50 protein-coding genes are annotated in these 47403 nt (G+C 70.3%); 25 read left to right on the top strand and 25 right to left on the bottom strand.

Annotated elements, in window-relative coordinates; translation table 11 throughout:
- Positions 1-261 precede the first annotated feature (261 nt).
- The 3 genes from AC4NMM_RS12110 to AC4NMM_RS12100 all read right to left on the bottom strand — a co-directional run bounded on the left by AC4NMM_RS12110 (position 262) and on the right by AC4NMM_RS12100 (position 2739).
- The gene (locus tag AC4NMM_RS12110) at positions 262-1638 is read right to left on the bottom strand and encodes an MFS transporter (RefSeq protein ID WP_491924364.1); all 1377 of its coding nucleotides are present in this window, start codon (positions 1636-1638) and stop codon (positions 262-264) included.
- Positions 1635-2375 (bottom strand): TetR/AcrR family transcriptional regulator, encoded by a 741-nt coding sequence (locus AC4NMM_RS12105; protein WP_096395122.1) that lies wholly within the window; start codon positions 2373-2375, stop codon positions 1635-1637. Before AC4NMM_RS12105 ends, AC4NMM_RS12110 begins: the two co-directional genes overlap by 4 nt.
- A gap of 169 nt (positions 2376-2544) precedes the next feature.
- Positions 2545-2739, bottom strand: a complete 195-nt coding sequence (locus AC4NMM_RS12100; protein WP_004596869.1) for a cold-shock protein — start codon at positions 2737-2739, stop codon at positions 2545-2547.
- Between the two features lie 226 nt (positions 2740-2965).
- On the opposite strand from AC4NMM_RS12100, the gene sdhC reads away from it, so the two are divergent.
- The 6 genes from sdhC to AC4NMM_RS12070 all read left to right on the top strand — a co-directional run bounded on the left by sdhC (position 2966) and on the right by AC4NMM_RS12070 (position 7777).
- Positions 2966-3391 carry a succinate dehydrogenase, cytochrome b556 subunit gene (gene sdhC, locus AC4NMM_RS12095; RefSeq protein WP_491924363.1) on the top strand — a complete coding sequence of 142 codons (426 nt, stop codon included), beginning with the start codon at positions 2966-2968 and terminating at the stop codon, positions 3389-3391.
- A 1-nt stretch (position 3392) separates the two neighbouring features.
- Positions 3393-3764, top strand: coding sequence for a succinate dehydrogenase hydrophobic membrane anchor subunit (locus tag AC4NMM_RS12090; RefSeq protein WP_096395118.1), 372 nt, complete (start codon positions 3393-3395; stop codon positions 3762-3764).
- 7 nt (positions 3765-3771) lie between these two features.
- A complete protein-coding gene (locus AC4NMM_RS12085; protein WP_096395116.1) occupies positions 3772-4656 on the top strand; it encodes a succinate dehydrogenase/fumarate reductase iron-sulfur subunit in 885 nt (294 codons plus the stop codon).
- Between the two features lie 53 nt (positions 4657-4709).
- A complete protein-coding gene (locus tag AC4NMM_RS12080; RefSeq protein WP_491924362.1) occupies positions 4710-6539 on the top strand; it encodes an FAD-binding protein in 1830 nt (609 codons plus the stop codon).
- A gap of 290 nt (positions 6540-6829) precedes the next feature.
- On the top strand, positions 6830-7057 hold the full coding sequence (locus AC4NMM_RS12075) for a TrmB family transcriptional regulator (protein WP_096395108.1): 228 nt from the start codon (positions 6830-6832) through the stop codon (positions 7055-7057).
- Between the two features lie 84 nt (positions 7058-7141).
- Complete coding sequence (locus tag AC4NMM_RS12070; RefSeq protein WP_491924361.1) at positions 7142-7777, top strand: uracil-DNA glycosylase; 636 nt, start codon at positions 7142-7144, stop codon at positions 7775-7777.
- 51 nt (positions 7778-7828) lie between these two features.
- Here the strand turns inward: AC4NMM_RS12070 and AC4NMM_RS12065 are convergent, their stop codons facing one another.
- A complete protein-coding gene (locus tag AC4NMM_RS12065; RefSeq protein ID WP_096395106.1) occupies positions 7829-9004 on the bottom strand; it encodes an NAD-binding protein in 1176 nt (391 codons plus the stop codon).
- 151 nt (positions 9005-9155) lie between these two features.
- Here AC4NMM_RS12065 and AC4NMM_RS12060 point away from each other — a divergent pair, with 151 nt between their 5' ends.
- The 4 genes from AC4NMM_RS12060 to AC4NMM_RS12045 are packed head-to-tail and all read left to right on the top strand — an operon-like array spanning position 9156 to position 13226.
- Positions 9156-10424, top strand: a complete 1269-nt coding sequence (locus AC4NMM_RS12060) for a potassium channel family protein (protein ID WP_096395104.1) — start codon at positions 9156-9158, stop codon at positions 10422-10424.
- Positions 10425-10468: 44 nt separating this feature from the next.
- Positions 10469-11824 carry a cation:proton antiporter regulatory subunit gene (locus tag AC4NMM_RS12055; RefSeq protein WP_491924365.1) on the top strand — a complete coding sequence of 452 codons (1356 nt, stop codon included), beginning with the start codon at positions 10469-10471 and terminating at the stop codon, positions 11822-11824.
- A gap of 22 nt (positions 11825-11846) precedes the next feature.
- Complete coding sequence (locus tag AC4NMM_RS12050) at positions 11847-12131, top strand: ubiquitin-like small modifier protein 1 (RefSeq protein WP_096395102.1); 285 nt, start codon at positions 11847-11849, stop codon at positions 12129-12131.
- Between the two features lie 39 nt (positions 12132-12170).
- The gene (locus AC4NMM_RS12045) at positions 12171-13226 is read left to right on the top strand and encodes a deoxyhypusine synthase (RefSeq protein ID WP_096395054.1); all 1056 of its coding nucleotides are present in this window, start codon (positions 12171-12173) and stop codon (positions 13224-13226) included.
- A 551-nt stretch (positions 13227-13777) separates the two neighbouring features.
- Here AC4NMM_RS12045 and AC4NMM_RS12040 read toward each other — a convergent pair.
- The 5 genes from AC4NMM_RS12040 to AC4NMM_RS12020 form a co-directional block, all read right to left on the bottom strand.
- Complete coding sequence (locus tag AC4NMM_RS12040) at positions 13778-14812, bottom strand: LLM class flavin-dependent oxidoreductase (RefSeq protein ID WP_491924360.1); 1035 nt, start codon at positions 14810-14812, stop codon at positions 13778-13780.
- A 456-nt stretch (positions 14813-15268) separates the two neighbouring features.
- Positions 15269-15445 (bottom strand): 50S ribosomal protein L37e, encoded by a 177-nt coding sequence (locus AC4NMM_RS12035; protein ID WP_096395052.1) that lies wholly within the window; start codon positions 15443-15445, stop codon positions 15269-15271.
- Complete coding sequence (locus tag AC4NMM_RS12030) at positions 15442-15684, bottom strand: LSM domain-containing protein (RefSeq protein ID WP_017344111.1); 243 nt, start codon at positions 15682-15684, stop codon at positions 15442-15444. Before AC4NMM_RS12030 ends, AC4NMM_RS12035 begins: the two co-directional genes overlap by 4 nt.
- Before the next feature lie 103 nt (positions 15685-15787).
- The gene (locus tag AC4NMM_RS12025) at positions 15788-17098 is read right to left on the bottom strand and encodes a twin-arginine translocation signal domain-containing protein (protein WP_491924359.1); all 1311 of its coding nucleotides are present in this window, start codon (positions 17096-17098) and stop codon (positions 15788-15790) included.
- Positions 17095-17748 carry a hypothetical protein gene (locus AC4NMM_RS12020; protein WP_491924358.1) on the bottom strand — a complete coding sequence of 218 codons (654 nt, stop codon included), beginning with the start codon at positions 17746-17748 and terminating at the stop codon, positions 17095-17097. Before AC4NMM_RS12020 ends, AC4NMM_RS12025 begins: the two co-directional genes overlap by 4 nt.
- A 279-nt stretch (positions 17749-18027) precedes the next feature.
- On the opposite strand from AC4NMM_RS12020, the gene AC4NMM_RS12015 reads away from it, so the two are divergent.
- From AC4NMM_RS12015 to AC4NMM_RS12005, 3 genes are read left to right on the top strand one after another with little or no spacing between them, the layout of a single operon-like run.
- Positions 18028-19380, top strand: coding sequence for a ribonuclease J (locus AC4NMM_RS12015; RefSeq protein ID WP_096395049.1), 1353 nt, complete (start codon positions 18028-18030; stop codon positions 19378-19380).
- The gene (gene idsA3, locus AC4NMM_RS12010) at positions 19377-20423 is read left to right on the top strand and encodes a geranylfarnesyl diphosphate synthase (RefSeq protein ID WP_096395048.1); all 1047 of its coding nucleotides are present in this window, start codon (positions 19377-19379) and stop codon (positions 20421-20423) included. The genes AC4NMM_RS12015 and idsA3 overlap by 4 nt, the downstream gene beginning before the upstream one ends.
- A 45-nt stretch (positions 20424-20468) precedes the next feature.
- Positions 20469-21383 (top strand): DMT family transporter, encoded by a 915-nt coding sequence (locus AC4NMM_RS12005; protein WP_096395046.1) that lies wholly within the window; start codon positions 20469-20471, stop codon positions 21381-21383.
- Between the two features lie 94 nt (positions 21384-21477).
- Here the strand turns inward: AC4NMM_RS12005 and AC4NMM_RS12000 are convergent, their stop codons facing one another.
- The 5 genes from AC4NMM_RS12000 to AC4NMM_RS11980 form a co-directional block, all read right to left on the bottom strand.
- Complete coding sequence (locus AC4NMM_RS12000) at positions 21478-22515, bottom strand: hypothetical protein (protein ID WP_096395045.1); 1038 nt, start codon at positions 22513-22515, stop codon at positions 21478-21480.
- Complete coding sequence (locus AC4NMM_RS11995) at positions 22512-23696, bottom strand: S49 family peptidase (protein WP_491924357.1); 1185 nt, start codon at positions 23694-23696, stop codon at positions 22512-22514. The genes AC4NMM_RS12000 and AC4NMM_RS11995 overlap by 4 nt, the downstream gene beginning before the upstream one ends.
- Positions 23693-23908: a hypothetical protein gene (locus tag AC4NMM_RS11990; RefSeq protein ID WP_491924356.1), complete on the bottom strand. Its 216-nt coding sequence runs from the start codon at positions 23906-23908 to the stop codon at positions 23693-23695. The genes AC4NMM_RS11995 and AC4NMM_RS11990 overlap by 4 nt, the downstream gene beginning before the upstream one ends.
- Positions 23905-25047 carry a hypothetical protein gene (locus AC4NMM_RS11985; RefSeq protein ID WP_491924355.1) on the bottom strand — a complete coding sequence of 381 codons (1143 nt, stop codon included), beginning with the start codon at positions 25045-25047 and terminating at the stop codon, positions 23905-23907. Before AC4NMM_RS11985 ends, AC4NMM_RS11990 begins: the two co-directional genes overlap by 4 nt.
- Positions 25048-25130: 83 nt before the next feature.
- Positions 25131-25598, bottom strand: a complete 468-nt coding sequence (locus tag AC4NMM_RS11980; RefSeq protein ID WP_096395040.1) for a peroxiredoxin — start codon at positions 25596-25598, stop codon at positions 25131-25133.
- Positions 25599-25672: 74 nt separating this feature from the next.
- On the opposite strand from AC4NMM_RS11980, the gene AC4NMM_RS11975 reads away from it, so the two are divergent.
- Complete coding sequence (locus AC4NMM_RS11975) at positions 25673-27724, top strand: histidine kinase N-terminal 7TM domain-containing protein (protein ID WP_491924354.1); 2052 nt, start codon at positions 25673-25675, stop codon at positions 27722-27724.
- A 5-nt stretch (positions 27725-27729) separates the two neighbouring features.
- Here AC4NMM_RS11975 and AC4NMM_RS11970 read toward each other — a convergent pair whose 3' ends face one another.
- Positions 27730-28047, bottom strand: coding sequence for a CGCGG family putative rSAM-modified RiPP protein (locus AC4NMM_RS11970; RefSeq protein ID WP_096395036.1), 318 nt, complete (start codon positions 28045-28047; stop codon positions 27730-27732).
- Positions 28048-28177: 130 nt separating this feature from the next.
- Here AC4NMM_RS11970 and AC4NMM_RS11965 point away from each other — a divergent pair, with 130 nt between their 5' ends.
- From AC4NMM_RS11965 to AC4NMM_RS11950, 4 genes are all read left to right on the top strand, one after another.
- Positions 28178-28414: a DUF2249 domain-containing protein gene (locus AC4NMM_RS11965; RefSeq protein WP_096395034.1), complete on the top strand. Its 237-nt coding sequence runs from the start codon at positions 28178-28180 to the stop codon at positions 28412-28414.
- Between the two features lie 60 nt (positions 28415-28474).
- On the top strand, positions 28475-29383 hold the full coding sequence (gene map / locus AC4NMM_RS11960; RefSeq protein WP_096395033.1) for a type II methionyl aminopeptidase: 909 nt from the start codon (positions 28475-28477) through the stop codon (positions 29381-29383).
- Positions 29383-29934 (top strand): HIT family protein, encoded by a 552-nt coding sequence (locus AC4NMM_RS11955; protein ID WP_491924353.1) that lies wholly within the window; start codon positions 29383-29385, stop codon positions 29932-29934. Before map ends, AC4NMM_RS11955 begins: the two co-directional genes overlap by 1 nt.
- A 653-nt stretch (positions 29935-30587) precedes the next feature.
- Complete coding sequence (locus tag AC4NMM_RS11950) at positions 30588-30746, top strand: hypothetical protein (RefSeq protein ID WP_491924352.1); 159 nt, start codon at positions 30588-30590, stop codon at positions 30744-30746.
- A 146-nt stretch (positions 30747-30892) separates the two neighbouring features.
- On the opposite strand, the gene AC4NMM_RS11945 is transcribed toward AC4NMM_RS11950, so the two are convergent.
- The 5 genes from AC4NMM_RS11945 to AC4NMM_RS11925 all read right to left on the bottom strand — a co-directional run bounded on the left by AC4NMM_RS11945 (position 30893) and on the right by AC4NMM_RS11925 (position 34065).
- Positions 30893-31150, bottom strand: a complete 258-nt coding sequence (locus tag AC4NMM_RS11945; protein WP_491924351.1) for a type II toxin-antitoxin system HicA family toxin — start codon at positions 31148-31150, stop codon at positions 30893-30895.
- A 2-nt stretch (positions 31151-31152) separates the two neighbouring features.
- Entirely contained in the window at positions 31153-31428 is a 276-nt protein-coding gene (locus AC4NMM_RS11940; protein WP_096395027.1) for a type II toxin-antitoxin system HicB family antitoxin, read from the bottom strand.
- Positions 31429-31550: 122 nt separating this feature from the next.
- Positions 31551-32315, bottom strand: coding sequence for an ABC transporter ATP-binding protein (locus AC4NMM_RS11935; protein WP_096395025.1), 765 nt, complete (start codon positions 32313-32315; stop codon positions 31551-31553).
- A complete protein-coding gene (locus tag AC4NMM_RS11930) occupies positions 32315-33097 on the bottom strand; it encodes an ABC transporter permease (RefSeq protein WP_172863961.1) in 783 nt (260 codons plus the stop codon). The genes AC4NMM_RS11935 and AC4NMM_RS11930 overlap by 1 nt, the downstream gene beginning before the upstream one ends.
- Positions 33098-33099: 2 nt before the next feature.
- Positions 33100-34065 (bottom strand): ABC transporter substrate-binding protein, encoded by a 966-nt coding sequence (locus AC4NMM_RS11925; protein ID WP_491924350.1) that lies wholly within the window; start codon positions 34063-34065, stop codon positions 33100-33102.
- 104 nt (positions 34066-34169) lie between these two features.
- On the opposite strand from AC4NMM_RS11925, the gene AC4NMM_RS11920 reads away from it, so the two are divergent.
- Together AC4NMM_RS11920 and AC4NMM_RS11915 are read left to right on the top strand one after the other, a co-directional pair.
- Entirely contained in the window at positions 34170-34988 is an 819-nt protein-coding gene (locus AC4NMM_RS11920) for a TOBE domain-containing protein (protein ID WP_491924349.1), read from the top strand.
- A gap of 102 nt (positions 34989-35090) precedes the next feature.
- The gene (locus tag AC4NMM_RS11915; protein ID WP_096395007.1) at positions 35091-36752 is read left to right on the top strand and encodes a tryptophan--tRNA ligase; all 1662 of its coding nucleotides are present in this window, start codon (positions 35091-35093) and stop codon (positions 36750-36752) included.
- Between the two features lie 416 nt (positions 36753-37168).
- Here AC4NMM_RS11915 and AC4NMM_RS11910 read toward each other — a convergent pair whose 3' ends face one another.
- Positions 37169-37531, bottom strand: a complete 363-nt coding sequence (locus tag AC4NMM_RS11910) for a DUF5518 domain-containing protein (protein WP_096395006.1) — start codon at positions 37529-37531, stop codon at positions 37169-37171.
- Positions 37532-37824: 293 nt separating this feature from the next.
- On the opposite strand from AC4NMM_RS11910, the gene AC4NMM_RS11905 reads away from it, so the two are divergent.
- Positions 37825-38727, top strand: coding sequence for a helix-turn-helix domain-containing protein (locus AC4NMM_RS11905; RefSeq protein WP_197702919.1), 903 nt, complete (start codon positions 37825-37827; stop codon positions 38725-38727).
- Positions 38720-40735 (top strand): ATP-binding protein, encoded by a 2016-nt coding sequence (locus AC4NMM_RS11900; RefSeq protein ID WP_491924348.1) that lies wholly within the window; start codon positions 38720-38722, stop codon positions 40733-40735. Before AC4NMM_RS11905 ends, AC4NMM_RS11900 begins: the two co-directional genes overlap by 8 nt.
- 6 nt (positions 40736-40741) lie before the next feature.
- On the opposite strand, the gene AC4NMM_RS11895 is transcribed toward AC4NMM_RS11900, so the two are convergent.
- The 4 genes from AC4NMM_RS11895 to psmA form a co-directional block, all read right to left on the bottom strand.
- Positions 40742-41653 (bottom strand): acetamidase/formamidase family protein, encoded by a 912-nt coding sequence (locus AC4NMM_RS11895; protein WP_491924347.1) that lies wholly within the window; start codon positions 41651-41653, stop codon positions 40742-40744.
- A 93-nt stretch (positions 41654-41746) separates the two neighbouring features.
- On the bottom strand, positions 41747-42004 hold the full coding sequence (locus AC4NMM_RS11890; RefSeq protein WP_491924346.1) for a DUF7542 family protein: 258 nt from the start codon (positions 42002-42004) through the stop codon (positions 41747-41749).
- Between the two features lie 106 nt (positions 42005-42110).
- Positions 42111-42515, bottom strand: a complete 405-nt coding sequence (locus tag AC4NMM_RS11885; protein WP_491924345.1) for a helix-turn-helix domain-containing protein — start codon at positions 42513-42515, stop codon at positions 42111-42113.
- A 158-nt stretch (positions 42516-42673) separates the two neighbouring features.
- Positions 42674-43480, bottom strand: a complete 807-nt coding sequence (gene psmA, locus AC4NMM_RS11880; protein WP_491924344.1) for an archaeal proteasome endopeptidase complex subunit alpha — start codon at positions 43478-43480, stop codon at positions 42674-42676.
- 233 nt (positions 43481-43713) lie between these two features.
- On the opposite strand from psmA, the gene AC4NMM_RS11875 reads away from it, so the two are divergent.
- The 3 genes from AC4NMM_RS11875 to AC4NMM_RS11865 are packed head-to-tail and all read left to right on the top strand — an operon-like array spanning position 43714 to position 47112.
- Entirely contained in the window at positions 43714-45117 is a 1404-nt protein-coding gene (locus AC4NMM_RS11875; RefSeq protein ID WP_491924343.1) for a hypothetical protein, read from the top strand.
- Complete coding sequence (locus AC4NMM_RS11870; protein ID WP_394338330.1) at positions 45114-45950, top strand: ABC transporter ATP-binding protein; 837 nt, start codon at positions 45114-45116, stop codon at positions 45948-45950. Before AC4NMM_RS11875 ends, AC4NMM_RS11870 begins: the two co-directional genes overlap by 4 nt.
- On the top strand, positions 45940-47112 hold the full coding sequence (locus AC4NMM_RS11865) for an ABC transporter permease (protein WP_491924342.1): 1173 nt from the start codon (positions 45940-45942) through the stop codon (positions 47110-47112). The genes AC4NMM_RS11870 and AC4NMM_RS11865 overlap by 11 nt, the downstream gene beginning before the upstream one ends.
- The last annotated feature ends 291 nt before the right edge of the window (positions 47113-47403 follow it).

Genomic DNA, 47403 nt, shown 5'->3' with positions numbered 1-47403 from the left:
GGCGACGCAAGGACCGCAAGGAGCGAGTGAAACGAGCGACTGAGGACCGCAGCGAGCGTGCGCCCGCCTCGCGGCTGCCCCTTTGAGTCCCACCCCGCACAGCACCGCAACCGCACCTCACACCTCCCCAGCCTCGTCGGCCTCCCTCCGGTCGGCCGACTCCCTCGCGCGTGCTGCTCGCGGCCAAGGGCCGCTCGCAGGCACGCGCCACCGCCTCGTTCATTTATAAACCGTAGCTACGCTGGTCGAAGGCACCCTCGACTACGAGTCGACCACGCTCGACGGGTCGCTCGAACCCGTCTCGTCCGCGACGCGGCCGGGGAGGAACGTCCCGGTCTCCCGGCGGACGCCGAGGAGGAGGGCGCCTCCGGCGAGCAGCGGGAGGGCCGCGCAGGCGGCGTAGATGGGAGTGAACCCGACCGCCTCGATCAGGGGGAGCGACACCATCGGGCCGAGGCCGCCGCCCACGTCGCCGAGGACGTTGTTCGTCCCCGAAGCGCGCCCCATCCGCTCGTCGGGGGTCAGGTCCGCGAGCAGGGCCATCATCGGGCCGCTCGTCCCGCCCTGTCCGGCGCCGATGAAGACGCAGGCGAGGCCCAAAGAGAGGACCGACCCGGCCCGGGCGAGCAGCAGGAACCCGACGAACGAGACGACGAGGAACGCCAGCAGGATCGGCGTCCGGGAGTCACGGGTGTCGGAGACCCGCCCGCCGACGAGCATGAAGAACGCGGCCGAGACGACCGTGCCGGCCATGAACAGCCCGGAGGTGCCCTGCGGGGCGAGGCCGAACAGCGAGATGTCCTCGGCGCCGAGGAACAAAACGAGCGTGGAAAAGAGCGCACCGATGTACGCGAACATCAGCCCGAAGTTGACTAAGCCGACCGTCACGGCGGGGACCGCGGTGTCGACCTCCCACGGCCTGATCGAGTCGTCGGAGCGGTCGGTCGTGACGTGTGTCTCCGGGACGTACCGGTAGGCGACCACGCTGGCCGTGAGCGCGAACGCGGCGGCGACGGTGAACGCGGCGACGTTGCCCGCGAGCGCGGAGACGATCCCGCCGAGCACGAGGCCGGCCGGGAACCCCATCGTGATCCCGCCGCGGACGATCCCCATGTTCGTCCCGCGCGAGCCGCTGTCCGAGAGGTCGGCGGCGATGGTGTAGGCGGTCGCGAACACGGCCGCGGAGCCGAGCCCCCAGAGGACCCGCGCGAGCAGGAACCACGTCTCGGGCGCGACGGCGACCCCGATCGGACCGAACCACTCCTCGGGGCCGACGACCAAGGGACCGGCCGCGACCGTCGGCAGCGAGGCCGCGAGCGGGCGGAGCGACTCGGCGGGCGGCATCGCGAGCGCGACGACGTAGCCGAGCGTGGCGACCCCCTCGACGAACAGGCCGACGACGAACGGCGTCCGCGTCCCGTACCGGTCGACGAGGGCGCCGGCCGGCGCGTTCGCGACGAGCCGCACCCACCGGTTCGCTGAGAGGATCGCGCCGACCACGAACGCCGAGATGCCGAGAACCGCGCCGAGGTTCGGTAAGATTGGGAAGACGACGCCGCCGCCGAAGCCGACGAAGAAGGTGCTCGCGATCACCGCGAGCAGGACCGGCGGCGGCCGCTCGAACCCGAAGCGGGTCATTCGCGGTCGCCCGCGGGCCCGTCGGCCTCAGGGTCGTCGTCCGAACCGTCGGGGTCGTCGTCACCGTCAGAGTCGTCGGGGGTGCGCCGGAGCGCCTCGATAGCCTCGTCGAGCGGCGGTAGTTCGACCCCCTCCGCGAGCAGCGGCCCGACGATCCGCCGGAGCGCCGCCTCCGCGACCTCTCGGGTGTAGCCGTCGCCCTCGGCGTCGCGCTCCGCGCCGGCGAGCGTGATCTGCCGCGTCCGCGCGCCGTCGAGGGTGGCCACGAGCAGGGCCGCCGTCTCCTCGACGTCGACGTCGCGGAAGACGCCGGCCTCGATGCCGTCCGCGAGGATGTCGGCGACGGTCCCCCGGAGCAGCCGGTCGCTGCGCGCCAGTTGCTCGCGGATCCGCTCGTTGAACGGCCCCTGCGTGCGCAGCTCCAGCAGGGCGATGTGGAACGCCTCGCGGTCTGCCTCGTCGGGCGCGAAGACGAACCACCCGACGAACTGGACCAACCGGTCGACGGGCGGGTCGTCGGCGCGGGCCGCGATCCGCTCCTCGGAGTCGGAGATGATGTACTCCAAGAAGGCGACGAGCAGGTCCTCCTTCGTGTCGTAGTGGTAGTGGAGCAGCGACTTGCTCTTCGAACACTCGTCGGCGATGTCCTGCATCGTCAGGTCGGCGTAGCCGTGAGCGCGGAGGGCGCTGTACACCCCGTCCATTATCTCCGCTGCCGCGCTCGGCGAGTCGCTCATTGACTGACCGGTCAGTCAGCGAGCGGTAAATCCCTATCGGTCGGGAGCGTCCGGCGGCGAGTCAGATCGCCGCCGACGCGGCCCGTCGCTCGCGGCGGAACGCGCTCCGGCGCCGCCGCTCGGGGGACGAGAACAGTCGAAAAGCCGATTCGCCTCGGGTGTCGCCGACTTACAGACGGGTGACGTTCGACGCGCGCGGACCCTTGTCCGCCTCCTCGATGTCGAACTCGACTTCCTGACCCTCTTCGAGGTCCGGGCCGCCGACGTCCTCCATGTGGAAGAACACGTCTTCGTCCGCGTCGTCAGTCGAGATGAAACCGTAGCCGCCAGTGTCGTTGAAGAAGTCAACTTCGCCTTTCGCCATTGCGACCGTAAAAGCGGGAGTGGAACATATAAGGCTTCCGCGACGGCCCGCGGCGTGGAACGGCGTCGCATGGAAACGGCGTCGCAGTCGCACGAAAACGGCAGTCGAATGGGCTCTGCTCGGGGGTGCCCACCTCGCCCGCGAGAGGCCGCCGAGTTCCGGGACGCCGGAGCGAGCAACGCCGTGTTAGTAACTACTATACGACCCCGGTTCAGAACCGTTAGGTATGAGTCAGTCGTACAATCGAGGCCTCATCGAGGACTTCGGCCGCTGGCGGGAGTTCGAGGCGGGGATGTGGGCGTGGATCTTCCACAAGTTCACGGGATGGGTGCTCATCGGGTACCTGTTCACGCACATCGCCGTGTTGAGTACGGGGATTCCGGCGGCGGGCGAAAGCGCGGCGGCCATCAACGCGGGCACCGACGTGTACACGCAGACGATCGTCTCCTTGGAGGGGCTGCTGCTCGTGCGGCTCCTGGAGGTCGGCCTGCTCGCGGTGGCGGTGTTCCACATGCTCAACGGGACCCGACTCCTCCTCACCGACCTCGGGATCGGGCTGGACGCACAGGACAAAAGCTTCTACGCGTCGCTAATCTTAACCGGAGCGATCACCGTCGCGTCGGTGCCGACGTTCATCGCGGGGGCGTTCTGAGATGGCCGAGCGCTACTCCTCGTTCAAGTCGGGCGGCCGGATGTGGTTCCTCCAGCGGGTCACGGCGGTCTTCCTCTTAGTCGTGTTGGCGTTCCACTTCTTCCTGCTCCACTTCGTCCACCACGCCGACGAGGTGTCGTTCCTCGCCAGCTCCGCCCGGATGGAGCAGCTGAGCTACTACTCGCTGATGATCCTCTTCCTCGTGACCGCGACGTTCCACGGGGTCAACGGCGTCTACAACGCCTTGGTGAACCAGGGGCTCACCGGCACGAAACGCACCGTGATCAAGTGGACGCTCGTCGCCGCGAGCGTCGTGCTGATCGCGCAGGGAATCCGCACCGCGAACGCGTGGGCGGGCATCGGACTCTACTGAACCGACCATGAGCACGCAAATTCCGAAACAGACCGAGGAATCGACCGAGACCGAGACGGAGCCCGCCTCGAAGGGCGACGAGCGCCGCGCGGAGAAGCGGCGCCGCGCGGCCGAGCGCCGCGAGCAGCGACAGGCGGAGGAGGCCGAGAAGGCGGCCGCCGACGAGGACACGATCGAGCTGAAGGTGTTCCGCTACGACCCGCAGGTGGAGGGGAAACAGGAGCCGCGGTTCGACACGTTCCACGTCCCGTTCACCAAGGGGATGACCGTCCTCGACGCGCTGATGTACGCGCGCGACACGTACGACTCCTCGCTCACGTTCCGGCACTCCTGCCGGCAGGCCGTCTGCGGCTCCGACGCGATGTTCGTCAACGGCGGCCAGAAGCTGGCGTGTAAGACGCAGATCTCGGACCTCGAGGAGCCGGTCCGCGTCGAGCCGCTCCCGCACGCCGAGGTGACGAAGGACCTCGTCGTCGACATGGAGCACTTCTACGAGCAGATGGAGGCCGTCGAGCCGTACTTCCAGACGGACGAGTACCCGGACGGCGAGCTCGAAGAGCAGCGCCAGGACCGGGAGAACCGCGAGAAGATCAAGATGTCCACGCGCTGTATCTGGTGTGGCGCGTGCATGTCCTCGTGCAACATCGCCGCGGGCGACAACGAGTACCTCGGGCCGGCCGCGATCAACAAGGCGTACCGGTTCGCGATGGACGAGCGCGAGGGCGAGGAGATGAAACAGAAGCGCCTGGAGATCATCGAGCAGGAACACGGCGTCTGGCGGTGTCAGACGCAGTTCTCCTGTACGGAGGTGTGCCCGAAGGACATCCCCCTTACCGAGCACATCCAGGAGCTGAAGCGCGAGGCGGTCAAAAACAACCTGAAATTCTGGTAATTCCGACAGACAGTATCAAGGAACTCCGGAACCTACGAGATTACATACCAACAATGCACGAACACGACGTCGTCGTCGTCGGGGCCGGCGGGGCGGGACTCCGGGCGGCGATCGCGGCACAGGAAGCGGGCGCGGACGTGGCGATGGTGTCGAAGCTCCACCCCGTCCGGTCGCACACGGGCGCGGCGGAGGGCGGGATCAACGCGGCGCTGCGCGACGCCGACTCCTGGGAGGACCACGCGTACGACACGATGAAGGGGTCCGACTACCTCGGCGACGCGCCGGCGGTCGAGGCGCTCTGTCAGGAGAGCCCCGAGGAGGTCATCCGCCTCGAACACTGGGGGATGCCGTTCTCCCGCGAGGACGACGGGCGCGTCTCTCAGCGGCCGTTCGGCGGCCTATCCTTCCCGCGAACGACGTACGCGGGCGCCGAGACCGGCCACCAGATGCTCCACACGATGTACGAGCAGGTGGTCAAACGGGGAATCACGGTGTACGACGAGTGGCACGTGATGGATCTGGCCGTCACCGACGAGGACGACCCCGCGGAGCGGACCTGCCACGGCGTGGTCGGGTACGACATCCAGAGCGGCGAAATTAGCGGCTTCCGCGCCAGGGACGGCGTCATCCTCGCGACCGGCGGGATGGGGCAGGTGTTCGACCACACCACCAACGCGGTGGCGAACACCGGCGACGGCGTCGCGATGGCGTACCGCGCGGGCGTCCCGATGGAGGACATGGAGTTCATCCAGTTCCACCCGACGACGCTGCCGTCGACCGGCGTCCTCATCTCCGAGGGCGTCCGCGGCGAGGGCGGAATCCTCTACAACGAGGACGGCGAGCGGTTCATGTTCGAACACGGCTACGCGAACAACGACGGCGAGCTCGCCTCCCGCGACGTCGTCTCCCGCGCCGAACTCACCGAGGTCAACGAGGGGCGCGGCATCGAAGACGAGTACGTCCACCTCGACATGCGCCACCTCGGCGAGGAGCGCATCCTCGACCGGCTGGAGAACATCCTCCACCTCGCGGAGGACTTCGAGGGCGCCGACGGGCTCACGGAGCCGATGCCGGTCAAGCCCGGCCAGCACTACGCGATGGGCGGCATCGAGACGAACGAGTTCGGCGAGACCGTCATCGACGGGCTGTACGCCGCCGGCGAGTGCGCCTGCGCCTCCGTCCACGGCGCGAACCGCCTCGGCGGGAACGCGCTCCCGGAGCTCATCGTCTTCGGCAAGCGCGCCGGGCGCCACGCCGCCGGCGAGGAGATGGGCGAGGCCGAGGTCACGACCGGCCGGTCCAGCGACTGGGAGCCGGCCGACTACGAGTTCGGCGTCGAGGTCGGCGAGACGGACGGCTCGGACCCCGCCGCGGCCGACGGCGGCGCGGTGGCGACCGACGCCGAGAGCGTCGTCGGGGGCGCCGTCGACCGGGCGCAGGAGCGCGTCGACGAACTGCTCTCGCGGAAGGGCCGCAACCACGCGGAGATCCGCTCCGCGGTCCAGGAGACGATGACGGCGAACGTCAACGTGTTCCGCGAGGAGGGCCGGCTGGAGGAGACGCTCGAAGACCTCCGCGAGGCCCGCGAGGCGTACAAGGACGTCGCGGTGTCGGACCCGTCGCGGACGTTCAACACCGACCTCATCCACACGATCGAGACGCGGAACATCCTCGACATCGCCGAGGCGCTCACGATGGGCGCGCTCGCCCGCGAGGAGTTCCGAGGCGCCCACTGGCGCAAGGAACACCAGGAGCGCAAAGACGAGGACTGGCTGAAGCACACGCTCATCTCGTGGAACGACGGCGAGCCGGAGCTGTGGTACAAGCCGGTCGTCCTCGAGGGCGAGAACAAGACGTACGAACCGAAGAGCCGCTCGTACTGAGCCGGCCGCCGACGTTCGGCCGCTCGCGACGCGGGGGTCCCGCGCGGACCTCGCCGGGCGCCGTCGCGGACCCCCGCGCCTCGCCCGATCGATCCGGATCGTTCACGGTTTGCTATCCGTCGACGATCGAAATCTGGCGTCGATATTCGTCGATTGAGCGTTCGTCGATCGACGTGCTTCGTTCGGATGTGCCGTTTTCGCCGGAGGCAAGCGCTTTCGAGCGCCTTCTAGAGTTTCGACGATTGTTGAAATGGGGGTTTATTATCGTCGAACTCAACGGATCGGACAAGATGTTAGAAGCCGAAACCGCGTCCGCGACGGCCCCGGCGCTCCCCCGGGAGCTCCAGTCGCCCCGCGCCAAGCTCGTGTACCTCTACCTGACCACGAACGGCGACGCCACGGTCTCGGAGATGGGCGAGTCGCTCGGGATGAAGAAACTCTCCCTGTACAGCATCCTGAAGACCCTCCGGAGCGAGGGGCTCGTCGACTGCGACGGCGACTGTTACGTGCCGAACTGACGCGGCCGTTTTCTCGACGCGGGGTCGGCGGGGAGACCCGCCTCGCGCCGGAGCGTTTAGGGGCCCACAGCGCCCACTCCGACCGTGGACGCGAACCAGACGGAGTTCGAGAACCCGTTCGCGATGGACACCGACTGCGAGAACTGCGACGAGCTGTGCGGCGCCCGCGACCGCGTCGTCCACGGCTACGGCGACGTCGGCGCCGAGTTCCTCGTGGTCGGGACGGCGCCGACGGCGGCCGCCGAGCGCAACGGCGTCCCCTTTACCGGCGAGGGGGGCGGCGAGCGCGTCCAGTCGATATTCGGTGACCTCGGCTTCGTCCACTCGGAACCGGACGCCGCGGAGCCGGACGTCCAGAACATCTTTTTCACGAACCTGACGCGGTGTCGACACCCGGACCGCGACCCGACGGACCGGGAGGTCGACACCTGCGAGCCGTTCCTCAACGCGGAGATCCGGATGATAAACCCGCAGATCATCGTCCCGGTCGGCGAGCGGCCCCTCCGCGAGCTGGCCGTCGAGTACACGACGCGCCGGCCGGACTCCTTCGACGTCGACGCCGAACACGCGACGACGATCCGCGGGCGCGGGTTCGAGCTGGTGCCGATGAAGGAGCCGGCGGAGATGAGCGACGACGAGGCCGACGCCTTCCGCGATCACATGCGCGAGAACGTGTTGAGCCGCGACTACCGGCAGACGAAGGGACGGCAGAGCCGCTGAGCGGTCGGCGGCAGGGTGGCGCGTTGCGGCCGGTCGACGCGCCGTCGTCGTTCAGTCGTCGAGGTCGACGTCGTCTAAGATTCCCTCGGTCGCCTCCTTGCTGTCGGCGCCGAACGCGCAGTCGACGAGGATGTGCCCGCCGAGCGTCGACGGCGAGATCACCTGATCGGCGCCGGCGCGGCGGAGCTTGTCGACGTTCTCTCGCTGGGTCACCGCCGCGACGATCCGCACGTCCGGGTTGAGCTGGCGGGCGGTGAGGATGGCGAGCGCGTCGCGCGCGTCGTCCTCGGTCGCGGCGACGACCGCGCGGGCGCCGTCGAGGTTCACCCGTTCGAGCGGGTCGACGTCGCTGGGGTCCGCCGTGAACACCGGGATGTCGCGCTCCGCGAGCCGCCTCGCGGCGGTCTCGTCGGGCGTCACGACGGCGTACTCGACGCCCTCGCGGGCGGCGAGCTCTTCGAGAATCGGTTCCGTCAGGTCCCCGTAGCCTAAGACGAGGACGTGGTCGTCGAGGAGGTCGATCTGTCTGTCTGTCATCTTTCCGAGCGCCTTGGAGAGCTGCGCCTCGATGGCGGGCGTGAGGAGGACCCCGAGCGCCACCGCGAAGGCGGCGACGTTCATCACGAGCGAGGAGAGCACGAACAGCTGCGCGATGTCGGCGGCGGCGCCGGCCTCCGGGGTGATGTCCCCGTAGCCGACCGTGGAGGCGGTGACGACGGTGAAGTAGAACGCGTCGACGATCGTTTCGACGTCCCTGAACTGGTCGCGGAGCGCGTACGTGCCGACCGTCCCGTACGAGAGGGCGGTCACGAGCGCCGCGCCCGCGGCGAGCTGGGTCGGCGACGGGGAGAATTTCCGGTCGAACCGCCCGCGGTTGTAGAGGAGGGCGGGCAGCGACAGGACGGACAGCGCCACCAGCGGAAACGAGAGGACCGACGCCTGCATCAGCCCCTGAATCGCGGTCAGCGGGAGCAACACCGCCGTGGAGTACCAGCCGACGCGGTAGCCGTTCTTCAGCGCGAAGCCGCTCCCGAGCATCGAGAACCCCGTGATCGTCCCCGTGAACCCGACGGTCTGTCGGACGAAGTCGGGGACCAGCGGGGCGAGCGGCCCGGAGACGCCGAGCCCGCCGATCTGGGCGAGCCCGGCGAGGATCGACAGCACCGCGACCGCGAACGTCAACAGGATCGACGCTCGGACGGTCACCCAGTCCCGGGTCAGCTCCATACCCCCGCGTCGCCGAGACCGAACTTAAACCCCGCGAGGGCGAGCGAGTCCGGCGTCCTCCACGGCGTCGGCGCCGCGACCACCGCGCCGCGACTCCCGCGACGCGATCCGCGCCGACACACGTTTAACCGCCCCGCCGGTTGAGGGGCGTATGTCGCTGCCCGTCGAGATCGCCTTCGGGATCTACCTCGGCGTTATCACCGGGATCGTCCCCGCGCTGGTGGCCGGGACCCTCGGGTTCGTGTTCAAGTACGTGACGGACGTGACGATCCCCGGGCTCGGGGTCGTCGTGCTGTCGCTCGCGATCGCCGGGATCAACGGCGGGCTGCTCGCGCTCAACGACGAGACGATCCGGTCGTCGGAGCGCGCGCCGGCGATCCTCACGGCGATCGTCGTGGTGTTGATGCTCTCCATGTACGCCCACGCGCAGGGGGACCGGCTCGGCGCCAGCGTCCCGAAGCGCATCTCGCTCAAGCAGCTCCGGGACCGGACGCTCTCGACGGACGTGATCGAGCTCGTCGGCGGTCGGGGACGGGTCTCCGTCGAGGTCGCCGGCGAGGTGAACGACATGGAGGGGTACCCGCCGCTGCCGGCCGACACGCGCCGCGCGATACTCGACGGCGACTGGACGTTCCCCGCCGACCTCCCACTCGCGGAGCTCGAAGACCGGTTCGCGGAGCGGCTCCAGACGGAGCTCGACCTCGCCGACGTGGCGGTTCGGATCGACGAGAAGGCGCGCGCCACCGTGGCCGCCGCGCCGCCGACCGGAGCGCTCTCGAAGCGCGTGCCCGCCGGGAAGCGCGCGGTGTCGGTGTCGGCGCTGGTCCCGACCGGCATCGCCCGGGGCGACGTCGTCCGCGTGATCACGCCCGACCTCGACGCCGAGGGCGCCGTCATCGCCGCCCGGTCGGGCGGGAAGCCGGAGCCGGGGGCGGGGGCAGCGTCGAAGCCCGCTCCCCCCGCGGGCGAGGACCCGGACCCCGACGACGACGCTCGGACCGACGGCGGCGAGGGCGCCGTCTCCCCTCCGCCGGCGGCGACCGCCCCGACCACGACCGGCGGCGAGGGGCGCGTGACGCTCGCGCTCGACCGCTCCGAGGCGGCGGCGCTCCTCCGCGCCGACCGCGGTCGCGTGCTGGTGCTGTCGCGGGGCACCCGCCGCGAGTACGAGCTCACGGCCCTGCTGCGCCGGGCGGGGAAGCGGTTCCGGAGGGTCACGGTCGCCGCCGGCGGGCCGCTGGACGGTCACACGATCGGCGAAGCCGAGGTCCGCGAGGCGTACGACGTGGCCGTCCTCGCCGCCCGCCACGAGTCGTGGACGATCGCGCCCGACGGCTCGCAGGCGCTGTCGGCGGGCGACGACCTGTTCGTCGTCGGGAGCCGCGACGCGCTCGACCGCTTCGCGGAGGTGGCCGCGTGACGCTCGCGCTCGGCGCCATCGCGGGCCCGGGGGCGGTCACCGCGATTGTCGGCGCCGTCGACCTCGGCCTCGTCGCGAGCGGCCTCGCCGTCGCCGCCGTCGACGTGGGGTTCGCGCGGCCGCGACAGGCGGCGGTCACGCTCGTCACGTTCGCGGTCGTGGTCGCGCTCGTGGCCGCGGGCGCGGCGCTCGCGTACCGCTGGTACTTCCGCACGGAGATCCCGGAGGGAGTGACCGGCCTGATCGGCGTCTCGGTCGTCGCCTTATACCTCAACACGACCTCGCTGGGGTCGGTCGCCGTGGGGGACAACCCGGCCCTCCTCGCGCCCGAGAGCGTGTTCTTCAACCTCGTCTCGCTCGGCGTCGCGGCGGTGATCGCTCCCGTCGGCCGGTACGCGGGCGACCGCCTCGCGGTCGACGTGTTCGCGCTCTCCGGCGCCAAGCAGCTCGAGGGAGAGCTGAGCGGGGTCGTGCGCGCGGTCGGCCGGTTCACCGCGGTGACGCTCCCGCCGGCCGACGAGATCGCCGACATGGACACGTACGACCCCGTCTCGCCGGAGAAGAAGACGGAGCTCGCGGAGACGACCCTGCTGTTCCCGCGAAAGCTCTCGGCGGCGGAGCTCCGCGACCGGCTCGTTACCCGGCTCAAAGACGAGTACGGCGTCGGCTACGTCGACGTCGACCTCGACGCCGACGGGACCGTCGAGTACTTCGCGGTCGGCTCCCGGGCCGCGGGGCTCGGCCCGACGCTCGCGCCGGGGTCGGCGGCGGTCGCGGTGTCGGCGGACCCCCCGAACAACGCCACCGTCGGCGACACGGTCCAGCTGTGGCGCGACGACCCGGAGCCGAAGCGCGTCGCGACCGGCGAGCTGCGCGGCGTCGCCGGCGACGCCGTCACCGTCGCGCTCGACGAGTCGGACGCCGAACGCCTGACCGAGGAGGACGGCTACCGGCTCGTGACCCTCCCCGCGGAGCCGCAGGCCGACCGCGAGTTCGCCTCCCTGCTGCGCACCGCCGACGAGACGATGGCCTCCGTCGCAGTCGGCGCCGGGAGCGACCTCGACGGGAGCACCGTCGGCGAGGTCGGGGCCGTCGTCGCCGCGGTCCGCCCGGCAGAGGGGCCCGTCCAGCCGATCCCGCCGCGCGCGTACGCCTTCGGCGCCGGCGACCTGGTGTACCTCGTCGGCAGGCCGGACGCGATCCGCCGGTTCGAGACGGCCGCCGCGTCGCCGGCCGACGCGGGCGCGGAAGCCGGGGGGACCGAGACGCCGTCCGCGGCCGCACGCGACGCCGAACTCGACGACGGCGACGGGGAAACCGACTTGGACGAGGGAATCGACTTCGGCGCGGAGGCCGAGGTCGACGAGGGAACCGATTCCGACGGGACGCAACGCTCTTGAGTCGGCCGCGCGGGGATCCGCCATGGAGTGGAAGCTGTTCGCCGACCTCGCGGAGATCGCGGGCGACCGCGACGTGACCGTCGACGCGGAGCCGGGCGACACGGTCGGCGACGCGCTCGACGCGCTGCTGGACGCGCACCCGGACCTGCGTGACAGGGTGATGGAGGACGGGACCGTCGCGGACCACATCAACGTCCTGCGGAACGGGCGGAGCGTCCGCCACGACGAGGGGCTCGACGCGACGCTGGAGGCGGGCGACGAGCTCGCGCTGTTCCCGCCCGTGAGCGGCGGGAGCGCCGGCCGATAGATCGGTCGTTTCAAACGCGCGCCGATCCCATCCGGAGCCATGACCGACAGCGACGAGGAGGCGGGAGGGGGCGGCGACGGCGACGAACACGGCGGCCACGAGCCGCATCGCGAGGAGTTCGGCGAGGACCCGGTGGGTCACACGCGAGCGACCGCCGGGATGACGGTGAGCGAGCTCGTCGACGGCTACGGGGACGCGGGGATCGGCGCCGCCGCCGTCAACGAGGCCGGCGACGTGCTCGCGGAGATGTTCGAGAACGACGACTGTACCGTCTTCCTCTCGCTCGCGGGCGCGATGGTGCCCGCCGGGATGCGCCGGATCGTCGCCGACCTCATCCGCGACGGGTACGTGGACGCCCTGGTGACCACGGGCGCGAACCTCACCCACGACTCCATCGAGGCGATCGGCGGGAAACACCACCACGGGCGCACCCACGACCCGGAGAAGACGCCCCGCGAGCACGACGAGGGGCTCCGCGACGAGGGGGTCGACCGCATCTACAATGTCTACCTCCCGCAGGAGCACTTCGCCGACTTCGAGGGCCACCTCCGCGAGGAGGTGTTCCCGGCGCTGGAGGGGGAAGACGCCGTCTCCATCGCGGACCTCACGCGCGAGCTCGGCCGCGCGAACGCCGCGGTCAACGAGCGCGACGACGTCTCGGAGGGGCCGGGCGTCGCGGCCGCCGCCTACGAGTGCGACGTGCCGATCTACTGCCCGGCGGTCCAGGACTCGGTTCTGGGGCTTCAGGCGTGGATGTACGCCCAGACCGCCGACTTCACGCTCGACGCCCTCGCGGACATGACCGAACTCACCGACCTCGCGTTCGAGGCCGACGACGCGGGCTGCCTGCTCGTCGGCGGCGGGGTGCCGAAGAACTTCACGCTCCAGACGATGCTCGTCACGCCGCGCGCGTACGACTACGCCGTCCAGATCACGATGGACCCGGAGGCGACCGGCGGGCTCTCCGGCGCGAGCCTCGAAGAGGCGCGCTCGTGGGGGAAACTGGAGAAGGACGCGCGCAACGCCTCCGTCCACGGCGACGCGACGGTGATGCTCCCGATGCTTATCGCTGCCGCCCGCGAGCGCGTGGAGTAGGAACGCGACCGCAATTCCGACCGAGTCATTGTTTATAAACCGATCCGCGGTGGCGCGTGCCTGCGAGCGGCCGGAGCGAAGCGGAGGCCGCGAGTCGCACGCGCGAGGGAGTCAGTCGCCGGAGCGAAGCGGAGGCGACTGACGAGGCTGGGGAGGTGTGAGGTGCGGTTGCGGTGCTGTGCGGGGCGGGACTCAAAGGGGCAGTCGCGAGGGCGGCGTAGGCGACGTAAGTACCGCAGGGAGGGAGCGATAGCGACCGACCGAGGAACGCAGCGAGCGTACGTCGCCCTCGCGGCTGGGGGTTTGACAGTGTCCGCCACCGATCCGTCAGCAGCCATTTATAAGTAAGCGGCTGGGGCTTTGGCGGTGTCCGTCACCGATCTGCCAGCAGCGATTTATAAGTAAACGACTGGGGCATTGCCGGTGTTCGCCGTCGATCCGTCAGCAGCGATTTATAAGTAATCGGCCGAGGTTCTGGTGGTGTCCGTCACTGCCGATCGGTTTTCCCAACCAACTGAGCAATCGAGAATGTCCACCGAGTTAAGACCGAACTATTCCCGCCCGTCCAGATCCATCGCCTCGGCGAGCAACGCGTGCGAGTCGAGCGCGTCGTCGTGGTCCGGCACCGTGTGCTGGATCATCATTTCGTCGACGCCGACGCGGTCGGCCAACTGCTCCAGCAGCCCCGAAATCGTCTCCGGACTCCCGGAGATCGACCGCGGCCACTCGTCGTCGTCCAGCGTCGCGGGCGTCGGCTCGGGCGCCCCGCCGAGCTCGTCGACCGCCTCCTCGACCGTTGGCATCTCGTCGCCAAGCTCGCCGCGCCGCATCCGGCGGAACGTCGCCTCGGCGGGGGCGCGTCGCCGGGCCGCGGCCTCGTCCGTCTCTGCCGCGACCGCGTTGACCGCCACCATCCCCCGCGGCTCGTCCAGCCCCCCGACTCCACCCTCGGGGTCGAACGCCTCGCGGTACGCCGCGAACGCGCGCTCGGCGAACCCGGGGCGGATGAAGCCCGCGAAGCAGTAGCGCAGCCCCAGCTCGCCCGCGATCTCGCCGCTGGACGGGCTCGACCCCAGCACCCAGGGCGTCGCGGGCCCGGCGTCCGATCCCGGCACCGAGAGGTCGGCGTACTCGTGCCCGTCGGGGTAATCGCCGCGCAGGTGGTTGACGACCGCGGTGATCCGCTCGCGGTGGTCCTCGTTCGGGTTCTCGACGCGGCGGTCGGTGCCGAGCGCGCGGTCCGAGGCGGGCGAGCCGTTCGCGCGCCCCATGCCGAGGTCGACGCGGCCGGGCGCCAGTCCGTCGAGGACGCCGAACGACTCGGCCACCTTGAACGGGCTGTAGTGGTTCATGAGGACGGCCCCGCTCCCGATCCGGATCGACTCCGTCGCGCCCGCGAGCCGGCCGAGCAGCACCTCGGGCGTGGTGCCCGCGAGGCGGTCGCCCATCCCGTGATGCTCCGCCACCCAGAACCGCTCGAAACCAAGCCGCTCGGCGTGTTTCGCGGCGTCGACCGTGTTCTCGAACGCGTCCGCCGCGGTGCCGCCGCGGGGGACCGGCGAGAGGTCGACGACTGAGAGGTCCATGTCCCGACTCGGCCATCGCCGCGGGAAACGGTTTGGGTGCCGGCGGGGGCGTGGCGAACCGCAACCCCGGACCATGCGGTGGCGCGTGCCGACGAGCGCCCGACAGGGCGCGAGTCGCACGCGCGAGGGAGTCGGTCGCCGAGCGGAGCGACGGCGACCGACGAGGCTGGGGAGGCGCGAGGTGCGGTGCGGTTGCGGTCGGGCGGGACTCAAAGGGGCAGCCGCGAGGACGAAGCCCGGCGCAGTAAGCACCGCAGCGAACGGAATGAGCGAGGAGCGCAGCAAGCCGCGCGACTCCTCGCGGCTGGGGCTTTGGCGGCCTTCGCCGCTCTTCCGTCAGCAGGCGTTTATAAGCAAGCGGCTGGGACTTGGAGGTGATCGCCGCTCCCCAATGCTCTATTTATAAACCCGCCGCTCACCGAGCAGAAGCGAGAAGAAACCGAAGAGACCGCGTCGTCAGTTGTCGCCGGTCTTCGACTGCCAGGCGTAGTCGCGCCGGGAGGCGGAGTCGCCGAAGCCGCACGAAGAGCAGCGCTCCTTCTTGACGTGGTAGGACTTCTCGCCGCAGCGTCGACACTTCACGTGAACCGTCTTGTTCTTTTTCCCCTGAGAGGGCGTACCTGCGCCGGTCATGCTTTGATGGTGACGACGTTATCGCCGCGTATAATCGTTGTGTCTTCGATCGCGACCGCGAACTCGCCGTCGAGGTCGTCGTCGACGCGGTCGTCCACGTCGGCCTCCGGCTCGATGACGACGTTCATGTGTTGGTCGTAACCGCCGAGGACGCCGTAGTACGTCGTGCCGTCCTTCAGGTGTACCGTCACGGGCTCCTCGAGCGACGCTTCGAGCACGTCGAGGGGTCGTCCACTCATTGTCCGTATCGCCGCCCGTCGCGGTAATAAAAATACCGGGACGAAGCCCCGAAACCGGTCGGTTTGACACGAACGCGCCCTCCGACCGACCGCGAACGGCCGCTCACTCCAAGCGCTCCCGCACGAACTCGGCCGCCGGCGGGACCGCGTTCGCGTACAGCGCGGCGTACGCGAGCTCGGCCTGGCTCCGGCGGACCGAGCCGTACCCCTCCGCGATCCGGTCGGCGACGTACCCGACCGCCTCCACCGCCGGACGGACGAGCCGGGTCGCCAGCGGACCGCCGCCCTCGACAGCCTCGGCGACCGCGGTTCCGGCTCGGTCCGCCGCCGACCGGACGGACGACTCCGAGGGGACCTCTCGGTGTTCTCCGTCGCGGATCGCCGCTACGGCCCTCCGGTACGCCTCGATCTCGGCCAGTGCGACTCCGGACTCGACCGCAGCGGTGGCGTACTCGTCGGCCTCGACCGCCCGCTCGACGTCCTCGACGGCCGACTCGGTCCGGAGGTCGCTCACCGCCACCAGCTCCTGTGCCACCGTGCCGCTCAGGTCCTCGTCGGCGAACGGCTCCTCGCCGCCGGTCCGCTCCCGGACGGTCGCACGCGTCCGGATCACCGACCCCCGCAGCCCGTCGGCGGCCGCGACCAGCGACGCCCACTGTGGCGTCGCCCCGTCGCGCCCGTCGAGGTACGCCTCGCGGAGCCCGGCAGCGTCGGAGATCGCCGCTCTCGCACGCTCGACGCGCGCGACCGCCTCGCCGGCGCGGAAGGGCTCGGCGACCGGGTCGTCCGGGTACGTCACGCGGGGGGCGACGTGCCCCTCACACTCCGCGAGCAGCGACTCGATCGGCTCGTACGCCAGCACCGCCGCCGTCGGCGACTCGGCCCGGTACTCCAGTCCCGACGCGAGCGCCCCGCGGTCGTCGCGGACCGCGCGGCGCCGGGCGATCAGATCAGATCCCTCGTCGGCCCCGGTGGCGGCTCGGTACGCGCCCCGAACCTCCGCGGCGTCCTCCCGGCGGCGCCGCCACGCCGAGAGCGCGTCGACCGGCCAGCCGTCGGCGACCTCGGCCTCCACGCGCCGCATCGCCTGTTCGCGGTCGTCGGCGATCGCCTCGGCGACGCCGGCGTTGGGGAGCTCCGGGCGGACCGGCACGTCGTCGAGCAGCCCGCGGGCCCGCGACTCGTGGGCCTCCGCGAGCGACGCGGGGACCGTCGCCGGGAACGGCGACGCCGGCCATTCGACCGGTCCGACGACGTCCGCCGGGAGCGACGCGGGCGCCTCTCGACGCTCCTCGCCGCCGCCGAACGGGAGCCCGGAACAGCCCGCGAGCGCCGCCGCGCCCGCCGTCGCGACCCCGGCGAGGAACCGGCGGCGCGAGTTCGACGCTCGACCCGAACTCGAATCGCGGGTCACGCGCCGTCACCCCCCGTGCCGGACGACGCCGACGCGTTGAAGACGGCCGGCGGTTCCGGCCCCTGACAGGACCCGCTCATGCCGCTGCCGCTCCCGGTCGAGCGGTCGGCGGCGACCGGGAGCCGGATCGCGAACCCGACGGTGTGGGTCTCGTCGGCGTCGCACTCGACGTCCGCGGGACGGTACGCCTGACAGAAGTCGGCGTGCGGGTGGAGGTCGTCGTCCGCGAGCTCGTCCGGCTCGACCGAGACGGACCGGAACCGGACCTCTCGACACGCTCGCACGGGCATCGTGAGGAGGTACGCCGACGCCGACTCGAAGTCGGTCGCGGCGAGGAACGACCGAAGGCGCTCGCCGGCGTCCGTCTCGGCGAAGGCGAGCTCGGTGAGGTCCTCGTCGGCGACCAACACCCGTCGCGTGCTGCGGCGCTGAAACGCGCGCTCGTCGGCCGAGAGCGACGGCAGTTCGTCGCCCGAGGCGACGAGCGCGCCGCCGCTCTCGTCGCGGACCTTCTCGAGGTCGTAGCCGTCGATCCGTCGGTTGGTGGTCGGGTAGCTGTTCGACGCGGTCTCGCTGCCGGCGCAGCCGGCCAGGGCGGCGATCCCTGACGCGGCCGCGAGGAGGGTTCGGCGGCGGGGAACGTCTGGCATCGCCGGCCGTTCGGCGGAGAACGTGATACGCTTTGCGGGACTCGCCCGGTGATTCCGTCGTCACCGCATTCGGACGCGCACCGCCGCCGCGCGACCGAACCCGGGAGTTTTTAACGTGCGCGGGAGTACGCCGAGGTACCACACTCCCGCGGGACACGGTGAGTCGCGGCGACTCGGCCGTAGCGGGGCCTTCAACGACGCGCGGTAGGACGTAGCGCTGACGGCTCCTTGCGGGGTTTCAGTGATCGGCGCCGACAACGGCTCCGACACCAACACACCATGGAAATCGAAATTGCGACACTCGGCGGTTACGAAGAGGTCGGTCGACAGATGACGGCGGTCCGTGCGGGCGAGGACATCGTCATCTTCGACATGGGCCTGAACCTCAGTAAGGTCCTCATCCACGACAACGTGGAGACCGAGAGCATGCACAGCCTCGACCTGATCGACATGGGCGCCATCCCGGACGACCGGGTCATGAGCGAACTGGAGGGCGACGTCCAGGCGATCGTCCCCACCCACGGCCACCTCGACCACATCGCGGGGATCCCGAAGCTCGCCCACCGCTACGACGCGCCGATCGTCTCCGCGCCGTACACGATCGAGCTGGTCCGCCAGCAGATCGAAGACGAGGGCAAGTTCCAGGTCGACAACGACCTCGTGAAGATGAAGCCGGGCGCCACGATGGCGATCGGCGACTCCGAGCAGGTCGAGATGGAGTTCGTCAACGTCACTCACTCCATCATCGACGCGATCAACCCGGTCCTCCACACGCCCGAGGGCGCAGTCGTCTACGGGCTCGACAAGCGGCTGGACCACGACCCCGTCATCGGCGACCCGATCGACATGGATCGGTTCCGCGAGATCGGCCGCCAGGACGAGGGCGTCCTCGCGTACATCGAGGACTGTACGAACGCCGGCCGGAAGGGCCGAACCCCCTCCGAGTCGTACGCGAAGAAGCACGTCGAGGACACGCTCAAATCGATGGAGGACTACACGGGCGGCATCGTCGCCACCACGTTCTCCTCCCACATCGCCCGCGTGAAGACGCTCGTCGAGTACGCCCGCGAGATCGGCCGCCAGCCGGTCCTGCTCGGGCGCTCGATGGAGAAGTACTCCGGCACGGCCGAGCGACTCGACTTCGTCGACTTCCAGGGCGACGTCGGCATGTACGGCCACCGCAAGTCCGTCGACCGCGCGTTCAAGCGGATCATGAAGGAGGGGAAGGGGAACTTCCTCCCCATCGTCACGGGCCATCAGGGCGAGCCGCGCGCGATGTTGACCCGCATGGGACGCGGCGAGACGCCGTACGAGATCGACGACGGCGACAAGGTCGTCTTCAGCGCGAGCGTCATCCCGGAGCCGACCAACGAGGGGCAGCGCTACCAGAGCGAACAGCTGCTCCGGATGCAGGGCGCGCGCCTCTACGACGACATCCACGTCTCCGGGCACCTCCGCGAGGAGGGCCACTACGAGATGCTTCAGGCGCTCCAGCCGCAGCACGTCATCCCCGGTCACCAGACGCTTGAGGGCCGCTCGCCGTACGTGAACCTCGCGACGTCACAGGGGTACAAGCTCGGACGTGACATCCACGTCACGCAGAACGGGAGCGTCATCCAGCTCGCCGAATGACGAGCGAGACGAAGGAGGCGCGGGTGTTGGAAGCCATCCGCGAGCGGCGTGACCTCGTCAACGCCGCTATCGACGAGGAGCTGCCGGTCCAGGAGCCCGAGCGGCTGTACGAGGCGACCCGGTACATCCTCGAGGCCGGCGGGAAGCGGCTCCGCCCCACGGTGACGACGCTGGCCGCGGAGGCGGTCACCGGCACCGAGCCGATGGGCGCCGACTTCCGCGCGTTCCCCTCGCTCGACGGCGACGAGGTCGACGTGATGCGGGCCGCGGTCGCCATCGAAGTGATCCAGTCGTTCACGCTGATCCACGACGACATCATGGACGAGGACGACCTGCGCCGCGGCGTCCCCGCGGTCCACGAGGCGTACGACGTCTCGACGGCGATCCTCGCGGGCGACACGCTCTACTCGAAGGCGTTCGAGTTCATGACCGAGACGGGCGCGGACCCGCAACACGGGCTCGAAGCGATGCGAATGCTCGCGTCGACCTGTACCGAGATCTGCGAGGGGCAGGCGCTCGACGTCGCCTTCGAGAGCCGCGACGACATCCTCCCCGACGAGTACCTAGAGATGGTCGAGCTGAAGACCGCGGTGCTGTACGGCGCGTCGGCCGCGACGCCCGCGCTGCTGCTCGGCGCCGACGAGGACGTCGTCGACGCCTTATACCGGTACGGGATCGACTCCGGGCGCGCGTTCCAGATCCAAGACGACGTGCTCGATCTCACCGTCCCCTCGGAGGAGCTCGGCAAGCAGCGCGGCTCCGACCTCGTCGAGGGGAAGGAGACGCTGATCACCCTCCACGCCCGCCAGCAGGGGGTCGACGTCGACGGCCTCGTCGACGCCGACACGCCCGCCGAGGTGACCGAGGCGGCCATCGACGACGCGGTCGCGGCCTTAGAAGAGGTCGGCTCCATCGAATACGCCCGCGACACCGCCGCGGACCTCACCGAGCGCTCGAAGGAACACCTCGAACTCCTCCCCGAGAGCGGCTCCCGGAGCCTGCTCGAGGACCTCGCGGACTACCTCATCGTCCGCGGCTACTGAGAGCGAACGAACACCGCTTTACCCCCGGCGCGCGTTCGGTCGACCGTGTCACGGTACCGAGACGTCCTCTTGTTTTTCACCCTCGCCCTGCTGTGGGGCGGCTCCTTCGTCGCCATCGAGGTCGGCCTCGACTACTACCCGCCGGTGTTGTACGCCGCCTACCGGTTCGACGTGGCCGCGCTGGCGCTGATCTCGTACGTGCTGCTCACGCAGAACGAGCCCCTGCCGCGGACCCGCGGCGACCTCGCCGCGATCGGGTTCAGCGGCGGGCTCTCGGTGGCCGCGAACAACTCCCTGCTGTTCGTCGGCCAGCAGTACACGACGAGCGGCATCGCCTCGATCACCTACAGCCTCGTCCCCATCGCGACCGCTGCGGTCGCGGCCGTCTGGATCGGCGGGGCTGACCTCGACTCGCGCGGCGCGGTCGGGGTCGTCCTCGCGTTCCTCGGCGTGGGGCTCGTCGCGCAGCCGGACCCCGCGAGCCTCGGCGGCGGGGTCGCGGTCGGCGTCGGGCTGATCGCGATCGGCGTGGTCGCCGTCGCGGTCGGCAGCGTCGGCCTCCGGACCGTCGAGACCTCGTTCTCCAGCGTCGCGCTCACCGGGTGGGCGATGGGGTTCGGCGCGCTCGCCATCCACGCGCTCAGCCTCGGCGTCGGCGAGAGTCAGCGGCTCCCCGCCGCGGCGCCGCGCGCGCTCGTCGCGCTGGCGTTCCTCGGGCTGCTCTCGTCGGCCGTCGCGTACACCATCTACTTCACGCTGCTCGACCGGCTCGGCCCCTTCGAGATCAACCTGGTCTCCTACGTCGTGCCGATCGTCGCCACCGTCGCGGGCGCCCTGCTGCTCGCCGAGCCGGTGACGCCGTTCACCGTCGCGGGCTTCGCGGTCATCGTCCTCGGGTTCGGCCTGCTGAAGCGCCGCGAGATCGCCGACGCGGCCGCCGGGATCCGGTTCCCGGGGTGAAAGAGAAGCGTCGCGGCCGCAGCGCGTCGACTTAGCCGTGTCGAGCCGCACGGGCCGCACCGGGTCGCATCGCGCTCCGCGGGGCCGCGGAGCGCTACGCGGTCGCGTTCCCGGACGGCTCGGGCGGTTCCGGCGGCGGCGTCGCGCCACCCGGCGGGACCGCGCCGCCGGGGCCGGTCGGGCCGAACGACACGTTGGGCTCCTCGCCGGTCACGAGGAAGTCCGCGACGTTGCCGATCAGGACGCCGTTGTCGGCGCGGCCGGCGTTCTCCGGTTCGAGGAAGCTGGAGTCGCCCACCACCGCGAGCGAGTCGCTGCGGACCGCGACGCCGTAGGAGCCGGCCTCCCGGGTCGTCGAGAGCCGCGACGTCTCCGCGGTGGCCAGCGTCGCCGGTCCGTCGGCGACGCCGACGGGCGCGGCGCCGCGGAGGACGACGCGTTCGACGCCCTCCGTCAGCGCCCCCGGTCCGGTCGGCTCGACGAGCACGCTGAGGTAGTTCGCGTCGTTGTTCTCCATGTCGTACACGTAGCCGGCCTCACCGTAGACGCCGAACGGCGAGCCGAACTCGGTGAGCGCGCCGGCGCCGCCGGGGTCGCTCGTCACGAGCGTCCGGCCGCCGGCGTCGACGAACGACTCGACCGCGTCGGCGTCGGTCGCCGACAGCGCGCCGGGGTTCGTGGTGACGAACGCGTCCGCGTCCGAGAGCATCGACGGCAGCGGCTCGGGGCTCGCGATGCCCGCGTAGAACCGGACCTCGTGCCCGTTCTCGACGAGCGCCGCGGTGAGCGGCGCGACGCCGCGTCGGACGCCGCCGAGCGACCCGATGTCAGCCGTCGCGGGCGCGTCGCCGTCTTCGATCGGCAGGATGGAAGTCCCGCCGCCGAGTCCGGCACTGCCGCCGCCGAGGTGGATAACGACCGTGTTCGACGGCTCGCTGCTCTCCATCTCCACCTCGCCGCCCTCGCTCACCGTCTCCGGCTCGACCGCGTCCAGCTGCCAGTGGTCGTCCGCGACCGGCTCCGTCTCGGGCGGCGCGTCGTCGAGGACGACGCCCCCGACGGCCGCGACGCCGACGATCGCGAGGAAGACCAGGGCGAACGCGCCGACCGTCGTTCGCAGGTCGACGCTCATTCGCCCGCACCTCCGTTCGCCGCGACCGCGGCGTCGATCGCCGCGGCGGAGTCGTCGCCGATCGCGGCCGACTCGTCGCCGTTCGTCGCGTCCGCGTCCCCGGCCGTCGCCGCGTCGGCCTCGCCGCCGTCCGCGGGCAGCCGCGCGGTGTAGCTCGTCATGACGACGTCGTCGCCGACGGTCTCGTCCCACGCCGCCGGAGCGACCGCGAGGATGAGCCCGTCGCCGAGTTGGTCGTCCGACGCGTCGGCGACGACGACCGTGCCGTCGTCGCGCTCTAACAGCGAGAGGCCGCCGGGGATGCGGCTCTCGGTGCGGCGGGTGTCGACCGCGTAGTCGTCGAGTCCCGCCTCCGCGGCGGCGTCCGCGACCGCGCCGCCGACGAAGCCGAATCGGTCGGCGAAGCCGTTCTCGACCGCCTCGGTGCCGAGGTAGGCGTCGGCGTGCGCGATCGCCTCGCGGTCGAGCTCGATCTCGTCGCCGCGCTGCTCGAGCACGTTCGCGATGAAGAGGTTCGCGAGCGTCTGTCGGCGCTCGCGCTGGGTGTCCGGGTCAGTACCGGCCTTGTCCGGGCCGGTCGTCCCGGCGTTCGGCCCGCTCGGGGTGGGCGCGGTGCCGGCGACGCCGACGCTGCCGACCGCCTGCGCGGAGGGCGCGACGTAGATCCGGTCGGCGGGCGCGATCGCGAGGTAGGCGCCGGACGCGCCCAGCGTGTCGACGGCGGCGTACACGGGCATCACGGACGCGGTGCGGTCGACGGCCGCGTACATCCGCTCGCTTTGCGCGGGCAGGCCGCCCCCGCTGTCGACCTCCAGCACGACCGCCTCGATCGAGTCGTTCGTGCGGGCGTCCCGGAGGTTGTCCTCGACGTGTTGGGCCGTCCCGGAGTCGATCGCCCCGTCGATCTCGATCACGGCGACCGTCCCGTCGGGCCCCGTCACGGCGCCGTACACCCCGGGCGCGACGAGCAGCCCCGCGGCGACCGCGAGGACCGCCGCGACCCCGACCGCGTGTCGGGTCTCGATCCGGTCGAGTGGCGACCCGGACGCGTCGGCCGCGGTCGGTCGGTCGGTCGTCGTCCGCGGTGGATCGGCCGCCGTGGACGATCGATCCGGGCTCGCCGGCTCCGCGTCGTCCGTCGGTTCGTCGGGAGTCCTCGAAGGCGAGTCCTCGGAACTCATCGACTCGTCCTCGTTCGATACCGCTGTCGTGGCGTGTGGTCTCTCGTCGTCATCGTGGATTCGCTCGTACGTCTGTTACTGGTCGATACGGCTGTAGCGCTCTCAAGGTCGGCGGGCTCGCGCCCGGCGGCGTCACTCTCGCGTTCGACGCTCTCGCGTCCGGCGGCGTCGCTCTCGCGTTCGACGCTCTCGCGCCCGGCGGCGTCGCTCACGCGTCGGCCACCTCGATCGGGTCACCGACGGTCCCGCCGAACAGCGAGGCGTGGGCGGCGAAGAGGTCGCTCTCGGCCGCGGCGTCGACGATCACGGTCCGCCCGTGTCGGGTGACGGTCGCGTCCGAAAGCGAGGCCTCGCCCTCGCGGGCGGCCCGCGCTATCGCCTCGGCGGTCTCCCTGTCGAGGCGTCGCGGGTCCGCGACCGCGCCGTACCGCAGCGCGACGGTCGGCTCACCGGTGTCTGCGCCACCGGTGGCGGATCCCCCGTCGGTAACGCGGAGCGACGCCCCGACGGCGCCCGAGGCGTCGACCGCGGTGCGGAGCTCGTCGGGCGCGTCGGCGAGCACGCTCCGGAGGTGATCGCGGGCGTCCGGCCCGAGGTCGACGCACACCGTCGCGTCGCCCCCGAGCAGCGAGGGGAGGGGGCCGTAGCTCGCGGTCGCGCCCGCCCGCCGCGGCGCTCCCCCGCCGGCGCTCTCGCCGATTCCGGCGTCGCGGTGCGCCGCGGCGACGGCGCCGGACGGGCCGTACGCGGCCACGAGTTCACCGGGGGCCACGCCGACCGCCGACCCGAGGCTCGGCGCCCGGAACCGGGCGAATCCCGAGCCGTCGTCCGCCTCGCGAGCCACCTCGGGGTCGGCGTCGAGCTCGGCGGCCAGCGCGGCCGCGTCGACGTCGCCGACGGCGACCGCACACCCCTGCGGCCCGCCCGCGGTGAGGGCGGCGCCGCCGGTCGCCTGCCGCACGGCGGCGAGCGACGCGCTCTCGTACCGGTCGAGCAGTCGCCGGAGTCGACGCCCGACCCCGCTCGGCAGGCCGGTCGCCGTCAGAGCTGCGGGGTCGACCCGGCCGGTCACGACGGTGTCGACGGCGTTCGACGCGGCCGCGGCCGGGTCGTACGTCCCGGCGGCGACCGCCGATCGAGGTCCGTCGGCTCCGGCGGCGTCGCGGCCGCTCGTCGCGTCGCCGTCCGTCGACTCGCCGCCGCTCGCTCCGGCGCGGGTCGCGGCGGGTTCGACCGCGAGGGTTCCGTCGGGCGGCGGTTCCGAGGTCAGTGCGTCGATCGGTCCGCCGACTCCCAGCCCGGTCGCCGCGAGCGCCGCTAGGCGCTTCGCGAACGTTCGCTTGGAGGGCATCGTTTCACGTGACTCCTGACAAGTAATAATACTACCGGGTGGCAGCCGTCGGCGGATCGGCTTCGGCGACGGCCGAGCCCCGTTCAGTCGTCGAGCGCGCGGACGTCGTCGAGAATCTCGACGGCGTGGTCCTCGGGGGAGACGCCCTCGTAGGCCAAGACGACGGTCCCCTCGTCGTCGAGGACGTACGTGTTCCGGAACACGCCGTCGAAGGCCTTCCCGAACATCGACTTCTCGCCGTAGGAGTCGTACGCGGTCGCGACCTCGCCGTCGGGGTCCGAGAGGAGGGTGAAGGGGAGGTCGTACTCGGCGGCGAACGGTCGGAGGTCCTCGACGGGGTCGTCGCTGATCCCGACGACGGCGACGTCGGCCGCCTCGAACGCGTCCCACTCGTCGCGGAAGCCACACGCCTCGGCGGTACAGCCGGGCGTGTCGGCGCGCGGGTAGAAGTACACGACCGTGTGGCCGGCCGCGGCCGGGTCGACGGTGACCGTCTCGCCGCGGTGGTCGGTGAGCGTGATCTCGGGTGCGGAGTCGCCCGGTTGGAGCATACGGACGCACTCTTCTCAAACCGGTTAGGGGATTCGGTCCCTTTTTACGGGGCTCTCGCATCCTACCGGTATCGATGGCGTGGCAACCGACGCCGTACACGGCTCCGCTGCTCGTGGCGGCCGTCGCGTCGTTCGCCTTCGCCGCGTACGCGGTCGGGAACCGCTCTCGCGGCGGCCACGCCCTCCTACGGAGCTTCGTCGGGGTCGCGGGCACCGCCGGCGTCTGGTCGCTGGCGTACGCGGCCCAGCTGTCGGCGACGTCGCTCGATCTCACGCTGTTTTTCAACCGCTTCGTCTGGCTCGGCTCCGCCGGCTTAGCGGTGGCCTGGCCCGCCTTCGTCCTCTCGTACGTCGACCGGACCGCGTGGCTCGCCCGCCGCCGCTTCGCGCTCTTCTGGGTCGTCCCCGTCGCGGTCGCTACCGCCGTCTGGACGGTCGGCGTCGACCCGCTGTTCTACGTCGCTCCGACCCTCGTCGACGCCGGCGGCTTCCGGGTTCTGGAGTACGCGCCGACGCCCGCGCTGCTCGGGTTCGTCGGCTACACCTACGGGGTCAACCTGTTCACCTTCGCCGTCCTCGGCTACGCCGCGGTCTCCCGCGACGGCGTGTTCCGCCGGCAGGCCGCCGTCCTCTTCGTCGCCGGCGTCGCGCCGCTGTCGCTCGGCGCGGCCGGCATCGCCGGGCTCGTCGGGCCGGACAACGGGTTCGTCGACTTCACGCCGATCGCCTTCAGCGGGACCTCGGCGCTTTTGGCGTGGGTCGTGTTCCGGTACCGGCTGCTCGACGTCTCGCCCATCGCCCGCGACGCGGTGTTCGCGAACCTCTCCGACGGCGTCGTCGTCTGCGACGCCGACGGCCGGGTGGTCGACAACAACGACCCGGCCGAGGCGCTGTTCCCGGACGCGGAACTCGGCGTCCACGCCGACGAGGCGTTTGAGGACGTCCCGGCGGTCGCCGACGCGGTGGCGGAGGCGGCGTCCGACGACGAGTTCCGCGTGACGGTCGACTGCGACGGCGCCTCCCGGTTCCTGACGGTCGACGTCCACGACATCACCGGGCCGGGGACGACCCGCGGCGGAACGGTCCTGCTGTTCCGCGACGTCACCGAACGGGAAACGCTCCAGCGGCGCTACCGCGCGCTCATCGAGAAGTCGCCGAACGTGATCGCGGTCTGCGGCGAGGACGGCCTGCTCCGGTACGTGAGCCCGTCGATAGAGCGGCTGCTCGGTCACCAGGCGAACGAGGTCGAGGGGCGTCCGGTCATCGACCTTGTCCATCCCGAGGACCGGCGCGAGGCGCAGCAGGCCTTCGAGCGCGCCTTCGAGGGCGCCGAACCGCAGTCGCTCACGCACCGGATCGCGTGCGCCGACGGCAGTTGGCGGCGGTTCGAGACGGTGATCGAACGGCTGTTCGCCGACACGCGCGAGGTCGTCATCACCGCCACCGACGTCACGGACGCCCGGCGGTACGAGCAGCGGCTCCAGGTGTTGAACCGGGTGCTTCGACACGACCTGAAGAACGACACCAACGTCATCGGCGGGTACGCCGACCTGCTCCGCGACCACGTCGACGAGGAGGGCGATCCGTACCTCGACATCATCGACCGGAAGGTGCGGACCCTGACCCACCTCAGCGACCAGGCCCGCGAGATCGACGTCGCGCTCCACAGCGACGCCGGCCGGACCGAGATCGACCTGGCCGCGCTCGTCGATCGCCTCTGCGACTCGCTGGAGTCGTCGTTTCCGGAGGCGACGGTGACGGTGTCGGTCCCGGACTCCGCGGTCGTCTCCGCGGACGAACTCCTGGAGTCGGCGATCCGGAACGTGTTGGAGAACGCCGTCGTCCACAACGACGGCGACGACCCCCACGTGGAGGCGACGGTCGTCGCCGACGGCGACCGGTTCCGGATCGACGTGGCCGACGACGGCCCGGGGATCCCGCCGGTCGAGCGGACGGTGTTCTCGGAGGCGCGGGAGACGGCGCTCGAACACGCGAGCGGCCTCGGCCTCTGGCTCGTCCACTGGATCGTCACGGAGTCCGGCGGCGACCTCGAGATCGACACCCGCGAACCGACCGGGACGGTGGTGCGGATGTGGCTCCCGCGATCGAACGGCGAAAACGGATAACCGGGCTACGCGTGGACGCGCACGACGTGCCCGCCGCAGCCGCACTGCTCGACGTACTCCCAGTCGACGTCGCCGCCGAGTTCCGCGTCGAGCGCCTCGAAGAGGTACTCCTCGGGGTGGCCGTGGTCGCCGTGGGTGACGAGGTTGACGTGGTTGCCGGCGGCCGTGTGTTCGACCGCGTCGATCGCCTGTCGGACGAGCAGGTCGCGGTCGTCGGCGTGTTCCGGGCCTTCGAGGTTCGCGGACCACGAGTTCTCGTGGACGCGATCGGTCACCGGGTCCGCCCCGTGGTCGTGGTCGTGGTCTGATGGCGTGCTCGACATGTCCGATCCGACGCGCTCCGGCCCCGTACGTCTTCGAGCGAACATGTTCGCGGGGAGTCCGGACGCTCGGCCGCGGCGCCCGGACCCGTTCGGGGGGAGCTACATCACCCCGGGGCGCCACGACCGATCCATGAGCCCCGACCCGTTCGACGACGCGGACGAGCGGCTGGACGCCCGCGAGATAGACGGCGAACCGTTCGGCGACATCGTGGCCGCGCTCGACGGCCTCGACGACGGCGAGTCGCTGTGCCTGGTGAACAGCTTCGAGCCGGTGCCGCTGTACGACGTGTTAGCGGAGCGCGGGTTCGCCCACGAGACGGCGGCCCCGGCCGACGACGAGTGGCACGTCGAGATCACGCGCGCCTGAACGAGGGGCGATCGACCGCCCTCCGCAACCTCTTTGCGCGCGGTCGCCGAACCCGGACCCATGAGTCACGGACCCCTTGACGAGGACGCGGTCGAGAGCTACCGCGAGGCCGGCGCGGTGCTGGTCGAGGCGGTGAACGAGGCCCGCGAGATGGTCGAGCCGGGCCGGACCCACCTCGAGGTCGCCGAGTGGACGGAGGACTTCGTGCGCGAGCAGGGGGCCGGCCTCGCCTTCCCGGTCAACGTCAGCGTCGACCCGGAGGCGTCGCACGCGACGCCCGGCCGCGACGACGAGACGGAGTTCGGCGACGAGATGGTGTGTCTCGACGTCGGCGTCCACGTCGACGGCTACATCGCCGACGCCGCGGTGACGGTCGACCACAGCGGGAACCCGGAGCTCGTCGAGGCCGCCGAGATGGCGCTGGAGGCCGCGCTCGACGAGGCCGGCCCGGGCGTCGAGGTCGGCGTCGTCGGGCAGGCGATCGAGGACGTGATCCGCGGGTACGGCTACACGCCCGTGTTAAACCTCTCCGGACACGGCGTCGAGCGCTACGACGCCCACACCGGCCCGACGGTGCCGAACCGCGGGGTCGACCGCTCGGTCGAGCTCGAACCGGGACAGGCGGTCGCCATCGAGCCGTTCGCCACCGACGGCCGCGGGAAGGTCGGCGAGGGGACCGACGAGGAGATCTTCGAGCAGCAGGGGTCCGCGAGCGTGCGCGACCGGCGGGCGCGGCAGGCGCTCGAAGAGATCGAGGGGTTCGACGACCTCCCGTTCGCGGCGCGGTGGCTGGAGACGGACCGCGCGGAGATGGCGCTCCGCCGCCTGAAGCAGGCGAACGCGATCAAGGGGTACCCCGTCCTGAAGGAGGACGACGACGCCCTCGTGAGCCAGGCGGAGCACACCCTCCTGGTCACCGAGGACGGCGTCGAGGTGACGACGGCGGGCATCCACGGCTTCGACGACTGATGGACCGGATCTTCGCGCCGTGGCGGATCGAGTGGGTCGAGCGCGACGCCGACCCGATCGACGGCTGCCCGTTCTGCGTCCTGCCCGGGCGCGAGGACGCCCGCGAGGCGCGAATCGTCGCGCGCAGCGACCGCAACTACGTCCTCCTCAACAACGCGCCGTACAACCCCGGCCACGCGATGGTGATCCCGGACGCGCACGTCGAGGACCCGACCGACCTCGACGACGCGACGCTGCTCGACCACGCGCGGCTGAAGGCGGCGACGCTCGACGCGCTGCGCCGCGACCTGGAGCCGGACGGCGTCAACACCGGCCAGAACCTCGGCGGCGACGCCGCCGGCGGCTCGGTCGACCACCTCCACACGCACGTCGTCCCGCGGTGGAGCGGCGACACGAACTTCATGCCCGTCACCGGCGACACGAAGGTGATCGTGGAGGCGATAGAGCGCACCTACGACCACCTCCACGCCGGGTTCGCCGCCGACGAGAACGTTGTCGATTCGGGCGACGCCGACGCGGGCGACGCCGTCGAACTCGACTTCGACGTCTGAAGCGGCGGTGTCGATTACTTATAAATAAACGACGCGGTGGCGCGTGCCTGCGAGCGGCCGGAGCGAAGCGGAGGCCGCGAGGAGCACGCGCGAGGGAGTCGGCGGTCCGGAGCGAAGCGGAGGACCGCCGACGAGGCTGGGGAGGTGTGAGGTGCGGGGCGGCGCTGTGCGGGGTGGGACTCAAAGGGGCAATCGCGAGGACGAAGCAGGACGACGCAAGGACCGCAAGGAGGGAGCGATAGCGACCGACTGAGGACCGCAGCGAGGCGAGCGAGTCGTCGCGACTGGGGCTTTGGAGGTGTTCGCAGTCGATCTCAGCATCAATTATGTGACTCTATGGAAATGATTACTAAGTAATATATCCTGACCGAGCGTGGTCAGTACAGGGAGCTCACAAATTGCTCGATACATACTACTCGCAGATCGTTAAAACAGAGTATAAACTGACATTCTTTGTTTGAGTAGTCAGTCGCAGGCAGGATACGTGTCTACGGTAGGTTCCCTATCTTCTATGGTGATTGCCAACCCACTTCCGTTTGAGATATCGATTTGTTGAGGATCATACTCTGTACCAGACACGCTGAGTATCACGGAATATGTGCTTTCGGCCTCTAAACGTACATCAATTTGCGTTTGGTCGTCGTCACTGATAGATGGACCCACGCTGTATTCTTCAGACAACACAGTTTCCCGTCTTCTTCAATGAGGATATCAAGATCATACCGCTGGTCGTCTTCGTTAAATATGATAAGAGGAGCAATTCCATTACAGGCGGACTCCTGAGGAGTATCAGTAAAAGACACGCACCCTGAGAATCCAACTGAGAGCATGGCTGTCGTCGATGATAACAACTGACGACGATTCATTCTATATACCGTAGATTTCCGTCGTTATACTCATTTGTTACTTTATGTCCTTTTGTGGCCAGCACTGATAACTCACAGACCGAGGTCGGTCATCACCGATTATCGTCGATCCACTCGCAGAATGCTTCGAAATTCTCCGCACCGGCATCATCAGCAATATCATGGAGCGTTCCAATGCTGATCGAGTCGTGGGCCGGAACAGTCACGGTACGCGTATCTGCGTTCTCATGGCTTTCTGGTGGGTCCCATCGAAGAATCAGGTGATCCCCTGTGGTACGAACGTGCCGAAAACCACCAACGTTCACCAGAACTTTGTACACATCTTCACCGGAAAAATCCCGCGTCACCATCGCTACTGCAAGACATCGGGAAGCTCATCGCTCTGTGACCGAGCGACTTCGGGATCGACGCCGAGATCGCGGATTTCGTCGTCGGTCGGTGCGCGACCCCCGTCGCCTTCGATCGCATCGACGACAGCGTCGAGATTGTCAAGCGCGGCATCCCGGCTCTCTCCCTGCGCAGTCACACCGACCCGGAGGTCGCGAGCCGTCCACTGTCCATCCGGATTCTTCAGTAACCGAATTTCTCTGTCAGGATCGTCTGTGTCGCCCGGATCGGCCCTTGCCATGCGTCTCATTACCCCACCCAAGCGCAAAACATTTCGGGAGCGGCGCTGGCTCATCCTCACGCGTATTTAAAAACTGTCAGATCGCCGAACTCGGGGCGGTCGCCTATCTCTTCTGGTCGACATTAGTACACCAGCTCGCCGGAGATGAACTTCCGGGTGCGCTCGTCGGACGGGTCGTCGAAGATCGACTCGGTCGGACCGATCTCCGTGATCCCGTCGTCGAGCAGCACTGCGACGCGGTCCGCGACCCGTTCGGCCTGGTGCATGTCGTGGGTCGCGACGACGACGCCGATTCCGCGGCCCCGCGCCGCGCCGATCGCCTTCTCGATGACGGCCGTATTCCGGGGGTCGAGGTCAGAGGTCGGCTCGTCGAGCAGGAGGACGTCCGGCTCGTACGCCAGCGCGCGGGCGAACGACACGCGCTGGGCCTCGCCGCCGGAGAGCGAGTCGGCGTGTTGCCCCACCTTCCCGGCCATCCCGACCACGTCGAGCGACTCGTGGACCGCGTCGGCGACGCCGTTCGACCGGACCAGGCCGGCGAGCCCGTCGCGGAGCCGCTCGCCCCACGAGCGGCGGACGCGGAGCCCGTACTCCACGTTGCGGGCCACGCTGGCGTCGAAGAGGCTCGCCTCCTGGAACACCATCCCGATCCGGCGGCGGAGCGCGCGGCGCTCGGCGGTGTCGACCGCCCACGCGTCGGTTCCGTCGAGCGAGACCGTCCCCTCGTCCGGTTCGAGCGAGAGCGCGAGCAGGCGGAGCAGCGTCGTCTTGCCGACCCCGGAGGGGCCGATGACGGCGACGACCTCGCCCGGCTCGACGTCGACGGAGAGCCCGCTGAGGACCGTCTCGTCGCCGTACGACCGCGACCCGTCGGTGACGCGGAGCATCAGCGCTGGACCCCCCGGTCGCCGAAGCGGACGACGACCGCGTTGACGAGCAGCACGAGCGCGACGAGCACGGCGCCGAGGACCATCGCGGTCTCGTACTGGCCCTGGCGTGCCTCCAGTTGGATCGCCGTCGTCAGGGTCCGCGTCTTCGAGATCCCGTCCGCGCTCGTGATGTTGCCGCCGACGATGAGCACGGAGCCGACCTCGCTGATGGCGCGGCCGAACCCGGCCAGCACCGCCGTGGCGATGCCGTACCGCGCCTCCTTCAGCACGACGAGCGCGGCGTCGATCCGGGTCCCGCCGAGGACGCGCGCGGCGTCGCGGACCCCGTCGTCGACGCCGCTTATCGCGGCGAGGCTGATCGCCGTGATCGGCGGCGTCGCGAGGACGAACTGCGACATGACCATCGCCTGCTTGGTGAAGATGAGGTCCAGCGCCCCCAGCGGCCCCTGGTTCGACACCGCGAACAGGACGACGAGCCCGACGACCACGCTCGGGAACCCCATCCCCGTGTTGATCACGGACTTGACGAACCCCTTCCCGGGGAACTCGGTGAACCCCAACACGACGGCGGTCGGGATGCTGACGAGCGTGCTCAGCGTCACCGCGAGGACGCTCACGTACAGCGAGACGAAGATGATGCTCCGAACGTACCCGTCTCTGAACGGGAGGTCGATCAGGGCGAGCGCCTGCCCGTCGCCTCCGCCGAACAGGGCAGGAGTCAGCCGGGCGGCGGGTTCGAACAGCGCCGGCGTCAGCTGTGCGGTCGATTCGAACGGCACGACTACTCGTCCGAGTCGTCGCTACTCCAACCCTCCGGAACGTACTGCTGGAAGTCCGGGTCCTCGGAGACCGCCCTGGGGAAGAACAGCTGCTCGCCGTTCACCTGGTATTCCGAGATGGCCTCCTGGACCTCCGGGCTGGTGATCCAGCCGATGTACGCCATCGCGAGGTCGTAGTTGGCGTTGTCGTGGACGCCGGGGTTGACCGCCATGATCCCGTACGGGTTCGCGAGGATCTCCGGCCCGCCCTCGATCGGGCCCTGAACGAGGATCGTCAGGTCGATCTCCGAGCGCTGCGAAATGAACGTTCCGCGGTCCGACAGCGTGTACGCGCCCTGCTGGTTGGCGATGTTCAGCGCCTCGCCCATCCCGGTGCCGGTCTCCTGGTACCAGTCGCCGCCGGGCTCGGTGCCGGCCGCCTCCCAGAGGTTCAGCTCCTTCGTGTGCGTGCCGGAGTTGTCGCCGCGCGAGACGAACGTCGCCTGTGCCTCGGCGATGGCGGTGAGCGCGCCGGTCGCGGAGCTCATCCCCTCGATCCCGGCGGGGTCGCTCTCGGGGCCGACGATCACGAAGTCGTTGAACATCAGGTCCCGGCGGTTGATCCCGTACCCGTTCCGCATGAATTCGTCTTCGAGCCCGCGGGCGTGGACCATCACGATGTCCGAGTCGCCGTTGCGGGCGGTCTCCAACGCCGCGCCGGTCCCCTGCGCGACGGCGTCGACGGTGACGCCGTACATCTCCTCGAAGTCCGTGTGGATCTCGTTTAAGAGTCCGGTGTCGTACGTGCTCGTCGTCGTCGTGAGCGTCAGCGTCTCGCCGGCGACGCCGATCGACTCCTCGGCGTTTTCGCCGCCGCCGGTCCCGTTTCCGCCGTTCCCGTCGTCGCCGCTCATCGACGAACAGCCCGCCGTGCTCGCGATCGCTCCGGCGCCCAGTGCGGCCACGAACCGCCTCCGTTGTATCGGCATAGATACAACGGTGGGTCGATACCACATATAACTTCCGTGCCGCGGCAAGCGACGGGGCGCGGCCGGTCGAAAACGCCATGACGGCCCGGCCGCATCCTCCGGACATGAGAGAGCCGACCGAAACCGGTCCGGACGCGGCCGCGGGCCGCGGGCGCGCGGCGCTCATCGAGGACGGCGTCGAGTTCGACGGCCGCGACGCGGCGCTGCTGCGCGCGGTCGAGGCGGCGGGATCGGTCGCGGGCGCGGCGTCCGAGCTCGGTCGGTCGCGCGCCCGCGCCCTCTCGCGGATCGAGACCTTGGAGGGCGCCTACGGGACGCTCGTCGAGCGGCGCCGCGGCGGGGAGGGCGGGGGCGGGAGCCGGCTCGCCGCGGCCGGCCGCGCGCTGCTCGACCGCTACGACCGGCTTCAGGCCGTCCTCGCGGCGGCCGCGGCGGTTCCGGAGACGGTGCTCGACGGCACCGTGACGGCCGTCGACGGCGAGCTCGCGGTCGTCGACACCGCGGTCGGGGAGCTGTCGGGGCTTCACGGCGGGGCCGGCGACGGTGCGGACGGCGACGGGAACGATGACGGTGGAGGCGACGGGAGCGACGGAAGCGGCGGAGTCGGCGTCCGCGACGCGGTCCAAGTCCGGATCGGCGCCGACGCGGTCACGGTCAACGACGCGGACAGCGCGGTCGATCCCGACGCGACGAGCGCGCGGAACCGCCTCGACGGGCGGGTCTCGGCCGTCGACCGCGGCGAGACGGTGTCGACGGTCCGGATCGCGGTCGAGGCGGCGGACGCGGTCGACGACGGGGACGCCGTCGAGGTGGCCGCGCTGATCACCGCCGAGAGCGTCGACCGACTCGACCTCGCCCCCGACGACCGGGTCTCGATCCGGTGGAAAGCGACCGCGACGCGGCTGGTGGCGCACGCGGAGTGACGTTCGGGCGCGCTCGGGTACGCTCGGCTTCGGACCGTCGATCCGTGCCACCCGCTCCCGCGCAAGCGAACGGTTTTTGCGTCGACCGACGGGAGAGGTGGTATGGACGAGGACACCCCCGAGGGGGCGACGCCGGGCGGCGACGGGCGCGAGTCCGCCGCCGGCGAGGCGCCGGCGCCCCCCCGGACCGACGGCGGGACCGAGCGCGCGGACGAGCCGACCGAGGAGGTCGCGCTCGACCCGTGGGGGTCGGCGTCGGTCGGGGACTACGCGGACCTGTTCGCGGAGTTCGGCATCGAGGCGTTCGACGAGGTCGACGACGACGTGCCGGACCCGCACTACCTGATGCGGCGGGGCGTCATCTTCGGGCACCGCGAGTACGACGCGGTCGCGGAGGCGATGGCGAACGACGAGCCGTTCGCGGCGCTGTCCGGGTTCATGCCCACCGGCGACCCGCATATCGGCCACAAGCTCGTGTTCGACGAGATCATCTGGCACCAGCAGATGGGCGGCGACGCGTTCGGCCTCATCGCCGACCTCGAAGCCCACTCCGCTCGGGGGATGTCGTGGGACGAGATCGACGAGCACGCGCGCAACTACCTCCTGAGCCTCCTTGCGCTCGGGTTCGACGCCGAGGAGGGGGAGCTGTACCGCCAGTCGGACAACCGGGCGGTCCAGGACCTCGGGTTCGAACTCGGGTCGAAGGCGAACTTCTCCGAGTTCGAGGCGATCTACGGCTTCGACGGCGAGACGAACATCTCGCACATGCAGAGCGTGATCACCCAGACCGCCGACATCCTCTACCCGCAACTCGTCGACGAGCCGAAGCCCACCGTGATCCCGGTCGGCCCCGATCAGGACCCGCACGTCCGGCTCACCCGCGATCTGGCGACCCGGGTGCGCTACTTCAAGGTGACCGAGGCGTTCGCCTCCTTCGAGCTGGACGACGACGAGCGACGGCTCGTGCGGGCCGCCTACGACGCGCTCGCGGCGGACGCCGCGGACTCGGAAAGCGACGTGCGCTGCGAGGACGCCGCCGCGTGGCTCGCGGAGTACGAGCCGCCGGAGAGCGACCGCGAGAGCGTCGACCTCGCGGCCGCGAAGTCGAGCGCGCTCGACAAGCTCGAAGCCGGCGGGAAGGAGCCGCTCCGGCCCCGCGTGCGTTTCTTCGACCGCAACGCGACCGACGAGGCGTTCGAGGCGCTGATCGACGCGGTCGACGGCGAGAAGCGCGTGTTCGAGGGCCACGTCGACGCGTTCGACCTCACCCGGAGCGAGGCCGAATCGGTCGCCCGGGCGGTCGAGATCGACCACGACGGGTTCGGCTTCCGCCAGCCCTCCTCGATCTACCACCGCTTCATGACCGGGCTCACGGGCGGGAAGATGTCCTCGTCGGTCCCGGCGAGCCACATCTCCCTGCTCGACGACCCCGAGGACGGCTACGACAAGGTGAAGGCCGCCACAACGGGCGGCCGCGACACCGCCGAAAAGCAGCGCGAGCTCGGCGGCGAGGCCGACGAGTGCCCCGTCTACGAGCTGTACGCCTACCTGCTCGCGGGCGACGACGACGAGCTCACCAAGACCGTCTACTCCGAGTGCGTCAACGGCGAGCGCCTCTGTGGCGGCTGTAAGGAGCAGGCCGCGGAGCTCATGCGCGAGTTCCTCGAAGACCACCAGGAGAAGCGCGAGGAGGCCGAGGAACTGCTCGACGACCTCGACATCGACCTCGACTCCGACCGGCGCGGCACCGGCGGCGAGCACTGAGGCGTTTCGTGGCCGGGTCGCAGGCCGATTTACACGTCATTTATAAATGAACACTGCGGTGGCGCGTGCCCGTGAGCGGCCGCCATCGGCGGCCGCGAACGGCACCGCGCGAGGGAGTCAGTCGCCCGAAGCGGAGCGAGGGCGACTGACGAGGCTGGGGAGGCGTGAGGCGCTGTGCGGTGCGGGGCGGGACTCAAAGGGGCAGCCGCGAGGGCGCAGTAGGCGACGTAAGCACCGCAGGGAGCGAACGAAGTGAGCGACCGAGGAGCACAACGAGCGTACTGCGTCCTCGCGGCTGGGGCTTTGGAGGCGTCCGCCGCGGATCTACTGTCGGTTGTTTATAAGTAAGCGACTGGGGCTTTGAAGGCGTTCTCCGCCGATCCGCAACCAATTGTTTATAAGTACCAGCGATCGACCTACAGCTCGTTTTTCACGTACACGCCCAGCAGTCCGCCGAGCGCGCTCAATACCACCGAGTAGGCGACGCCGCCCAACACGATGAGAGCCGTGACGAGGACGATCCCGCCGGCCGCGAGGCCGACTTCAAGCGGGAACCCGAAGACGCCCAAGAACGGAAGGATCACCAGGGCGAGCAACAGCAGTCCGACGATCGGGATCGCGGCGATCGCGCCGGAGAGCGCGCCGACGCGTAGCCCGTCGTCGCCATTTAAATACCCGGCGACAGCGCCGCCGAGGAGGGGTGAGACGCCGGTGAACGAGAGGACGGCCGACGCGATCGCGCCGACCACCGCGTTGAGGAGGGTGTTCTCGGTGTCCATGCGCGGTCAGACTCCCGGCGGCGGCATACGTTTTGCGAAGACCGGCGGCGGGGTCGGCTCGCGCCCGGCACGACCGACCGCCGAGCGAGGCGATGGTTTATGGGGCGGGCGCCACCTCTCACGGGTATGAGCGAGGAGGAGACGATCCACGTCGCGGACGTCAGCGAGGGGATCGGCGGCGACGCGACGGCAGAGTCCGGGACGTTCCAGCCCCCTGAAGAGCTATGTAATATCACATGACCAGTACCCAGCATGGACTGGCTTCTCACCCACGGGCGAACAGCGCGCCTGAAATGAGCGAAGCAACCCCGTGGAGGGACGCGGACAACCTCCGGTCGCTGTATATTGAGGAGGATCTCACGACGAGGGAGGTGGGCGAAAAGCTTGGATGTAGCCGCAAGACCGTCGAGAACTGGTTAAAAAAGCACGATATCGAGAAGTCCAAACCTTGGGAAGACGAGGAGCGGCTTCGCTCTCTCCGGCAACAGGGACTGAGCGAAGCCGACATCGCGGACGAGTTAGAGTGCAGTCAGGCAACCGTTCACAACTGGCTAAACGAGTTCGGGATCGACACGAGTCGGACAGGAACGGAACAGCCGTGGCACGACGAGGAGACGCTGCGCGAACTGTACGTCGAGTCGGGGATGACCATGGACGAGGTTGCCTCGCAACTCGGTTGCGGTCGGCAGGCGATAGAGGAATGGATACATCGGCACGATATCGAAACGCGGTCGTACAATCCGGAAACGCCGGCAGCACTTCAGAACGAATCGAAGCTCAGGTCGATGTACCTCTCGGACGGAATGAGTACGTACGCGATAGCGGAACAGCTCGACTGTGCCCCGTCCACAGTTCATAACTGGCTACATGACCACGGAATTGAGACGAGGACGGTCGGTTCACAGCCCGGAGAACTACACCATCGCTGGAAGGGAGGTGTAAACGAGTACTACGGCGACAACTGGGCGAAACAGCGGCGGAAGGCCCTTCGACGAGACGACTACGAATGTCAGAGGTGTGGCATCACGCAGTCCGAACACCGGAACCAAGCTGACATCGGATTAGATGTCCATCATAAAACACCGATCCGTACGTTTCGGTCTCCCGAAGATGCGAACACGTTGGATAACCTCGTAACCCTCTGTCGTTCGTGTCACAACGCCATTGAGCCGCCAAACGAGAACCAAGATGACTGACGCTCAACAACAGATCCCGGTCGGCGTCGATCAGGAACAGGACACAGAACTTTCACTCCCGGTAGTGGAGTTGCTCACCGGACGGGGGTTTATAACAGGTAAATCCGGTTCGGGCAAGAGCAACACCGCTTCGGTCGTCGCCGAGAAACTCCTCGATTCGGCGCTTGGTATTCTCATCGTTGACGTAGACGGTGAATATTACGGTTTAAAAGAAGAATACGAAATTCTCCACGCCGGCGCCGACGAGGAGTGCGACATCGTCGTCTCCCCCGAACACGCCGAGAAGCTCGCGAACCTCGCCTTGGAGCAGAACGTCCCGATCATCTTGGACGTCTCCGGCTACCTCGAAGAGGAGACGGCGAACGAGCTCCTCCTCGAAGTCGTCAAGCAGCTGTTCGCGAAGGAGAAGCGGATGAAGAAGCCCTTCCTGCTCGTCATCGAGGAGTGCCACGAGTACATCCCCGAGGGCGGCGGGATGGACGAGACGGGCAAGATGCTGATCAAGGTGGGCAAGCGCGGCCGGAAACACGGGCTCGGCATCGTCGGGATCAGCCAGCGCCCCGCGGACGTCAAGAAGGACTTCATCACCCAGTGCGACTGGCTCTGCTGGCACCGGCTCACCTGGGACAACGACACGAAGGTCGTCGGGCGCATCCTCGGCTCGAAGTACGCGAGCGCGGTCGAGGACCTGGGCGACGGCGAGGCCTTTTTGATGACCGACTGGGACGAGTCGATCCGCCGGATCCAGTTCCACCGCAAGGAGACGTTCGACGCGGGCGCGACCCCCGGGCTCGACGACTTCGAGCGCCCGGAGCTGAAGTCGGTCTCCAGCGACCTCGTCGGCGAGCTCGAGTCCATCTCCGACGAGAAGGAGCGCCGCGAGTCCGAGATCGCCGACCTCAAACAGGAGTTAGAGAAGAAGGACCGGCGGATCGCCGACCTCGAACGCGAGCTGGAGGAGGCCCGCGACCTGAGCGACATGGCCGACCAGTTCGCGCAGGCGCTGCTGGGGAAGGCCGAGGCGCCGTACCGCGGTGGCGGCGGCCGGACCGCGGGCGTCCCTGAGCGACCCGACGGCGCCCGCGACGGCGACGACGCGGAGAGCCGCGACCAGTCCGTGCTCAAGTCGTACGACGAGGCGGTCGCCGCGACCGAGAAGCGCGCGGCGGACGCGGACGAATCGGAGACCGAGCCCGCGACCGAAGCGGCCGCTTCCGCCGCCGACGGCGGCGCCGCGGTCGACGCGGACGCCAACACCGCGGACCCCGCCGACGCCGCGGACACCGCATCCGCCGATCCCGCGGACGCCGCCGACACCTCGAACACCGATCCCGCGACCGAGGCGGAGGCGGGCCCCCCCGACGAGGTCGACCCGGTCACCCGGGACGACGTCGCCGAGAGCGCGCTCCGGTTCGACGACGCGATCGAGCTCGGAACTCGGGAGGCGGTCATCGAGGAGCTCCGCTCGCGCATCGAGGCGCTCCCGGAGCTCTCGCGCGGGATGCTCCGCCACTACCGCCGCGAGGGGGCCAGCGACCCCGTCGCGGCCCACATCGACGCCGGCGGCGACGGCGACTCCGGGCACGCCTACAGCCGCCACCGACCGATCCGGCGCGCGGGGCTCATCCGCCACGCCGGCCGCGGCAGCTACGCCTACGCGGTCCCCGACCTCGTCCGCGAGGCGTACGCCGACCGCCTCGACGAGGAACAGGTCGACGAGATCGTCCGCGCCGTCGAGACCGTCTTCGTCCCGCCCGCCGAGCTGAACTACCCGCCGGACGCCGACCCGGCCGACGTGGAGGGCGGGACGGTCGCCGACGGTCGCGACGCGACCACGGCGGACGCCGAGACCGCCGACGCCGACGAGACCGAGACTGCCGACGAAACCGAGACTGCCGACGAAACCGAGACTGCCGACGAGACCCCCGACGCCAACGAGACGGAGACCCCGACCGATCCCGGCCTGAGCGACGCCGCGCGGCGGTTCGCCGAGCGCTCGGAGCGCTGATCGCGGTCAGAACGGGAGCGAGAGGTGCTCGCTCGGCACCGCGTTCCGCGCCGTCACCTGCGGGTCGACCACCTGGCTGATCTCCAAGCCGCCGACGAGGCTCGAAAAGAGGTACGCGTCGGTGCGCGAGAAGCCGTGGTCGTGCGCCAAGAGATCCAGCATGTCGCCGTTCGCCAGTTCGACCGCATCCTCCAGCGTCTCGGCGCTCGCGACCGTCTTCACCGCGTCGCCGGTGTCGAGGAGGGGTCGGTTCAGCGAGACGGCGGGATCCTCGATCACCGAGAGCGTCGCGTCGACCTCGACCGCGATCTCGGCGCCGGTCCCGCACATCTCGCCGTCGGCCATCGCGGCCTTCGCGTCGCCCAGCGCCAGCATCGCGCCCTCCTGGAAGACCGGGAAGTAGACCGTCGTCCCGCCGGTCACGTCGGTCGTGTCGAGGTTGCCGCCGTGGTCGTCGGGCGTGAGCGTCGACACCGTCTCCCCGTCCGTGGCGACCCCGATCGTCCCGATCACGGGCTCGATGGGCACGTCGATCCCCTCGAAATCGATTTCCTCACCGCCGCCGTCGACCTCCGTGATCCGCGTCGCGGGGTGGTCGATCTCGGGATCGTCCTGGAGGAGCCCGAACCCGGGCGCGGTGAGCACGCGGCCGCGGTCCTCGGCGACGCGCACGGCCTCGATCTCGACCGCGAGGACGTCGCCGGGGCTCGCGCCCGCCACGGCGATCGGTCCCGTCGCGGCGTTGACCTCCTCCGGAATCGCGTCGAGCAGGTCGTCGTCCGCCTGAATCTCGCCGTTCAGGCTGTCTACCGTCTCGATCGTCAGCGACTCGCCGTCGGCGGCCTCGTAGACCGGGTCCATCTCCGGGCCGAACTCGTAGACGTGGCCGTCGCGATGTGAGACGACTTCTCGTGACATCGACTGCCGCTCCGAACGGCGGAGACAAAAACCCCTGCCGCGGACGACGCGGACGGCCCGGACGGCCCTCGGTCCGCGACGTCGACCGCGCGCTCAGTCGTCCGACTCCGAGCCGCGCGCGCCGTCGTGGTTGAGCAGCGGCGAATCGGGGTTCGCACACCCCGCTCGGCCGCACACGCCGGCGTCGTCGCCGGCGCGCTCGACGCCGCCGGCCAGCGACCCGATCTCCCACTCGACCGCGTGGCCGGTCCCGCGCTCGTGCTCGCTCAGGGCCGTCCGCGCTCGACGGAGGGAGTCGAACGCCGCCTCGTACGAACAGTCGTCACACCGGACGCGGACGCTCGTCACCATACCGCGAGTACGGCCTCGAACGGCCTAACGCCACCGATCTGCGCCCCTCGTCCCGTCGTGCGACGCGGTCGGCGGCCGCGGACTCGCGTCGCTCGCGTCAGTCGCGTCAGTTCTCGGCGGTCGCCGCGGCGCGCTCCGGGCGGTCGTACTTCTCTTCGAACTCGCCGATGAGCTGGCCCATCTTCGCGTACCAGTCGTTGAGCATCCGCTGCATGTCGTCGGCGATCTGCGACGGGTCCGTCGGCCTGTACACGTGGTAGTACCCGCCCTGCTCGTAGTTTATCTGCTCCTTCTGGATGAAGCCGGCCTTGAGGAGCCGCTGAACCGCGCGGTAGGCGGTGGAGCGCTCCCGGTCGACGCGCTCCGCGACCTCGTCGATCGTGAGCGCCTCGTCGGACGACACGAGCGTCTGGTAGCAGTCCTTGTCCAACTGCTTCAGGCCGTGGAAACACTCGAGTAACCCCTCGCACTCCATGTCCCGTTGGAGCTGTTCGGACATCGAATCGGGCATTTTACAACGAACATACGACTCCCGCCGCTAAAAGTGTTGTGTGTGAGATGTACAATTCCGCGCATTTGGTCGGCCCCAGCTCCGAGCGCGGTACAATCGAGCGCGACTCGATCGACCGCGGCTCGGTCGACGGAGACGTCGGCGGCGATTCGGGGTCGCTACTCGTCCGCGTCCGCGCCGGACTCGTCGCCGTCCGCGTCGTCCGCCTCGGAGTCGCCGTCCGCGTCGTCCGCCTCGGAGTCGGCGTCGAGACCGGCCGCCTCGAACGCGGCCGCGACCTCCTCGACCGGGACCGTCCGGAAGCCGTCTGCCTCGGTCACCGTCGCGACCGCGAGGTCCAAGGGCTCGAACTCGTCGTCGTGGGCGGCCAGCGCCGCGACGGCGAGCTCGATGCCGTCCTCCAGCGAGAGGTCGTCGCGCCACTCGTCCTCGAGGTGGCCCTGGATGTCCTGCCGGCCGCCGCCGATGACGGTCGCCTTCCACTCGTTGGGCGTGCCCGAGGGGTCGGCGGCGAACAGGCGCGGCTCGCCGTCGTCGATGCCGCCGATGAGGAGCGCGGCGCCGTAGGGGCGCGTGCCGCCGCGCTGGGTGTTCTCCTGGATGTGGTCGGTGACGAACTTCGTCAGCGTCTCGACGCCGACGGGCTCGCCGTAGCGCAGGCGGTTGCCCTGCGACTGCCGGCGCGCGAGGTCGATCAGCTGGCGGGCGTCGGCGACGTGGCCCGCGCTCGCGGTACCGACGTGGTCGTCGAGCTTGTGGAGCTTCTCGATGCTCTCGGCCTCCATCAGCGACGAGGAGGGGCGGGACATCGCGACGAAGACGACGCCGTCCGTCGTCCGGACGCCGACGCTCGGCGCGCCGCGCGAGACCGCCTCGCGGGCGTACTCGACCTGGTAGATGCGTCCGTCGGGCGAGAACAGCGATGTGCCGCGGTCGTACGCCTGCTGGTCGTTGTTCCCCATCATCGCTCGTCACCCGCTCGCGCGGTGTCGCGTTCGCTCATTGCCCTCTCTTACGTCGGCCCGTTGAAAAAGGGTCCGTAACCGGTACGTCTCGGCGGCCGTCGAAACCCCGAAGTCCCGCGGGTCGTCGGTCGCGAAGGGGCTCTGCGCGGACCCACGTCGCGTCACCGCAAAAGCGGCGCCACGGGGCCGCTTCCGTCGCCGACGGATATATCCACGGCGGTCGCTTAGGAGAGATGACATTGACGCAGACACGAACCACAGCCGCGCTGCTGGCCGCGCTGACGATCCTCGCGGCGGTCGGCGGGGCGTTTGCGGTCGGCGCGGCGGCGGCGGTACCGGACGCGCGGATCACCGTCGGCGAGGTCGGGACGTCTCCGAGCGACCCCACCGTCGGCGAGCGGACGGCGCTGAACGTCACCGTCTCGAACTCCGGCGGCAGCGAGGCGGCGGCGAACGTCACCGAGATCCGCGTCCTGGACGCCGACGGCGAGGTGCTCGACAGCGTCTCCGGCGTGGGCGCCCTCTCCGCGGGCGACTCGCTCGACGCGACGCTGTGGACGGCGTTCGACGAGCCGGGCGCGAAGCGGCTCACCGTCGAGGCGGTGGCGAACCAGTCGACGAGCGGCGAGTTCGTGACGGTCAGCCGCGAGACGGTGATCGAGGTCCGGCCCACCCAGGTCGCGCTCGACCTCCGGACCCGCGCGCTCGACCCCGAGGACCTCCGGAGCGAGGAGGGGAGCGACGGCGCGGCCGGCGACCTCGGCGTCGGCGGCATCCAGGGCATCTTCGGCGGCGGAGGCGGCCTCGACACGGGCGACGGGAGCGGCGAGGGCGACTCGCCGCCGGTCGCCGACTCGCCCGTCGAGGTGACCGTGGTCAACACCGGCACGACGACCGCCGACCGCGTCAGCCTCCGCGCGGTCGGGACCGCGGTGGACGGTGACGAACGGACCGTCTCGGTCGGTCCGTTCGTCGTCGAGGACGTGGCGCCCGGCGAGGAGCGGCGGGTGATCGTCGACCTCGGGCCGCTCGACCGGCGATCGGAGGTGACGGTCACCGCGGCGTTCCGCGCCGACACGGACCAGCTGAACGACCGCGGCGCCGACCGCACCGCGGCGGCGACGGTGACGTACCCGGTCCGCGAGGCCGCACCGACCGTGACCGACGCGACCGTGCGGGAGACCGCGGACGGCGTCGTCGTCGACGCCAACCTCGGCAACGCGGGGAGCGGCGAGATGACGGGCGCGGTCGTCTCGGTCGGCGACGCGCCGGGCGTCGAGCCGACGCCGGCGGGCGGCGAGTACTTCGTCGGAACGCTCGGCGCGAGCGACTTCGTCGGGTTCGACCTGTCGACGCGGGTGAACGCCTCCGTCGCCGACGAGATCCCGATCCGCGTCGCCTACACCGAGCGCGGCGTGCGGTACACGGAGACCCTGACGGTGGCCGCGCCCGAGCCGGACGATGACGGCGACGGCGGCGGCGCGCTCGGTCGGATCGACGTCGGCGGCGTGGGCGTCACGGGCGCGGTCGCGAGCGGCCTCGCGCTCGTCGGCCTCGCCGGCGCGGTCGGCGTCGCGGTCAGGACCGGACGCATCGGCGGCTCGACGGGGCGGCGGCGCGACGGGTCGGCGCCGTGAGCGGCGACGCCGCGGACCGACGGACGGACGAGCCCGCGGGAGACGGCGGGGACGCCGCCGGGAGCGACGGCTTCGGCGTCGCGCTCGAGGGCGTGGTCAAGCGCTACACGAGCGGGGGCGGCGAGCCGGTCGTCGCGCTCGACGACGTCGACTTCGCGGTGCGGCCCGGCGAGTTCGTCGCGGTCGTCGGCCCGAGCGGCTCCGGGAAATCGACGCTTTTGAACGTGCTCGGGCTGCTCGACGACCCGACGGCGGGCCGGCGACTGCTCGACGGCACCGACGTGACGAACCTCTCCGTGGCCGAGCGGACGCGGGCGCGCAAGGAGTCGATCGGGTTCGTCTTCCAGGACTTCCACCTGCTGCCGACGCTGACCGCGGTCGAGAACGTCGCGATGCCGACCGCGTTCGACCCCGGCGACGCGAGCGACCGGGCGGCGGACCTCCTCGCGCGGTTCGGGCTCGGCGACCGGCTCGACCACGAGCCGAGCGAGCTGTCGGGCGGGCAGAAGCAGCGCGTCGCCATCGCCCGGGCGCTGATCAACGAGCCCGCCGTGCTGCTTGCGGACGAGCCGACGGGGAACCTCGACACCGAGACGGGGGAGGCCATCCTCGCGGAGTTCGAGCGCGTCAAGGCCGAGGGGGTCGCCGTCGTCGCGGTGACGCACGACCCGCTCGTCGAGGAGTACGCCGACCGCGTCGTCGACCTCACCGACGGGAAGATGACCGGCGGACTGCCGGACGACGGCGCGGGCGAGGACTCGGAGGCGAGCGACGAGCGCGAACCGGCGCGGTCCGCGACGCCGGCTTCGCCGGAGGTCACCGATGAGCGGTGAGGACCGTCGCGCGGGGGGACCCGCCGGCTGGCTTCGCGGATGGCGACCCGCGGTGTCGATGGCCTCGCGGAACCTGCGCCGGAACCGAGTGCGGACCGTCCTCGCGGTGCTGGGCGTCTGTATCGGCGTGCTCGCGGTCGCGGCGCTCGGAATCTTCGGGAACGTGTTAGCGCTGGGCGCCGACGACGCCATCGGCGACATCGGGACGCAGGTCGTCGTCTCGCCGAACGCGGACGCGGGCGTGGAGTCGCTGTCGCAGGCGGACGTGGCGTCGATCCGCCGCGCGGTCGGCGAGCCGGCCGTCGTCCCGCTGTACTCCGACAGCGCCACGGTCGCGCGGCAGGGCGACCAGACGTTCGCGACGGTGTACGGCGTCGAGAGGCCCGCACTGGCGTACGAGGCGGCGGAGGGGCGGCTCCCCGAGCGCCACCGGCAGGGCGCGATCCTCGGCGCGGGGATCGCGGCGGACCTCGACGCCGGCGCGGGCGACACCGTCGAGATCGCGGGCTCGCAGGTGCGGGTGATCGCCGTGCTGGTCGAGAGCCAGACGTTCAGCCCGGTGGCGCCCGACGACGCGGTCTTCCTGCCGGAGTCGGCGTTCTCGGCGGACGGCTACGCGCAGGCGCTCGTGATCTCCGACTCGGGCGCCGAGGCGCGCGCCGCGGCGGACGCGATCCGGGAAGAGGTGAACGCCCGCGAGGAGCGCGTCGACCTGTTCGAGCTGGCCGCCCTCGTCGACGAGATCAACGAGTTCTTCGACCTGCTCTCGACGTTCCTGCTCGGGCTCGGCGCCATCTCGCTCGTCGTCGCCGGCGTCTCGATCCTCAACGTGATGCTGATGAGCACCGTCGAGCGGAGACAGGAGATCGGCGTGATGCGCGCCGTGGGCGTCGCCCGCCGCGACGTGCTGCGCGTCCTGCTCGCGGAGGCCGGGCTTATCGGCGCGGCCGGCGCGGCGGCCGGCACCCTGCTCACGGTCCTGCTCGTCGCGGGCCTCGTCCTCGCGACGTCCGCGGTCGACGCCGCGCTCGTGCTCGACCCGACGAACGGGTACTACCTCCTCTTGGCGCTCGTGTTCGGCGTCGGCGTCGGGATCGTCAGCGGCGCGTACCCCGCGTGGAAGGCGGCCAACGAGCGGCCGGTGGAGGCGCTGCGGAACTGATTCTGTGGGGTGGCCGATGATCCGAACCGTCTCGACTATTTAAAAGCCGACCGGCGCGCCGGCGAGCGCCCGGAGGGCGCGAGCCGACCGCGAGGGAGTCGGTGGCCCGGAGCGAAGCGGAGGGCCACCGACGAGGCTGGGGAGGCGCGAGGCTGCGGTGCTGTGCGTTCCCGCGAGCAGGGAGGGACCGAAGGTCCCTCTGGCAGCCCGGGCAAAGAGCCGGCGAAGGAGGGGGCGGGGGCAAGGGAGGCGCCGCCCCGGCAGGGAAAAGAGGGAGACAGCAAGACCGGC

The organism is Halorubrum sp. SD41 (assembly GCF_058630335.1).
Note: the sequence above shows the minus strand (reverse complement) of the source record. Positions and strands in the feature narration are given on the sequence as shown.

Excerpts from the sequence above, each read along its gene's own strand:
- AC4NMM_RS12045 (WP_096395054.1), top strand. The coding sequence starts at position 12,171 with ATGACCGACAGCGACGAGGAGGCGGGAGGGGGCGGCGACGGCGACGAA.
- AC4NMM_RS11875 (WP_491924343.1), top strand. The coding sequence starts at position 43,714 with ATGACATTGACGCAGACACGAACCACAGCCGCGCTGCTGGCCGCGCTG.
- AC4NMM_RS12075 (WP_096395108.1), top strand. The coding sequence starts at position 6,830 with ATGTTAGAAGCCGAAACCGCGTCCGCGACGGCCCCGGCGCTCCCCCGG.
- AC4NMM_RS11980 (WP_096395040.1), bottom strand. The coding sequence starts at position 25,598 with ATGCTCCAACCGGGCGACTCCGCACCCGAGATCACGCTCACCGACCAC.
- map (WP_096395033.1), top strand. The coding sequence starts at position 28,475 with ATGAGTCACGGACCCCTTGACGAGGACGCGGTCGAGAGCTACCGCGAG.
- AC4NMM_RS11925 (WP_491924350.1), bottom strand. The coding sequence starts at position 34,065 with ATGCCGATACAACGGAGGCGGTTCGTGGCCGCACTGGGCGCCGGAGCG.
- AC4NMM_RS11915 (WP_096395007.1), top strand. The coding sequence starts at position 35,091 with ATGGACGAGGACACCCCCGAGGGGGCGACGCCGGGCGGCGACGGGCGC.
- AC4NMM_RS11890 (WP_491924346.1), bottom strand. The coding sequence starts at position 42,004 with ATGGTGACGAGCGTCCGCGTCCGGTGTGACGACTGTTCGTACGAGGCG.
- AC4NMM_RS12060 (WP_096395104.1), top strand. The coding sequence starts at position 9,156 with ATGTCGCTGCCCGTCGAGATCGCCTTCGGGATCTACCTCGGCGTTATC.
- AC4NMM_RS12110 (WP_491924364.1), bottom strand. The coding sequence starts at position 1,638 with ATGACCCGCTTCGGGTTCGAGCGGCCGCCGCCGGTCCTGCTCGCGGTG.
- AC4NMM_RS12040 (WP_491924360.1), bottom strand. The coding sequence starts at position 14,812 with ATGGACCTCTCAGTCGTCGACCTCTCGCCGGTCCCCCGCGGCGGCACC.
- AC4NMM_RS11920 (WP_491924349.1), top strand. The coding sequence starts at position 34,170 with ATGAGAGAGCCGACCGAAACCGGTCCGGACGCGGCCGCGGGCCGCGGG.
- AC4NMM_RS12050 (WP_096395102.1), top strand. The coding sequence starts at position 11,847 with ATGGAGTGGAAGCTGTTCGCCGACCTCGCGGAGATCGCGGGCGACCGC.
- AC4NMM_RS11975 (WP_491924354.1), top strand. The coding sequence starts at position 25,673 with ATGGCGTGGCAACCGACGCCGTACACGGCTCCGCTGCTCGTGGCGGCC.
- AC4NMM_RS11955 (WP_491924353.1), top strand. The coding sequence starts at position 29,383 with ATGGACCGGATCTTCGCGCCGTGGCGGATCGAGTGGGTCGAGCGCGAC.
- psmA (WP_491924344.1), bottom strand. The coding sequence starts at position 43,480 with ATGATGGGGAACAACGACCAGCAGGCGTACGACCGCGGCACATCGCTG.
- AC4NMM_RS11995 (WP_491924357.1), bottom strand. The coding sequence starts at position 23,696 with ATGAGTTCCGAGGACTCGCCTTCGAGGACTCCCGACGAACCGACGGAC.
- idsA3 (WP_096395048.1), top strand. The coding sequence starts at position 19,377 with ATGACGAGCGAGACGAAGGAGGCGCGGGTGTTGGAAGCCATCCGCGAG.
- AC4NMM_RS11945 (WP_491924351.1), bottom strand. The coding sequence starts at position 31,150 with ATGGTGACGCGGGATTTTTCCGGTGAAGATGTGTACAAAGTTCTGGTG.
- AC4NMM_RS12105 (WP_096395122.1), bottom strand. The coding sequence starts at position 2,375 with ATGAGCGACTCGCCGAGCGCGGCAGCGGAGATAATGGACGGGGTGTAC.
- AC4NMM_RS12015 (WP_096395049.1), top strand. The coding sequence starts at position 18,028 with ATGGAAATCGAAATTGCGACACTCGGCGGTTACGAAGAGGTCGGTCGA.
- AC4NMM_RS11865 (WP_491924342.1), top strand. The coding sequence starts at position 45,940 with ATGAGCGGTGAGGACCGTCGCGCGGGGGGACCCGCCGGCTGGCTTCGC.
- sdhC (WP_491924363.1), top strand. The coding sequence starts at position 2,966 with ATGAGTCAGTCGTACAATCGAGGCCTCATCGAGGACTTCGGCCGCTGG.
- AC4NMM_RS11885 (WP_491924345.1), bottom strand. The coding sequence starts at position 42,515 with ATGCCCGATTCGATGTCCGAACAGCTCCAACGGGACATGGAGTGCGAG.
- AC4NMM_RS11900 (WP_491924348.1), top strand. The coding sequence starts at position 38,720 with ATGACTGACGCTCAACAACAGATCCCGGTCGGCGTCGATCAGGAACAG.
- AC4NMM_RS12020 (WP_491924358.1), bottom strand. The coding sequence starts at position 17,748 with ATGCCAGACGTTCCCCGCCGCCGAACCCTCCTCGCGGCCGCGTCAGGG.
- AC4NMM_RS11950 (WP_491924352.1), top strand. The coding sequence starts at position 30,588 with ATGGACCCACGCTGTATTCTTCAGACAACACAGTTTCCCGTCTTCTTC.
- AC4NMM_RS11905 (WP_197702919.1), top strand. The coding sequence starts at position 37,825 with ATGAGCGAAGCAACCCCGTGGAGGGACGCGGACAACCTCCGGTCGCTG.
- AC4NMM_RS12000 (WP_096395045.1), bottom strand. The coding sequence starts at position 22,515 with ATGAGCGTCGACCTGCGAACGACGGTCGGCGCGTTCGCCCTGGTCTTC.
- AC4NMM_RS11940 (WP_096395027.1), bottom strand. The coding sequence starts at position 31,428 with ATGGCAAGGGCCGATCCGGGCGACACAGACGATCCTGACAGAGAAATT.
- AC4NMM_RS11935 (WP_096395025.1), bottom strand. The coding sequence starts at position 32,315 with ATGCTCCGCGTCACCGACGGGTCGCGGTCGTACGGCGACGAGACGGTC.
- AC4NMM_RS11985 (WP_491924355.1), bottom strand. The coding sequence starts at position 25,047 with ATGCCCTCCAAGCGAACGTTCGCGAAGCGCCTAGCGGCGCTCGCGGCG.
- AC4NMM_RS12090 (WP_096395118.1), top strand. The coding sequence starts at position 3,393 with ATGGCCGAGCGCTACTCCTCGTTCAAGTCGGGCGGCCGGATGTGGTTC.
- AC4NMM_RS12065 (WP_096395106.1), bottom strand. The coding sequence starts at position 9,004 with ATGGAGCTGACCCGGGACTGGGTGACCGTCCGAGCGTCGATCCTGTTG.
- AC4NMM_RS12030 (WP_017344111.1), bottom strand. The coding sequence starts at position 15,684 with ATGAGTGGACGACCCCTCGACGTGCTCGAAGCGTCGCTCGAGGAGCCC.
- AC4NMM_RS11965 (WP_096395034.1), top strand. The coding sequence starts at position 28,178 with ATGAGCCCCGACCCGTTCGACGACGCGGACGAGCGGCTGGACGCCCGC.
- AC4NMM_RS12085 (WP_096395116.1), top strand. The coding sequence starts at position 3,772 with ATGAGCACGCAAATTCCGAAACAGACCGAGGAATCGACCGAGACCGAG.
- AC4NMM_RS12035 (WP_096395052.1), bottom strand. The coding sequence starts at position 15,445 with ATGACCGGCGCAGGTACGCCCTCTCAGGGGAAAAAGAACAAGACGGTT.
- AC4NMM_RS11895 (WP_491924347.1), bottom strand. The coding sequence starts at position 41,653 with ATGTCACGAGAAGTCGTCTCACATCGCGACGGCCACGTCTACGAGTTC.
- AC4NMM_RS12100 (WP_004596869.1), bottom strand. The coding sequence starts at position 2,739 with ATGGCGAAAGGCGAAGTTGACTTCTTCAACGACACTGGCGGCTACGGT.
- AC4NMM_RS11970 (WP_096395036.1), bottom strand. The coding sequence starts at position 28,047 with ATGTCGAGCACGCCATCAGACCACGACCACGACCACGGGGCGGACCCG.
- AC4NMM_RS11910 (WP_096395006.1), bottom strand. The coding sequence starts at position 37,531 with ATGGACACCGAGAACACCCTCCTCAACGCGGTGGTCGGCGCGATCGCG.
- AC4NMM_RS12080 (WP_491924362.1), top strand. The coding sequence starts at position 4,710 with ATGCACGAACACGACGTCGTCGTCGTCGGGGCCGGCGGGGCGGGACTC.